The sequence below is a fragment of the Mesorhizobium sp. M0701 genome (assembly GCF_040320365.1).
Taxonomy (GTDB): Bacteria; Pseudomonadota; Alphaproteobacteria; order Rhizobiales; family Rhizobiaceae; genus Mesorhizobium.
In genome coordinates, this window is record NZ_JAMYPO010000002.1 from 168,658 (window position 1) to 223,846 (window position 55,189).

General features: G+C 62.3%; 59 protein-coding genes and 1 pseudogene (2 of these 60 running past the window's edge). 39 read left to right on the plus strand and 21 right to left on the minus strand.

The features are described from left to right. From NKI24_RS02975 to recO, 11 genes are all read left to right on the plus strand, one after another. A protein-coding gene (locus NKI24_RS02975; RefSeq protein ID WP_023677772.1) for a RelA/SpoT family protein crosses the window boundary here: on the plus strand, nt 1-1,411 show its 3' portion. The gene continues 818 nt to the left of window position 1, outside the view; 1,411 of the gene's 2,229 nt are visible here — the last part of the coding sequence; the start codon falls outside the window, past its left edge; the stop codon is at nt 1,409-1,411. 107 nt (nt 1,412-1,518) lie between these two features. Then, on the plus strand, nt 1,519-2,097 hold the full coding sequence (gene pyrE, locus NKI24_RS02980; protein ID WP_352449004.1) for an orotate phosphoribosyltransferase: 579 nt from the start codon (nt 1,519-1,521) through the stop codon (nt 2,095-2,097). Between the two features lie 42 nt (nt 2,098-2,139). Then, nucleotides 2,140-2,550 carry a VOC family protein gene (locus NKI24_RS02985; protein ID WP_352706642.1) on the plus strand — a complete coding sequence of 137 codons (411 nt, stop codon included), beginning with the start codon at nt 2,140-2,142 and terminating at the stop codon, nt 2,548-2,550. A gap of 231 nt (nt 2,551-2,781) precedes the next feature. Beyond that, a complete protein-coding gene (locus NKI24_RS02990) occupies nt 2,782-3,363 on the plus strand; it encodes a DUF2062 domain-containing protein (protein WP_023677769.1) in 582 nt (193 codons plus the stop codon). Further along, a complete protein-coding gene (acpS, locus tag NKI24_RS02995) occupies nt 3,360-3,773 on the plus strand; it encodes a holo-ACP synthase (RefSeq protein ID WP_023719885.1) in 414 nt (137 codons plus the stop codon). The genes NKI24_RS02990 and acpS overlap by 4 nt, the downstream gene beginning before the upstream one ends. A 77-nt stretch (nt 3,774-3,850) precedes the next feature. Next, a complete protein-coding gene (gene lepB, locus NKI24_RS03000; protein ID WP_352449002.1) occupies nt 3,851-4,600 on the plus strand; it encodes a signal peptidase I in 750 nt (249 codons plus the stop codon). Between the two features lie 4 nt (nt 4,601-4,604). Then, entirely contained in the window at nt 4,605-5,330 is a 726-nt protein-coding gene (gene rnc, locus NKI24_RS03005; protein ID WP_352743278.1) for a ribonuclease III, read from the plus strand. Beyond that, nucleotides 5,327-6,253, plus strand: coding sequence for a GTPase Era (gene era, locus NKI24_RS03010; RefSeq protein WP_023677765.1), 927 nt, complete (start codon nt 5,327-5,329; stop codon nt 6,251-6,253). The genes rnc and era overlap by 4 nt, the downstream gene beginning before the upstream one ends. Before the next feature lie 368 nt (nt 6,254-6,621). Continuing rightward, nucleotides 6,622-7,326, plus strand: coding sequence for an antitoxin Xre/MbcA/ParS-like domain-containing protein (locus tag NKI24_RS03015; protein ID WP_352743280.1), 705 nt, complete (start codon nt 6,622-6,624; stop codon nt 7,324-7,326). A gap of 361 nt (nt 7,327-7,687) precedes the next feature. Then, the gene (locus NKI24_RS03020; protein ID WP_352743282.1) at nt 7,688-8,776 is read left to right on the plus strand and encodes a porin; all 1,089 of its coding nucleotides are present in this window, start codon (nt 7,688-7,690) and stop codon (nt 8,774-8,776) included. Between the two features lie 116 nt (nt 8,777-8,892). Then, nucleotides 8,893-9,645: a DNA repair protein RecO gene (gene recO / locus NKI24_RS03025; protein ID WP_352743284.1), complete on the plus strand. Its 753-nt coding sequence runs from the start codon at nt 8,893-8,895 to the stop codon at nt 9,643-9,645. 23 nt (nt 9,646-9,668) lie between these two features. On the opposite strand, the gene NKI24_RS03030 is transcribed toward recO, so the two are convergent. Continuing rightward, entirely contained in the window at nt 9,669-10,685 is a 1,017-nt protein-coding gene (locus NKI24_RS03030) for a COG3904 family protein (RefSeq protein ID WP_352743285.1), read from the minus strand. A 64-nt stretch (nt 10,686-10,749) separates the two neighbouring features. On the opposite strand from NKI24_RS03030, the gene NKI24_RS03035 reads away from it, so the two are divergent. From NKI24_RS03035 to NKI24_RS03070, 8 genes are all read left to right on the plus strand, one after another. Next, nucleotides 10,750-10,911 carry a PaaI family thioesterase gene (locus NKI24_RS03035; RefSeq protein ID WP_352743287.1) on the plus strand — a complete coding sequence of 54 codons (162 nt, stop codon included), beginning with the start codon at nt 10,750-10,752 and terminating at the stop codon, nt 10,909-10,911. Nucleotides 10,912-10,995: 84 nt separating this feature from the next. After that, a complete protein-coding gene (locus NKI24_RS03040) occupies nt 10,996-13,698 on the plus strand; it encodes a DUF2339 domain-containing protein (RefSeq protein ID WP_352743289.1) in 2,703 nt (900 codons plus the stop codon). A gap of 36 nt (nt 13,699-13,734) precedes the next feature. Continuing rightward, entirely contained in the window at nt 13,735-14,031 is a 297-nt protein-coding gene (locus tag NKI24_RS03045) for a DUF6572 domain-containing protein (RefSeq protein WP_352743291.1), read from the plus strand. Nucleotides 14,032-14,223: 192 nt separating this feature from the next. Next, nucleotides 14,224-14,742 carry a sigma-70 family RNA polymerase sigma factor gene (locus NKI24_RS03050; RefSeq protein WP_352448995.1) on the plus strand — a complete coding sequence of 173 codons (519 nt, stop codon included), beginning with the start codon at nt 14,224-14,226 and terminating at the stop codon, nt 14,740-14,742. Next, complete coding sequence (locus NKI24_RS03055) at nt 14,739-15,533, plus strand: anti-sigma factor family protein (protein WP_352448994.1); 795 nt, start codon at nt 14,739-14,741, stop codon at nt 15,531-15,533. Before NKI24_RS03050 ends, NKI24_RS03055 begins: the two co-directional genes overlap by 4 nt. A 209-nt stretch (nt 15,534-15,742) precedes the next feature. After that, nucleotides 15,743-16,849, plus strand: coding sequence for a peptidase C39 family protein (locus NKI24_RS03060; RefSeq protein WP_023677756.1), 1,107 nt, complete (start codon nt 15,743-15,745; stop codon nt 16,847-16,849). Further along, a complete protein-coding gene (locus NKI24_RS03065) occupies nt 16,846-18,309 on the plus strand; it encodes a RimK family ATP-grasp domain-containing protein (RefSeq protein WP_352448993.1) in 1,464 nt (487 codons plus the stop codon). Before NKI24_RS03060 ends, NKI24_RS03065 begins: the two co-directional genes overlap by 4 nt. A gap of 22 nt (nt 18,310-18,331) precedes the next feature. Beyond that, nucleotides 18,332-18,604: a DUF3303 domain-containing protein gene (locus NKI24_RS03070; protein ID WP_023719871.1), complete on the plus strand. Its 273-nt coding sequence runs from the start codon at nt 18,332-18,334 to the stop codon at nt 18,602-18,604. A gap of 129 nt (nt 18,605-18,733) precedes the next feature. On the opposite strand, the gene NKI24_RS03075 is transcribed toward NKI24_RS03070, so the two are convergent. From NKI24_RS03075 to ygfZ, 3 genes are all read right to left on the minus strand, one after another. Then, nucleotides 18,734-20,872: a putative bifunctional diguanylate cyclase/phosphodiesterase gene (locus tag NKI24_RS03075; protein ID WP_352743293.1), complete on the minus strand. Its 2,139-nt coding sequence runs from the start codon at nt 20,870-20,872 to the stop codon at nt 18,734-18,736. Between the two features lie 64 nt (nt 20,873-20,936). After that, nucleotides 20,937-21,569: a YfbR-like 5'-deoxynucleotidase gene (locus NKI24_RS03080; protein WP_352448990.1), complete on the minus strand. Its 633-nt coding sequence runs from the start codon at nt 21,567-21,569 to the stop codon at nt 20,937-20,939. Further along, on the minus strand, nt 21,569-22,429 hold the full coding sequence (gene ygfZ / locus NKI24_RS03085; protein ID WP_352743296.1) for a CAF17-like 4Fe-4S cluster assembly/insertion protein YgfZ: 861 nt from the start codon (nt 22,427-22,429) through the stop codon (nt 21,569-21,571). Before ygfZ ends, NKI24_RS03080 begins: the two co-directional genes overlap by 1 nt. Nucleotides 22,430-22,512: 83 nt before the next feature. Here ygfZ and NKI24_RS03090 point away from each other — a divergent pair, with 83 nt between their 5' ends. After that, nucleotides 22,513-23,844: a dihydroorotase gene (locus tag NKI24_RS03090; protein ID WP_352743298.1), complete on the plus strand. Its 1,332-nt coding sequence runs from the start codon at nt 22,513-22,515 to the stop codon at nt 23,842-23,844. Nucleotides 23,845-23,876: 32 nt separating this feature from the next. Here NKI24_RS03090 and NKI24_RS03095 read toward each other — a convergent pair whose 3' ends face one another. From NKI24_RS03095 to NKI24_RS03110, 4 genes are all read right to left on the minus strand, one after another. After that, nucleotides 23,877-24,680 (minus strand): hypothetical protein, encoded by an 804-nt coding sequence (locus tag NKI24_RS03095; RefSeq protein ID WP_352448987.1) that lies wholly within the window; start codon nt 24,678-24,680, stop codon nt 23,877-23,879. A gap of 81 nt (nt 24,681-24,761) precedes the next feature. Next, entirely contained in the window at nt 24,762-25,019 is a 258-nt protein-coding gene (locus NKI24_RS03100) for a hypothetical protein (protein ID WP_023677749.1), read from the minus strand. A gap of 372 nt (nt 25,020-25,391) precedes the next feature. Further along, nucleotides 25,392-25,769, minus strand: coding sequence for a TIGR02301 family protein (locus NKI24_RS03105; protein ID WP_023677748.1), 378 nt, complete (start codon nt 25,767-25,769; stop codon nt 25,392-25,394). 48 nt (nt 25,770-25,817) lie between these two features. Then, entirely contained in the window at nt 25,818-26,243 is a 426-nt protein-coding gene (locus NKI24_RS03110; protein ID WP_352743300.1) for an NUDIX hydrolase, read from the minus strand. A 123-nt stretch (nt 26,244-26,366) separates the two neighbouring features. On the opposite strand from NKI24_RS03110, the pseudogene NKI24_RS03115 reads away from it, so the two are divergent. The 9 genes and pseudogenes from NKI24_RS03115 to rarD all read left to right on the plus strand — a co-directional run. Next, nucleotides 26,367-27,122: pseudogene (locus NKI24_RS03115) on the plus strand (SOS response-associated peptidase); the annotation flags it as partial. 622 nt (nt 27,123-27,744) lie between these two features. After that, nucleotides 27,745-29,214 carry a cysteine--tRNA ligase gene (gene cysS, locus NKI24_RS03120; RefSeq protein WP_352743302.1) on the plus strand — a complete coding sequence of 490 codons (1,470 nt, stop codon included), beginning with the start codon at nt 27,745-27,747 and terminating at the stop codon, nt 29,212-29,214. Continuing rightward, entirely contained in the window at nt 29,211-29,597 is a 387-nt protein-coding gene (locus tag NKI24_RS03125; protein WP_023677743.1) for a VOC family protein, read from the plus strand. The genes cysS and NKI24_RS03125 overlap by 4 nt, the downstream gene beginning before the upstream one ends. Before the next feature lie 6 nt (nt 29,598-29,603). Continuing rightward, a complete protein-coding gene (locus tag NKI24_RS03130; RefSeq protein WP_023677742.1) occupies nt 29,604-30,095 on the plus strand; it encodes a GFA family protein in 492 nt (163 codons plus the stop codon). After that, entirely contained in the window at nt 30,092-30,568 is a 477-nt protein-coding gene (locus NKI24_RS03135; RefSeq protein WP_352448982.1) for a GFA family protein, read from the plus strand. The genes NKI24_RS03130 and NKI24_RS03135 overlap by 4 nt, the downstream gene beginning before the upstream one ends. Continuing rightward, entirely contained in the window at nt 30,565-31,521 is a 957-nt protein-coding gene (gene pip, locus NKI24_RS03140) for a prolyl aminopeptidase (protein WP_352743304.1), read from the plus strand. Before NKI24_RS03135 ends, pip begins: the two co-directional genes overlap by 4 nt. Further along, nucleotides 31,518-33,140, plus strand: coding sequence for a citramalate synthase (gene cimA, locus NKI24_RS03145; RefSeq protein WP_352743306.1), 1,623 nt, complete (start codon nt 31,518-31,520; stop codon nt 33,138-33,140). Before pip ends, cimA begins: the two co-directional genes overlap by 4 nt. A gap of 3 nt (nt 33,141-33,143) precedes the next feature. Continuing rightward, the gene (locus NKI24_RS03150) at nt 33,144-33,683 is read left to right on the plus strand and encodes a hypothetical protein (protein WP_352501831.1); all 540 of its coding nucleotides are present in this window, start codon (nt 33,144-33,146) and stop codon (nt 33,681-33,683) included. 150 nt (nt 33,684-33,833) lie between these two features. Continuing rightward, a complete protein-coding gene (gene rarD, locus NKI24_RS03155; protein ID WP_023677738.1) occupies nt 33,834-34,766 on the plus strand; it encodes an EamA family transporter RarD in 933 nt (310 codons plus the stop codon). Nucleotides 34,767-34,821: 55 nt separating this feature from the next. Here the strand turns inward: rarD and NKI24_RS03160 are convergent, their stop codons facing one another. Then, nucleotides 34,822-35,112 carry a muconolactone Delta-isomerase family protein gene (locus NKI24_RS03160; RefSeq protein ID WP_352569658.1) on the minus strand — a complete coding sequence of 97 codons (291 nt, stop codon included), beginning with the start codon at nt 35,110-35,112 and terminating at the stop codon, nt 34,822-34,824. A gap of 100 nt (nt 35,113-35,212) precedes the next feature. On the opposite strand from NKI24_RS03160, the gene NKI24_RS03165 reads away from it, so the two are divergent. Beyond that, on the plus strand, nt 35,213-36,118 hold the full coding sequence (locus tag NKI24_RS03165) for a LysR substrate-binding domain-containing protein (protein WP_352743309.1): 906 nt from the start codon (nt 35,213-35,215) through the stop codon (nt 36,116-36,118). A gap of 94 nt (nt 36,119-36,212) precedes the next feature. Here the strand turns inward: NKI24_RS03165 and NKI24_RS03170 are convergent, their stop codons facing one another. Further along, on the minus strand, nt 36,213-36,824 hold the full coding sequence (locus tag NKI24_RS03170; protein WP_352501912.1) for an LOG family protein: 612 nt from the start codon (nt 36,822-36,824) through the stop codon (nt 36,213-36,215). Between the two features lie 114 nt (nt 36,825-36,938). Here NKI24_RS03170 and NKI24_RS03175 point away from each other — a divergent pair, with 114 nt between their 5' ends. From NKI24_RS03175 to NKI24_RS03190, 4 genes are all read left to right on the plus strand, one after another. After that, entirely contained in the window at nt 36,939-38,444 is a 1,506-nt protein-coding gene (locus NKI24_RS03175) for a LysM peptidoglycan-binding domain-containing protein (RefSeq protein WP_352743311.1), read from the plus strand. 59 nt (nt 38,445-38,503) lie between these two features. Continuing rightward, nucleotides 38,504-38,878, plus strand: coding sequence for an ArsR/SmtB family transcription factor (locus tag NKI24_RS03180; RefSeq protein WP_352471075.1), 375 nt, complete (start codon nt 38,504-38,506; stop codon nt 38,876-38,878). A 19-nt stretch (nt 38,879-38,897) separates the two neighbouring features. Beyond that, nucleotides 38,898-40,784, plus strand: a complete 1,887-nt coding sequence (locus NKI24_RS03185; RefSeq protein WP_352471076.1) for an ABCB family ABC transporter ATP-binding protein/permease — start codon at nt 38,898-38,900, stop codon at nt 40,782-40,784. An 89-nt stretch (nt 40,785-40,873) separates the two neighbouring features. After that, nucleotides 40,874-41,221, plus strand: a complete 348-nt coding sequence (locus NKI24_RS03190) for an antibiotic biosynthesis monooxygenase (RefSeq protein WP_352471114.1) — start codon at nt 40,874-40,876, stop codon at nt 41,219-41,221. Nucleotides 41,222-41,226: 5 nt separating this feature from the next. On the opposite strand, the gene NKI24_RS03195 is transcribed toward NKI24_RS03190, so the two are convergent. Further along, complete coding sequence (locus NKI24_RS03195; RefSeq protein ID WP_352540792.1) at nt 41,227-42,093, minus strand: SMP-30/gluconolactonase/LRE family protein; 867 nt, start codon at nt 42,091-42,093, stop codon at nt 41,227-41,229. A 263-nt stretch (nt 42,094-42,356) separates the two neighbouring features. On the opposite strand from NKI24_RS03195, the gene NKI24_RS03200 reads away from it, so the two are divergent. From NKI24_RS03200 to NKI24_RS03210, 3 genes are all read left to right on the plus strand, one after another. Continuing rightward, on the plus strand, nt 42,357-43,055 hold the full coding sequence (locus tag NKI24_RS03200; protein WP_352471078.1) for a phosphatidylserine decarboxylase: 699 nt from the start codon (nt 42,357-42,359) through the stop codon (nt 43,053-43,055). A 3-nt stretch (nt 43,056-43,058) separates the two neighbouring features. Further along, the gene (locus NKI24_RS03205; RefSeq protein WP_023677728.1) at nt 43,059-43,874 is read left to right on the plus strand and encodes a CDP-alcohol phosphatidyltransferase family protein; all 816 of its coding nucleotides are present in this window, start codon (nt 43,059-43,061) and stop codon (nt 43,872-43,874) included. Nucleotides 43,875-44,098: 224 nt separating this feature from the next. Beyond that, the gene (locus NKI24_RS03210) at nt 44,099-44,362 is read left to right on the plus strand and encodes a hypothetical protein (RefSeq protein WP_352471079.1); all 264 of its coding nucleotides are present in this window, start codon (nt 44,099-44,101) and stop codon (nt 44,360-44,362) included. Between the two features lie 121 nt (nt 44,363-44,483). Here NKI24_RS03210 and NKI24_RS03215 read toward each other — a convergent pair whose 3' ends face one another. Both NKI24_RS03215 and NKI24_RS03220 read right to left on the minus strand, forming a co-directional pair. Continuing rightward, the gene (locus NKI24_RS03215; RefSeq protein WP_352743315.1) at nt 44,484-46,706 is read right to left on the minus strand and encodes an AMP-binding protein; all 2,223 of its coding nucleotides are present in this window, start codon (nt 46,704-46,706) and stop codon (nt 44,484-44,486) included. Nucleotides 46,707-46,861: 155 nt separating this feature from the next. Next, nucleotides 46,862-47,269 carry a tautomerase family protein gene (locus tag NKI24_RS03220; RefSeq protein WP_352540794.1) on the minus strand — a complete coding sequence of 136 codons (408 nt, stop codon included), beginning with the start codon at nt 47,267-47,269 and terminating at the stop codon, nt 46,862-46,864. A 114-nt stretch (nt 47,270-47,383) separates the two neighbouring features. Between NKI24_RS03220 and NKI24_RS03225 the strand changes: the two genes are divergently transcribed. Beyond that, nucleotides 47,384-48,238, plus strand: a complete 855-nt coding sequence (locus NKI24_RS03225; RefSeq protein ID WP_352743317.1) for a LysR substrate-binding domain-containing protein — start codon at nt 47,384-47,386, stop codon at nt 48,236-48,238. A gap of 196 nt (nt 48,239-48,434) precedes the next feature. Here the strand turns inward: NKI24_RS03225 and NKI24_RS03230 are convergent, their stop codons facing one another. Next, nucleotides 48,435-49,343 carry a DMT family transporter gene (locus NKI24_RS03230; protein WP_502899634.1) on the minus strand — a complete coding sequence of 303 codons (909 nt, stop codon included), beginning with the start codon at nt 49,341-49,343 and terminating at the stop codon, nt 48,435-48,437. A gap of 321 nt (nt 49,344-49,664) precedes the next feature. On the opposite strand from NKI24_RS03230, the gene NKI24_RS03235 reads away from it, so the two are divergent. Then, entirely contained in the window at nt 49,665-50,171 is a 507-nt protein-coding gene (locus tag NKI24_RS03235; protein WP_352743319.1) for an OsmC family protein, read from the plus strand. Between the two features lie 36 nt (nt 50,172-50,207). On the opposite strand, the gene NKI24_RS03240 is transcribed toward NKI24_RS03235, so the two are convergent. From NKI24_RS03240 to radA, 7 genes are all read right to left on the minus strand, one after another. After that, nucleotides 50,208-50,429: a hypothetical protein gene (locus NKI24_RS03240; protein WP_254820234.1), complete on the minus strand. Its 222-nt coding sequence runs from the start codon at nt 50,427-50,429 to the stop codon at nt 50,208-50,210. A 130-nt stretch (nt 50,430-50,559) separates the two neighbouring features. Next, nucleotides 50,560-51,189, minus strand: coding sequence for a hypothetical protein (locus NKI24_RS03245; protein WP_352743321.1), 630 nt, complete (start codon nt 51,187-51,189; stop codon nt 50,560-50,562). A gap of 80 nt (nt 51,190-51,269) precedes the next feature. After that, nucleotides 51,270-52,016, minus strand: a complete 747-nt coding sequence (locus NKI24_RS03250) for an SDR family NAD(P)-dependent oxidoreductase (RefSeq protein ID WP_352453214.1) — start codon at nt 52,014-52,016, stop codon at nt 51,270-51,272. Nucleotides 52,017-52,039: 23 nt separating this feature from the next. Further along, complete coding sequence (locus NKI24_RS03255) at nt 52,040-52,309, minus strand: hypothetical protein (protein ID WP_352647443.1); 270 nt, start codon at nt 52,307-52,309, stop codon at nt 52,040-52,042. A gap of 14 nt (nt 52,310-52,323) precedes the next feature. Next, on the minus strand, nt 52,324-53,793 hold the full coding sequence (purF, locus tag NKI24_RS03260; protein ID WP_023677717.1) for an amidophosphoribosyltransferase: 1,470 nt from the start codon (nt 53,791-53,793) through the stop codon (nt 52,324-52,326). Between the two features lie 125 nt (nt 53,794-53,918). Further along, nucleotides 53,919-54,590 (minus strand): CvpA family protein, encoded by a 672-nt coding sequence (locus NKI24_RS03265; protein WP_023677716.1) that lies wholly within the window; start codon nt 54,588-54,590, stop codon nt 53,919-53,921. 47 nt (nt 54,591-54,637) lie between these two features. Next, nucleotides 54,638-55,189, minus strand: the 3' portion of a protein-coding gene (gene radA, locus NKI24_RS03270) for a DNA repair protein RadA (protein WP_352453216.1). Its footprint extends 867 nt past the window's final position; the window shows 552 of its 1,419 coding nt (coding positions 868-1,419); its start codon lies beyond the right edge, outside the window; it ends in the stop codon at nt 54,638-54,640.

The following is a 55,189-nucleotide window of genomic DNA, read 5'->3' on the forward strand; positions in this document are numbered from 1 at the left end:
TTACCGCGCGCTCGGCGCCATCCACACCACCTGGTCGATGGTGCCCGGCCGCTTCAAAGATTATATCTCGACGCCGAAGCAGAACGACTACCGCTCGATCCACACCACCATCGTCGGCCCGTCTCGCCAGCGCGTCGAATTGCAGATCCGCACCTATCAAATGAACAAGATCGCCGAATACGGCGTCGCGGCTCATTCGATCTATAAGGATACCGGTGGCAAGATGAATGGTGCCGCCCATGCGATCTCGAAGGAAACCAATGCCTATGCCTGGCTGCGGCGCACCATCGAGCAGCTTGCCGAAGGCGACAATCCCGAGGACTTCCTCGAAAACACCAAGCTGGAACTGTTTCAGGACCAGGTATTCTGCTTCACGCCGAAGGGCATGCTGATCGCGCTGCCGCGCGGCGCCACGCCGATCGACTTTGCCTATGCCGTCCACACCGACGTCGGCGACACTTGCGTCGGCGCCAAGGTCAATGGCCGCATCATGCCGCTGATGACGGAGCTGAAGAACGGCGACGAGGTCGAGATCATCCGCTCGAAGGCGCAGGTCCCGCCGGCGGCGTGGGAATCGGTGGTCGTTACCGGCAAGGCACGCTCGGCCATCCGCCGCGCCACCAAGAACGCCATTCGCAAGCAATATTCGGGTCTCGGTATCCGCATTCTGGAGCGCGCCTTCGAACGCTCTGGCAAGACCTTCACCAAAGAAAGCCTGAAGCCGGTGCTGCACCGGCTGGCGCGCAAGGACATCGAGGATGTACTGGCCGCGGTCGGCCGAGGCGAACTTGCCTCCACCGATGTCATGAAGGCGGTGTTTCCCGACTACAAGGACGAGCGTGTCACGCTGGTCGCGCCCAAGCAGCGCGAGGAGGGCTGGTCGAAGATCCGCAACGCCGCCGGCATGCTGTTCCAGATTCCGGGCCGCGCCGCACGCAAGGACAAGAACCAGCCGCGCGACGACGCGGTGCCGATCCGCGGTGTGCGCGGCGATCTGCCGGTGCGCTTCGCGCCGGAAGGGGCAGTGCCAGGCGATCGCATCGTCGGCATCGTGCAGCCGGGAACCGGTATCACCATCTATCCGATCCAGTCGCCGGCGCTGCAGGCCTTTGACGACCAGCCCGAGCGCTGGATCGACGTGCGCTGGGATATTGACGAGCGCACCAAGGAGCGGTTCCCGGCGCGCGTCTCGGTCACCGCCATCAACGCGCCGGGTTCGCTGGCCGACATTGCACAGGTCGTCGCATCCAACGACGCCAACATCCACACTCTGTCGATGGTGCGCACCGCGCCCGATTTCACCGAAATGCTCATCGATCTTGAAGTGTGGGACCTCAAGCACTTGAACCGGCTGCTGTCGCAGCTAAAGGACAATTCGAGCGTCAGCGATGCAAGGCGCGTGAATGGGTGAATAGTGAATAGTGAATAGTGAATAGTGAATAGTGAATAGTGAATAGTGAAGAGGGTGCTCTCACTACCATTCACCATTCACCATTCACCATGGACATGGAGTGAACGATGAACACCGATGAAGTGCTGGGCATTTTCCGCGAGGCCGGCGCCGTTCTCGAAGGGCATTTCATCCTGACGTCGGGCCTGCGCAGCCCGGTCTTCCTGCAGAAGGCGCGCGTTTTCATGCATGCCGACAAGACCGAGCGCTTGTGCAAGGCGCTCGCCGAAAAGATCCGCACTGGCGTGCCCGGCAGGATCGACTACGTCGTCGGCCCGGCGATCGGCGGGCTGATCCCGGCCTATGAGACCTCGCGCCATCTTGGTGCGCCGGCGATCTGGGTCGAGCGGGAAGGGGGCGAATTCAGGCTGCGCCGCTTCGAGATCGCCAAGGGATCGCGCGTCGTCATTGTCGAGGACATCGTCACCACCGGCCTGTCGATCCGCGAGACCATCGACTGCCTGCGCGGCCTTGGCGCCGAAGTCGTTGCCGCCGCATGCATCATCGACCGCTCGGCCGGCAAGACCGATGTCGGCGTGCCGCTGATCGCGCTCGCCGAATATGAAGTTCCGGCCTATCCTGCCGACATGCTGCCGCCCGAGCTCGCCGCCATACCGGCGATCAAGCCGGGCAGCCGCAATATCTAATGCATGTCGCCCAAAAGTGTGCGGCGGTTTTGGGACAACGACATGCATAAAAACAAGTCAAGAGACGCTGCCGTGATTGCCGGCATCGATCATTTCGTGCTGACAGTTCGTTCGGTGGACGATACCTGCGCCTTCTATCAGCGCGTGCTTGGCTTCGAGCGCCTCGACGAGCCGGATCGACCAACGGCGCTGCTGTTTGGAACGCAGAAGATCAATGTGCATAAGGTCGGGCGTACCTTCGAGCCGAAGGCCAAGGCGCCGACGCCGGGCTCCGGAGATTTCTGCTTGATTGCTGCCCGGCCGCTCGCCGAGATATGTGCCAACCTCGCCGCCAATGGCGTGGTGATAGAGGTCGGCCCGGTCGAGCGTGTCGGCGCTCGGGGCGCGATGATGTCGGTCTATTTCCGCGATCCGGACGGCAACCTCGTCGAGGTCAGCGAATATCGATCCTAAGTGACGCTCCTTAAATTCGCCGCGATCATGCCCTGTTCAGAACGGCGACACCCAGGGCCGGCGCGAGCGGCCACCGAGCGGATGCCGTCGGCCTCGTTGTTCTTCGGCCAGCGCATCGCTATATCAAAGTCGTAGTTGCTTTTGGGCGACCGCAGAGCGCAGCATGGGGCTGTCGCGCCCGGCTGGAGAAGCCGGCGTGAAGCTATTGACGGAACTAGGAACAGGAACAGAGTGCTTTTTCGACGGCGCAAGCCTGATGGTTTTTTCGAGCGGGTGCGCACTTATTTGTGGCCGCGCCGCTCGTTCTCGCGCTCGCTGCGGTATTTTTCCAAGCGCATCCTGCGGCTTAGGGCCACGCCGCATGCCGTGGCCGCAGGTGTTGCGGCGGGCGTATTTGCGTCGTTTTTCCCGCTTGGCTTTCACTTCATCATTGCTGCCATCCTGTGCTGGCTGATCGCCGGCAATCTGGTCGCGGCAGCACTCGGCACGGTCTTCGGCAACCCCCTGACCTTTCCGCTGCTATGGGCCGCCTCCTGGGAGGTCGGCAAGCTGATCCTGCATGAACACCTGCCGGCGCATGGCCCGCCCGCGCATCTCGGCGACATGCTGCATAATCTTTCCTTTGCGCAATTGTGGGGACCGGTGCTGAAGCCGATGACGATCGGCGCAATACCGCTCGGCCTGGTTTTCGGCCTGCTGTTTTACGGCATCACCCGCTGGGGCATGGTCACTTTCCACGAGCAGCGCCGCAAGCGGCTGGCCGAAAGAGCGGCAAAGGCTGGAAAAACCGGGCCGGAAGTTCCTGCCGAATGATTATCGGTATAGGCAGCGACCTCATCGACATCAGACGCATCGAGAAGTCGCTGGAACGCCATGGCCAGCGCTTCATCCAGCGCATCTACACCGAGATCGAACAGGCGCGCTCCGAAAACCGCGCGGCGCGTGCGGCCTCCTACGCCAAGCGTTTCGCTGCCAAGGAAGCCTGCGCCAAGGCACTGGGTACCGGTCTGGCGCAGGGTGTGTTCTGGCGCGACATGGGGGTCGTCAACCTGGCCAGCGGCAAGCCGACCATGGCGCTGACCAATGGGGCGGCAGCGCGGCTGGACGAAATTCTGCCTGAAGGGCACCGCGCGGTGATCCACCTCACCATCACCGATGATTTTCCGCTCGCTCAAGCCTTTGTGATCATTGAAGCGTTGCCGGTCGAAGAAGCGCCACATTGATTGCATCTGACCACCGGCATGACGTTGCCCAGCGCGCGCCGAGACTCTATACCATCCAACGCACAATCGAGGACGACATGAGCGTGGCTGAAAAAACCCAGAAGAAATCCGGCGGACTTGGCGAAACCGTCAGCGTCATAGTCCAGGCCCTGCTGCTTGCGCTGGTCATCCGCACGCTCCTGTTCCAGCCGTTCTCGATCCCGTCCGGGTCGATGCGGCCGACTTTGCTCGAAGGCGACTATCTCTTCGTCACCAAGTGGTCCTACGGCTTCTCCCGCTATTCACTGCCGTTCGGGCCGAACATCTTTTCGGGCCGCATCTGGGGCTCAGAGCCGAAGCGCGGCGACGTGGTGGTGTTCAAGTTTCCGCCGGATCCTTCTGTCGATTATATCAAGCGTGTCGTCGGCCTGCCGGGCGACAAGATCCAGGTCAAGGATGGCCAGCTCTTCATCAACGATGTGGGTGTGCCGCGCGTCAAGGTCGGGCAGATCGACAACCACGACATCACCGAGGAGAACGGGCCGGTCGATGTCTATCGCGAGACGCTGCCGAACGGCGTCAGCTACGACACGCTCGACCTGACGCAGGCTTCGATCGGCGACAATACCAAAGAGTTCAAGGTGCCGCCCGGTCACTATTTCATGATGGGTGACAATCGCGACAACTCGTCGGACAGCCGCTTCACCGTCGGCTTCGTGCCGGACGAGAATTTGGTCGGCCGCGCCAACCTCATTTTCTTCTCGATCGGCGGCAGCGCCAGCCCGCTCGAAATCTGGAAATGGCCGTCACTGATGCGCGCCTCGCGCCTGTTCCATTTCGTCAATTAGGGCCATGGCGGCGACGAAACGGCTGACCGCCGATGCGCTCGCCGAGGCGCTCAGGGAGCGCACCGGCCACAGTTTTGGCGACCATCAGCGCCTGCAGCGGGCGCTGACCCATGCCAGCGCTCGCGGCAGTCACGCCGGCATCGACTACGAACGTTTCGAATTCCTGGGCGATCGCGTTCTCGGCCTTGTCGTTGCCGATATGCTGCTGGCGGCATTTCCCGACGCAGCCGAGGGTGAGCTGTCGCTGAGATTGAACGCTCTGGTCAACGCTGAAGCCCTGGCGGAAATTGCCGAGGAGATCGGCCTGCCGGAACTTATTCGCGCCGGTTCGGACGTACGCGGCCTCGACGGGCGCAAGCGCGTCAATCTGCGCGCCGATGCATTGGAATCGCTGATCGCCGTGCTCTATCTCGACGGAGGGTTGGAAGCGGCCCGTGCCTTCATCCACAAATACTGGCAGCCGCGCTCGCAAGCCATTGACGCCGCCCGTCGCGATGCGAAAACCGAACTCCAGGAATGGGCGCATCAGGCGGCAGGCGCAGTGCCGGTTTACACAATCGACAGCCGCGAGGGACCGGACCACGATCCGCTGTTCACCGTTAGTGTCAAGGTCGGCGCCTATCCGCCGGCGACCGGCAACGGGCGCTCCAAGCGCGAGGCGGAGCAGGCTGCAGCCGCGGCACTTCTGCAGCGGGAAGGCGTCTGGCTCAATCAAGGGAGTGCCGCATGACCGCCACCGAAGCTCCGGCAACAGAAGCTCCCGCTACCCGCTCCGGCTTCGTCGCGCTGATCGGCGCGCCCAATGCGGGGAAATCGACGCTGGTCAACCAATTGGTCGGCGCCAAGGTGTCGATCGTGACGCACAAGGTGCAGACCACGCGCGCTATCGTGCGCGGCATTGCCACCCACAACAACGCGCAGATCGTCTTCGTCGACACGCCGGGCATATTCAAGCCGAAGCGCCGGCTGGACACCGCGATGGTGACCACAGCGTGGGGCGGTGCCAAGGACGCCGATATCGTGCTTCTCTTGATCGATGCCGAGCGCGGCATCCGGGGCGATGCCGACGCCATCCTCGAGCGGCTGAAGGATGTCCGGCAGCCGATGGTGTTGATCCTCAACAAGGTCGATCGGGTCAAGCACGAGACGTTGCTGGCATTGTCGGCGGCAGCCAACGAAAGGGTGCCGTTCAAGCGCACCTTCATGGTTTCGGCGCTGACCGGGTCCGGCTGCAAGGACCTGCTCGACTATCTCGCCGAGACCTTGCCGGCCGGCCCCTGGTACTATCCGGAGGACCAGATCTCCGACCTGCCGATGCGCCAGCTCGCGGCCGAGATCACCCGCGAAAAGCTCTATCTCAGGCTGCATCAGGAACTGCCTTATTCCTCCCACATCGAGACCGAGAAATGGGAAGAGAAGAAGGACGGCTCGGTGCGCATCGACCAGACAATCTATGTCGAGCGTGACAGCCAGAAGAAGATCGTGCTCGGCCATAAGGGCGAGACGATCCGCGCCATCGGCCAGGCCGCGCGCATGGAAATCGCAGGCATACTCGAGCAGAAGGTGCACCTCTTCCTGTTCGTCAAGGTGCGCGAGAACTGGGGCGACGATCCCGAGCGCTACCGTGAAATGGGGCTCGAATTTCCGCACTGAGCCTGTTTGGGCGATCCGCAGAGCGGCCTGTTGGCCGCCTCAGGATTCTGAGCGGTCGCCGGGGTGCCCGATCGGTCGACTTGCATCTTGAACAGCCGCCGAATCAATCCGGGAGGCCATGCGCCAGCCATGTCGAGCCGACCCGTTCCTTATTGGTACCGGCGCGACGGGAAATCCTGAGCGGGTTCTGAGAAATTTCCGATATTTCATGCAAAATCGGCCAGTGGATCGAATGGAACTCCTGCCGATACTGCGACCGTGCGTGGTTCCCGTTTGTCGTCTCTCCGTCATACACCCTGCCTATAGGCTGTGCGAAAGACCCGCTTCCGAGCAAACCGGAACAGGCGGGCAAGCAGCCAGATCAGGACATGACCGGGACTTGGAATCGCATCGACCCCATCCGTCAGATCGAGTTTGCAAACGCCGTCGCTGTTGAGATCGAGCGCGTGCTGGCGCGGCAAGGCAAGGTGACGAACAGCGATGCGGTCGTTGCAGCGGGCAGGGTCGCCGGCGCCGTTGCCGCCGCCGTCGCTTTGCTTGCGCCGACCGACATCAGTGCGATCGACACCATGCAGGAAAGATTACCCGGCATGGCGTCGCGTTTCGTGCGGATATTGGCAGCCGAAGCTGCGGAACGCCGTGCCCGGACGCATCTGTCGACGGCGCACGAAGGCCAAGGGGCAGACATCCAACGCCTGGCCGGAACGGGCGACCTCGACTCGATGCGGGTCGAGGACTGGGCCGGTCGGGTCGCCGGGTCGACGTTCCTGCAGCAAAATCTCGGCATATCGCGCTCGACCCTGCATCGCTGGCAGCGGAGCGGCACGGTCGTTGCGTTGCGCACCGGTGGCCGCAAACATGTATTTCCCCTGGCCCAGTTCATCGACGGCAGGCCGGCGTCGGGTATCAAGGAAGTGTTATCCGCGATGCCCGATCCACGGCATGCCTGGTCGTGGCTGATCGGCCCCGCGCCCGGCCTCGCCGGACGTATTCCCATTGAAATGCTCAAACGGGATCTGGTGGCGGAAGTCGTTCTTGCCGCACAGAACGCAGCGATGGCGAAGTCGGCTTGATCTCGCTGCCAACGTTAGAAGTCTATTCCAAAAAAAGAACACGTAGAAGGAATGTATGTCGGATTCGTATCGGCTTGCCGGCTAATGCCATAAGTATATTTTTGTACAATTGTGACAGTGTTTCGTTTGTGCCGGGGCAAATGTGAAGAAAATATTAAGTGATATTTGTGCAACATGAATTTATTATGTTGTACAAACATTGATTATTTCTGGAATCGTCATTGAGACTGGAATGCTGACGAGTATGTTCGTCGCCTGAAGAGGGGGTGCGGTGCGCGCCTTTTTCGACGTGGGCGAGGCGTTGAGCCGTTCAACCCATGAATCCAAAGCCATTTTTAACTTTGACTGGAGAGGTCAGAAAATGAATATCAAGAGCCTTCTTCTCGGCTCAGCCGCGGCATTCGTCGCGGTCTCCGGTGCGCGCGCCGCCGACGCTGTTGTGGTCGCCGAGCCGGAACCCGCCGAATACGTCAAGATTTGCGACGTCTACGGCGCCGGCTACTTCTACATTCCCGGCACCGAGACCTGCCTGCGCATCGGCGGCTATGTCCGCTATGACGCCAGCTTCGGCGACGCCGGCCGCGTTTTCGATGGCGCGACGACACATGACCTTTTGGACGGTGACGAGCAGCAGACCTGGAACAAGAATGCCCGCTTCAATTTGAAGACGTGGACCGGCCAGGAGACCGAGCTCGGCACGTTGAAGACCTATACCGAGACCCGTTTCAACTTCGGCAACACCAAACACACCGTGAGCGGTGTTGATTTCAGCATGCAGGACAACAAGGCGGTTACCCTGAACTTCGCCTGGATCCAGCTTGGAGGTTTCCGCGTCGGTAAGGATGAAACTGTCTATGATTCGTTCATCGGTTACGCCGGCAGCGTCGTCCAGGACACTATCATTCCTTACGGCACCAAGGACACCAACCTGATCAGTTACTATTTCGACGGCGGTAATGGCTTTACGGCAGTCGCCTCGGTCGAAACGGGCTCCGGCGCTGACCAGTCGATCGACAGCTACGTTCCGTTTGTCGTCGGCGGCGTGAAATACAAGGGCGACTGGGGTGCGATCACCGCGGTCGGCGCCTATAACAGCACGTCGGAAGAATGGGCCGGCAAAGCTCGCCTCGACGTCAAGCCGATTACTGACCTGACCATGTTCGTGATGGCGGGCTACGGCAGCGACGACAACGTCGCGAAGAACTTCTACAAGCCGTGGACTGGCAACTTTGCCGTCTGGGGCGGCGGCAGCTATGCCGTCAACAAGAAGACCTCTTTGAACGCCCAGGTCTCCTATACCGACGACCAAGACTTCGCCGTTGCGGCCAACGTCGCCTACACCATCGTTCCTGGTTACACGATCACCGCCGAAGTCGATTATTACGACAATTTCGATGCCGAAGATGCCGACGCAATCGGCGGCATCTTCCGCTTCCAGCGCTCGTTCTGATCAAACGACGATCTCGCAAAAACGGCCCGCAGCGATACGCTACGGGCCGTTTTGGTTTGGCGGCGGATACGTCGCTCATCTTGATTTCGCCATCCAACCGGTGACAAGCTCTCGTCATGGAATGGCACGACGAGGGAATCATTCTCGGCACCCGCAAGCATGGCGAAACCAGCGCCATTCTCGAGGTGATGACGCGCGCGCATGGCCGCCATCTCGGTCTCGTGCGCGGCGGCCGTTCGCGCAAACAGCAGCCTGTCTTGCAGCCCGGCAATCGCGTCGACCTGTTGTGGCGGGCGCGGCTCGACGAGCATCTCGGCACCTTCCTGATCGAGGCTATCGAGATGAACGCCGCCCGGCTGATGGACAGCGCCGTTGCCGTCTACGGCCTGCAGACGATGGCCGCGCATTTGCGTCTTCTGCCTGAGCGTGACGCCCATGGCGGCCTTTACGAGACGCTTGCGGTGATGATCGCTCATCTCGACGATGCCGATGCCGCCGGCGAGCTGGTGGCCCGCTTCGAGCTGCTGGTACTCGACGAACTCGGTTTCGGCCTCGATCTCAGCCAGTGTGCGGCGACCGGCACCAGGCAGGACCTTGCCTATGTCTCGCCGAAATCCGGCCGGGCCGTGTCGCGGGCGGCGGGCGCGCCGTGGCGCGACAAGATGCTGGCGCTGCCTGCCTTCCTGCAGCGCGGCTCCGGGCTGCGCGCCGATCCGGCGGCGATCGAGGACGCCTTCCGGCTGACCGGCTTCTTTTTGACCCGCCATGTCTACGAACCGCGCGGCATCGAGCCTCCCGGCGCCCGCGCCGGGTTTCTTGCCGCCCTGCGCAGGCATCATGCGCAGCACAAGATGATCAACACCGGATGAAGTAGAATTTTGTCTGAAGACAATCACTGAGAAGTCGAAAACATTTTGTATAGGGCATCCAATTTCTCCCGGCCGCCTTCCGTTGACATGGCCGAAATTCCCAAGAAAATTGGTGCCTCATTGGAAATTCTGATTTGGACGCCAAAACTGTTCGATCTCGATAGCAGTTCAGCTTCATCATTGGTAAGTTTGCACATAACTATCACGTAGATACCATTTATAGATCGAGAACATCTTGTGGAAATATCTACTCTTATGTCTTCGTCGTTAGCTATGATTTCTACCAACCCAAATTCCGTGAGTTCAGCTTGTCTCCCCATAGATTCGATAACAGCAAAAAATACAAACCCACCATCTTTTGCATAGCCAAGCAAAACTTTATGATGACCAAACATAGAATCTCTAACGCCGCGTACATAAATAAAATCAGGGAGTAACTCTGTGCTCCAAGTTACATTGGTCATTCCACCGGTGATGATTTGCACGGAGTGAAGTTCGTCTTCACTAAGCAGTCTTATATCCGAATTGATAACCGATGACGATAATTCAAGAAATTTTTGAGATATGCCCATGTCGGCAATGTATTTGGCTATTTTTGCAGACAAGATCTGTGACTTCCCTATGTGGGCTGGCGAAGGGTCTTGAAAAGAAAATTGATGGACGCCAAATTTTGCACCGTCGGAAAAATATCGGAGTCTGCCTCCGAGAATAATCAATGTGGCAGCACTCGCGCATATACCTGGTATGAGTTTTCGTGGTTTAATAAATTCAGAGGGCTTTTCGTGGTCAAGGACGTATTGGCCGATTGAAGTTTCGAACCACGCATCCCGGATAAGTCGACCGATTCCTATCGCCGCTTCGACGTCGCCGCCGCCTGAATTGATGTAGACGCTAGTGCGGGGAGGGGGACCAGCCTGTCTTAGGAAACCTTGAAACATGGAGTCATCGCCAGGCTCAATCGCCCCGAAGATGTTGATAGAATAAAACCCGCCGAAGGCTTCTTCAATCTCGCTCTGGGGATTGGTATATTCGAACTTCAAAGTCCCCTCCTAGCTCGCATGTTGGTCTGGTTTTGTCGGAACCAGTTACCTGAACCGAAATCTGTTGACCAGCTTGTCTTCGCCAATGGTGTGCGAGGGCAAAGTGGTGCACAAGGGCCGCACGCTGACGGTTTCGGAAGCGGCGCTGAAGGACGCCAACGGCAAGCTGCTGGCTTTCGGCACCGAAACATGCTCGATCTTTCCGGCCAATCTGGCGGCACGTTGAATGGACCGGCCGTTTGGCCGCCGCATTTGAATGTCACTGAACATTGAATGTCAGTGACAACTGGCCTGGTTTGGGGGAACCGCCATGTTTGAAAGCCTGATTGGCCTCGTCGCCATCATCGCGCTGTTCGTCATCATTTCACGCCAGCAGAGCCGCATCGGCCTGATCGAGCGCGAGCTTGGCGCCTTGCGCAGCCTTGTGCTTTCGGGCACGCCTGCGCTGCCGCCGCAAGCCAAGGAACCGGCTGTAAACGACAGCAAACCGGCGGATGCCGCAATCCCGCTTGCGGTCGCAGCCGACATGGCCGTATCGCCACGGCCCGCAGCGGTCGTGTCAGCTACAGAGGCCGATGCCGATAGAACGGCGCCGTCCGCGCCGGAGTCGGCGCAACCGGCGGCAGCGGCGAAGGCAGCTCGCCAGTCCGACGTCGAAACGGCGCTCGGTACCCGCTGGGCGGTCTGGGTCGGCGGCATCGCGCTGGCGCTAGGTGGCTTGTTTCTGATCCGCTACACCATCGAGGCCGGCATTTTCGGGCCACGCGTGCGGCTTGTCATGGCGGCGGCACTCGGGCTGGTGCTGGTCGCCGGCGGCGAGTTCATCCGGCGCACCGGCTTCAGGGTGCCGGTGCAAGGTGCTGCCGGTGCCTATATCCCGGCGATCCTGACGGCGGCCGGCGCTTTCATCCTGTTCGGTACCGTCTACGCCGCGTACAGCATTTACGGCTTCATCGGCCCGACGCTCGCTTTCACGCTGCTCGGCGCCATCGGGGTGGCGACGATCGCGGCAAGCCTGGTCCACGGTCAGGCGCTGGCCGGCGTCGGCCTGCTCGGTGCCATGGTGACGCCGCTGCTGGTCGCCTCGCAGGCGCCCAATCCGTGGGCGCTGTTCGGCTATCTGGCGATCGTGCTCGCCGCCACCTGCGTCATTGCCCGCATCCGCGACTGGAGGCTTTTGACGGCCGCAGCCTTCGTCGCCACGGGGATCTGGACCATCTTCTATATGACCGACGCGCCGGGGGCGAACCTTGCCGTCATCCTCTTTATCGACGGGGTGACACTGGCCGTGCTCGCCTTCGTCTGGCTTGGCCGCCGCGACGATGCGGGCGCCGGCAGCGGCTTCGACTGGCCGTCGATCGCGCCGGGCTTCTTCGTCGGCCTTTCGGCGCTGGCCCTGTTTGTCGATCCGGCCTTCGTCGCCATCCGCGGTGCATTGCCGGGGGCCGCCCTTGTCGCAGCCCTGGTGGCGGTGGCGCTCTACCGGCCGCGGGCGCTTGCACTGCTGCACACCGCCGGGCTGGCGACGGTACTGGTCTATCTCGGCATCATTCCGCCGACCACGATCGCTTCAGATTTTTCGGGTGGCGCTCTCGGCGTCGACGGCATGCCGGTCGTGGCGTCCGATGCCTTGATGTTCAGGGTCGGCATCGCTCTCGGCCTGGTCTTCATCGGCGCCGGCTTTTGGGCGGCGCGCCGTTTTGCGGCCTCTGGCTGGCTGCGCGCCGCCGCATGGGCGGCCTGGAGCGCTGTCGCGCCACTGGTCATCCTGCTGGCGCTCTGGTCTGCCTTCGGCAATCTCGACCGTGACCTTGCTTATGCGGCGGTCGCAGCCGTTTTGGTCGGCGTCTTCGTCGCCGGCGGCGAATGGATAGCGCGCGGCGAAGCGCCGCCGCTGACCGGCGGCGCTGCCGTCTCCTTCGCGCTCGGCGGCGCGGCGATTGCCGGCCTGCTGATGCTGCACATGGCCTTCGGTTCAGGCTGGACAACCATCCTGCTCGGAGCAGCCGCCGTCGTGCCGGCGCTGGCGACGCGCTGGCGCAGCTATCCGGTGCTTGGCTGGATTTCCGTTGGTGCGGTGATTGCAGTGCTCGGCCGCGCTGCCTTCGACCCGACCATCGTCGGTGCCGAGTTCCTGTCGAAGACGCCGGTGTTCAACTGGCTGCTGCTTGGATATGGCGTGCCGGCGCTCGCTTTCGGTTTTGCCGCCTGGCAGCTTGCCCGAACCACCAACGGCCGACCGCGCCTCGCAATGGAGGCCGGCGCCGCGCTGTTTGCCCTGCTCACCGTCGCGATGCTGGTGCGCCATGCCATGCATGGCGGCGTCATCGATACGGCTGCTGCGACGCTTGCCGAACAGGCGATCTACACGCTGATCGCCATCGGTGCCGGTGCCATCCTGGTCGCCATCGACATGCGCTCGCCAAGTTCGGTGCTGCGCTACGGCTCGATTGCAGCGGGCGTGGTCTCGGTCGCGTTCATCGTCCTCCAGCATTTTCTGGCGCTGAACCCCTTGCTGACGGACGAATCGACCGGCAGCATTCCGGTGTTCAACCTTCTGTTGCTCGCCTACCTCTTGCCGGCGGTCGCGACAGGCGCACTGGCGCTCTATACCCGCGACAAGCGGCCGAAATGGTATGCGGCCATGCTGGCGGTTGTGGCGGCGGTGCTCGGCTTCGCCTATGCTACGCTGTCGGTAAGGCGCTTGTTCAAGGGCGAGTTCATCGGCCTTTGGAGCGGTCTCGGCCAGCTCGAGACCTATACTTATTCGGCGCTCTGGCTGGTCATCGGCGTGATGTTGCTCACCGCCGGTGTCTGGCTGAAGTCCCAGGTGCTGCGCATAGCGTCGGCGGCGCTGATCTCGGTCGCCGTGCTCAAAGTCTTCATCTTCGACATGTCCGAACTGGAAGGCGTGTTGCGGGCGCTGTCCTTCATCGGCCTCGGCGCGGTGCTCATCGGCATCGGCCTGTTCTATCAGCGGCTGCTGACAAGGGCGGCGAGAGAGGTAAATTAGTGTGAGTCTATGATCACGGGAAAAGGCTATTGACAGATGGCTGTTCAGCATACGGACGTCGTGGATATTGTCGCAAAAGGCAAAAATGGTGAATATTTGCTCAGCATTGTAGATGATCTCGATTGGGATGATGTAGAAAATCATCTTGTGCTTCTAGAGAATAAACTGAATCTATATTGTGTTTTCGTTTTAGAAGGGCTACAAAGAACATCCGGATGCTGTGGGGCGACCCGTTATGATTTCGGTGGCATTGTTGTCTATTATGCCAGCCGAGGTACAATGGTTCTTTACCGCAGCTGCGGTATCAGTCGAAAAGGCCGGATTGCAATTTGAAGTTCAGCACCTCTCGAAGGGGAATTTGTAGAGGGGTCTTCAGGTGGGGATCGGCCGGGAATAAACCTGCCGCTGGCAGCGTTATTCAGTTGCTTGGGTGACCGGGGCGGCGGACCGCTTCGCGCTGGCCGCTTGCGCCGCGCCGCGAAGGCGCGTTCAATCACCACGGACAGGGCTCCAGAACCAGCGGTCATGGACGAAAAGAAGGCAGCAATCCTTGGCGAAATACCGCGTCTGCGCCGCTATGCACGCTCACTGTTGCGCGACCGCGATTCCGCAGACGATCTCGTCCAGGATTGTCTCGAGCGGGCACTCGTGCGGCTCGACAATTGGCAGACAGGGGAAAGCCCCAGGAGGTGGCTGTTTACGATCATGCATCATTTGTTCATCGATCAGATGCGCAAGGTGAACCGGCGCGGCGAGGCGGCGATGCTGCCGCTCGAGGCAAGCGAGGCGCAGGCAGCACCCGCCGAGCAGATCGAGAGCATCGCTTCGCGCGAGATCGTCGACGCGCTGCAGGCGATAAGCCCTGACCGGCGCGCGGCACTTGTGATGGTCGCCATCGAAGGGTTTTCCTATGCCGAAGCCGCCAACATCCTTGGGGTTCCCGCCGGCACCTTGATGTCGCGCATCGCGCGCGGGCGTGAGGAACTGCGCGCGCTGCTGGATGATACCGCGCGCCGCCGATCGATAAGGATCGTCGAGAAATGAGCCGGCGCGATTTCTCCGAACGCGACATCCACATGGCTCTCGATGGCGAGTTGCCCGGCGATGAGCGGACGGCCTATGAGGCATGGCTCGAGGCCAATGCCGAGATGAAGGCCAAGAGCGCACGCTACGCCGCCGACCGGGCAGCATTGCGCGCAGCCTTTAACGGCGTGCTGGACGAACCCGTCCCGGTGCGGCTGAGCAAGGTGGTGCTTGGCGAGGCGCCGGTGGTCAGAGTGTCGCCATCGCGCTCGCATTGGTGGCTTGCGGCCGCCGCTGCCGCCATGCTGGTGATTGGCGGTGCTGGCGGCTATCTTGCCGGCATCGGCGGCCTCGGCCTGGAAAATACGGCCGAGGACCAGCTTGCCGAAGAGGCGATTGCCGCCCACGTCATCTATGCCGCTGAAAAGCGGCATGCTGTGGAAGTGCCGGCAAGCGACAAGGATCATTTGCAGAACTGGCTGTCGAACCAGGTAGGTTTGAAGCTCGTCGCGCCAGATCTGGCGGCGCAGGGATTCCAACTGGTCGGTGGCCGGCTGCTGCCTGCCGGCCAGGGCAAGGCCGCGATGCTGCTTTACGAGGACGACAAGGGCGAGCGCATTTCGCTCTTCGTAATCGCCGAATCGGCGGCCAAGGCCAAGGGCACCTATGGGTCCGAGGAAAATGGTCCTGAGGCCGTCTACTGGCTGGACAAGGGTTATGGCTGCGCCGTCGTCGGATCGCTGCCGCGCGAGCAGCTGGCTGCGGTGGCCAAGAGCGCCTATGGCCAGCTTCTGGCGGGCTTGAAAAGCTGAGCAGGAGCTCGTTTTTCTATAGCCGCGCCGATGCCGAAACACGAAGGTCGTTTCAAAGCCTTTGCGCGACCTGCCTGCCTTGAAAACTGTCACAATTCGGCCCTAATCGAGGTGCGATAGCGCTTGCTGAATGCTGGCACTTCGGCTGGTGTGACCGATGTTTAGACTAGGGCCGTTTCCACAACCCAATCGAGGTTTTCTGAGCCCGCATGCCTGCCGAGATTCGCAAGGCCCGCGCGTCCGACGTCGATGACCTCGCCGCCATCGAAAAAGCTGTTTTCTCGAGCGACCGCATTTCTCGCCGCTCCTTTCGCCAACTGATCGAACGCGACACCGCCGAACTGCTGGTTGGCGAGAACGATGGCCACGTCGCCGGCTATGCGGTCGTGCTGTTTCGCAAGGGCAGCGGCGTCGCGCGACTCTATTCGATCGCCGTCGGTCCATTTTTCGGCGGCCGTGGCGTTGGCCGCCTGCTGCTGGAAGAGGCTGAAGCCGCCGCTTTCGAGCACGGCCGCATGATGCTTCGTTTGGAAGTCCGCGAAGACAATCCGCGCGCCATCCAGATCTACGAGCAGAGCGGCTACCGTAAGATCGGCCGTGAACCGGACTATTACGAGGACGGCGCCACGGCGCTGCGCTATGAGAAGACCTTGCGCGGCGACATTCCGGTCGCCACCGAAGTGCCGTTTTATCAGCAGACTTGCGAATTCACCTGCGGACCATGCTGCCTGATGATGGCGATGGCTAACTTCGACCCCGGATTCGTGCCGGATCCGGTGATGGAAATCCGGCTGTGGCGTGAGGCGACGACTGTTTTCATGATGTCGGGGCCGGGCGGCTGCGAACCGTTCGGGCTGGCCGTCGCCGGTTATGAGAGCGGGCTTGCTGCTGAGATCTATGTCTCCTTCTACGGCGCGCTGTTCCTGCAGTCGGTGCGCAGCGAGGACAAGCGCCGGGTCATGGAGCTGGCGCAGGTCGACTTTCGCCGCCGCGCGGAACTTTACGGCATCCCGGTGAATTACCGTTCATTCGGGCTTGACGACATTCGCACCGCGATCGCAGAGGGAAAACTGGTGCTGGTCCTGATCAGCGGCTTCCTGATGTTCGGCAAGAAGGTTCCGCACTGGGTATTGGCCATCGGTGACGACGGCGATCATATCCTGATCCACGACCCTTGGGTCGAGGACGAGCGGCAGGAGACGATCCTCGATGCTGCCAACATTCCCGTGCCTTACGGCATCTTCATGAACATGGCGCAATTCGGCCGCGACGGATTGCGCGCCGCCATCACTCTCGGAAAGCGCGACAGCCAATGACCTGGGTCATCCTTACCGGCCGGCAGAACGATCTCGACCAAGTGGCGACGCCGCACAAGATCATCACCAATCGCGACTACCTTGCCCATCCGGCACTGTTTCGCGGTCAGCGGCCGAAGGTCATCAACCTGTCGAACAATTATGGCTACCAGAGCCGCGGCTATTACGCGTCGCTGCTTGCCGGTTCGCGCGGCCATAAGGTCATCCCGACGGTCGAAACGATGATCGACCTGTCGGAGCGCAAGCTCTATGAGCACGCGTTGCCGGAACTCGAACTCGCACTCAACAAGTGCCGCAAGGATCTGGGCGGCGCTTTCCCGCAGAAGGTCTGCATCTTCTTCGGCATCGGACCGTCCAGGATCTGGGACCGCTTCGCAAAACTTCTGTTCGACTGGTTCCGTGCCCCGGCGCTCGAACTCCACATCAGGGACAGCGCCGAATGGGCCTCGATCCGCAAGATTGGCTTCCATCCCCTGGCCAGGATGACCGAGGACGAGGAAACGCACTTTCTCCAGTGCCTGGAGACCTACACCAACCGCGAGTGGCGCGACACCAAGGGCCGCACGCCGGCGCGCTACACTTTCGCAACGCTGGTCGATCCGCATGAGGAACTGCCGCCGTCGGAGATTTCGTCGCTGCGCCACTGGGCCAAGATCGCTGAAAAGATGGGCGTCGAAATCGAGCCGATCACCAAGCGGGATCTGGCCAAGCTCGCCAACTACGACGCGCTGTTCATCCGCGAGACCACCTCGATCTCCAACCACACCTACCGCTTTGCCCGCCGCGCCCAGCAGGAAGGCATGCCGGTCATCGACGATCCGCTGTCGATGATCCGCTGCACCAACAAGGTCTATCTCAACGAGCTGATGACCTACAACAAGGTACCGGTGCCGCCGACGGTGATGATTGCCGGCACCTCGGACCTGGAAGTTGCGGCACAGACGCTGGGCTTCCCGCTGGTGCTGAAGATCCCGGACTCGTCGTTTTCGCGCGGCGTCAAGAAATGCGGCACCTTCGAAGAGTTGAAGACGCTCGCAACCGAATGGCTGGAGGATTCCGACCTCCTGATCGCGCAAAAATTCATTCCGACGGAATATGACTGGCGCGTCGGTGTCCTCGGCGGCCAGCCCTTGTTCGCCGTCCATTATCTGATGGCCAAGAAACATTGGCAGATCGTCAATCATAAGGCCAACGGCAAGCCCGACCAGGGCGGCATCAAGACCTTCACCCTGAAGGAAGCACCGGCCCATGTCGTCGAGACGGCGGTGAGCGCGGCGCGCTGCATTGGCGACGGCCTCTACGGCGTCGACCTCAAGGAAACCAGGGACGGCGTCTTCGTCATCGAGGTCAACGACAACCCCAACCTCGACCACGGCTGGGAAGACTCCGGCGAAAAAGACGAGGTCTGGGTGCGGCTGACGCAGTGGTTCCTGGAGCGGCTGGACCGGCCGGGGCGATAATATCCGAACTGAGGGGAAAAAGATGCTGTTCTTCGTAACCGAAGATTTTCGCGGCTGCGACCGCAAAGAGATCTACCGCCGTTTCCGCGACCAGGGCCGCCTGAAGCCGGACGCGCTTCTCGTGCACCACAGCTGGATCGCAGCGGATATGAGCCGCTGCTTCCTGCTGGTGGAGGCCGATGACGTCACGCTCCTGCAGCGGTGGGTCATCGAATGGGCGGATCTGGTCGAATTCGAGATCGTTCCCGTGGCGACGAACAAGGATATGGTGGAGGCATTGAGCGGACATCTCTGACCCGTTGGGAACCTCCTGGTTCGCCACACCTGAATGCCGCCTTCTCCTATCAAGGAATTAACACGCGGATCGAGCGTCATCTCAAGGAGATCTAAGGCGGTTGCCCGCGCTTCCGCGAGACTGTCGCACTTAGCCGGACTGCCGGATCGTCGCGCTCGACTTCAGCAGCCGATTAATGTCCGACGCCTTTGACGGCACCCCGATCAAATAGCCCTGGGCCTCGACACAACCCTCCTTTTGCAGGAATTCAAGCTGCGCTTCGGTCTCGACACCTTCGGCGGTGACGGTGATGCCCAGCTGTGCGCCAAGCCCGATGATGGTGCGCACGATCGCCGCGGTATCGCGACTGTCGATGTCACGGGTGAAAGAGCGATCGATCTTGATCTTGTCGACGGGAAAGCGCCTGAGGTAGCCCAGCGACGAATAGCCGGTGCCGAAATCGTCCAGCGCGATGCGGACGCCCAGATCGCGTAGCTGCCTGAGTGTCTTGAGCACCAGATCGCTTTCGTCCATCAGCACCGTTTCGGTGATTTCCAGTTCAAGCCGGTTGGCCGGCACGCCCGAGAACGCCAGTGCCGAGATAACGCTGCGGGCAAAGGTACCGCTTTTGATCTGCACGGCGGAGACATTGACTGCGATGCGCCAAGCCGCCCAGCCTGCCGCCGTCGTGCAGGCTTTTCGCAGCGCCCATTCTCCAAGCGGCACGATCAGCCCGGTCTCCTCGGCGGCCGGAATGAAGTCGTCCGGCCGTACCAGGCCGCGCACCGGCGAACGCCAGCGCATCAAGGCTTCGGCACCGACGATTTCGCCGGAGGCGATGTTCATGATCGGCTGGAAATCCAGCTCGAATTCCCGGTGCGACAGCGCTGCCCTGAGATCGATTTCGAGCGCCCGGCGTGCCCGCACCATCGCGTCCATGGCTGGTTCGAAGAAGCGGTACAGGTTGCGCCCTTCGCTCTTTGCCCGATAGAGCGCCATATCGGCATTTTTCAGCAAAGTGTCGGCGTCCTTGCCGTCATTCGGAAACAGCGCGATGCCGAGACTGATGCCGACACGCATGTCGTGTCTTTTGTCGCGAAACGGCTTTCCGATGATCTCGACAATGCGTTTGGCCAGCTTTTCCGCGTCGCCCGGGCTTTTGAGATTGAACTGGATGATGACGAATTCGTCGCCGCCGAAGCGGGAGACAACGTCCGTTTCATTGCGCAGGCACCGTTGCAGCCGTTCGGCCACGCATTTCAGCAGCCAGTCGCCGGAAGGATGGCCCCAAGTGTCGTTGACTGCCTTGAAGTGATCGAGGTCGAGCGAGAATATCGCCAGCGATCCGTCTCTCGTCTCACTCAGGGCTTGGTCGAGCCGTTCGCGAAGCATCGAGCGATTGGGCAGGTTGGTCAGTGTGTCGTGGTGCGCAAGATGGGTCATGCGCTCTTCCACGCGCCTGCGCTCGGTGACGTCGTCGAACGTCGCGACCCAGCCGCCGCCGCTCATCGGCCGGCGAGCAACCAGCAGCGTTCTGCCGTCAGCGAGATGGCGATGCGTTACGTGTGTTTTCCCCGCCCGCAGGCAGGCTTCGATTTGCGAGATTTCGCTGTCGGGGTCGAGCTTTGTATAAATGCCCAGTTCCAGCAGCCGCTTGAACGCATCATGGTGACTCATGCCAAGCGGGAAGTCGGCCGGCCTGACATGATAAAGTTCCAGGAAACGTTCGTTGCGCACGATCAGCTTGCCATCCGCATCGTACATCAAAAGGCCTTGCGACATGTTGGCAAGTGCCGCGTCGAAACGGCGGTGCTGCTCCTTCAACTCCTGCTCGGCGCGCCGTTGCTCGGTGATGTCCTCGTAGATCGATACCCAACCGCCTGACGCCAGTGGCCGGTGCGAAATGTTGACGATACGCCCGTCTGCAAGCGTTTCCTCATAGGTGGAAGGTTTTGCCTGGTCGATGTAGGGCTTTCGGATGGCATAGAGTTGCTCAGCGCTTTGCGAGGCGATGCCGATATCCACGCTGTGCTGGAGGATGTCGAAAAACCGGATGCCGGGCCGCACCACTTCGGCGTCGAGGCGAAAGATGCTGATGTAGTTCCTGTTGCAGATGATCATCCGTTCATCGGCATCGAACATGCACAGGCCATGCGACATGTTCTCGACCGCTGCCGAAAAACGCTCGTTCTGTTCGCGTAGCTCGTCTTCAATAGGTTGCGGCTGACCAACGCCTTTGGCCCTCCGTCGGCGGACGGACGAACCAGCCTTGATACCGGCGACGGGCATGAGGCAAGCCTATGGACCATGGTTAACCATGGCACTGTTGTCCCTGCCGGTTAATTTACCGTTTTCAGCCGGCTGGAACGGCAGTCTGGCGTCGCGACTTTTCGATCGTCGCAAAGCGTTTGAGAAAGGCATTCTGCGCCCAAGTCACCGAGCGCGGCGTGACGTCGAAGCGCTCGGCGTTGAAGCCGCGCGGCCGCCCGAAGAACTCCGTCGCCTCTGCCGTCGAAAAACCCGCAAGCAGCGTTGCTTCGAAATAAGCGGCGATCTGATCCGCTCGCTTGATCTCCTTGCGCAGTCCCGCGTCGAGTTCGGCCGGCAGTGAAAAGCGCAGATGGATGGCGCGCTGCAGCCTGATCTCGCAATCTCTGTAGCTGCCGCCCATCACGGATTTGAACGGCGAGATCATGTCGCCGATGACATATTCCGGCGCGTCGTGCAGCAGCGCCGCCAACCGCGCGTCGGCGTCGGCATCCGGCATCAGCTCGCCGACAAGCGTTTCGACCAGCAGCGAATGCTGGGCGACAGAAAAGGCGTGCTCGCCTCTGGTCTGGCCGTTCCAGCGTGCGACGCGGGCAAGGCCATGGGCAATATCGGAGATCTCGATGTCGAGCGGCGAGGGATCGAGCAGATCGAGCCGTCGGCCGGACAGCATGCGCTGCCAGGCGCGCGGCGGCGCCCCGGCGCGATCGGCAGCCATCAGGCATCCTCCGCGCCGATGGCTTCCTGCGGAAAGCTGAATTTCGCCCAGGACGGGATAGCGAGCGAAACGGCGACGTCCTCCGCCAGGACCGGCAGGCCGGCGTCGAGCGCTGCCTTGACCCGGTCGATGCGGGCAATGGCAAGGCCTGTCCTGGCCGCGGTCGAGCCAAGCGTGCCGACCGGTCGCCCCTCCACGGTCAACTCTGCGCGCGAAGTGGGCAGGGTGCGTTCGGCCGAGACAATCAACACCCGACGCCTGGCAGTGCCGCGATGCTGCATGCGCGAGACGACCTCCTGGCCGACGTAGCAGCCTTTCTTGAAGCCGACACCGCCGATCTCGTCGAGCAGCACGTCATGCGGAAAAGCGTCGCCGAGCTGGTAGTCCGCACCGCTTTCGGCAATGCCATGGGCGATGCGAAAGGCTTGCCATGCGGCAAGGTCGCCGCCATCTGCGGTGTGATCGTAGAAGCGCTTGACGGCAGTATCGACAAACCGCGCATCAGCAAACGGTGCTGATTCAAATTGCGAAGTGGTTGAATCGCTTCCCCATGCGACGGCCACAACCGGCTGATCCAGCTTGGCAATTTCGACTTTGGCGCGCAATTTGTAGAGCGTCAGCCGTCGCATGAAATCATCGGCGGTCTCGGTACGGCATTCAAGTCGGAAAGCATTTTCGCCGGCGCGCGAGATCAGGAAGTCGAAAAGAATCTTGCCTTGCGGCGTTAGCAGCGCGCCGGGCTTTGCTTCGCTGCTGCCGAGCACGTCGAGGTCGGTGGTCAGGATGTTCTGTAAAAAGTGCTCGGCATCCGGCCCGGACACGGAAACGAGTGCGCGATCTCTGAGCGAGGCAAAGGGCATGGTAGGAAAACGAGCCTGATCTTGCAAAACTATCGGCCATTACGTAAGCCGCTGACACTTCCCCCGCAAGAGACCGGATCCGTATGGCCCCCATCTACGATCTCATCCTGACAGGCGGCACCGTGGTCAATCACGACGGCCAGGGTTTTCGCGACGTCGGCATCAATGGTGGGCGCATCGCTGCCATCGGCGACCTCCGCGAGGCGTCGGCCGGTGAGACGATCGACTGCCGTGGGCTGCACATCCTGCCGGGCGTCGTCGACAGCCAGGTGCATTTCCGCGAGCCGGGCCTGGAGCACAAGGAAGATCTGGAGACGGGCTCGCGGGCAGCGGTGCTCGGCGGCGTCACCGCCGTCTTCGAGATGCCGAACACCAATCCGCTGACCACCAGTGAGGCAACCCTTGCCGACAAGGTGCGGCGTGCCACCGGCCGCATGCATTGCGACTTTGCCTTCTGGGTCGGCGGGACCCGCGACAATGCAAAAGACGCCGGCGATCTCGAGCGGCTGCCTGGTGCGGCCGGCATAAAAGTTTTCATGGGCTCGTCCACCGGCGACCTGCTGGTCGAGGACGACGAAGGCGTTGCCTCGATCCTGAGGAACACACGCCGCCGCTCCGCCTTTCACTCCGAGGACGAGTTCCGGCTGCGCGAGCGGCTTGGCGAGCGCATCGCGGGCGATCCGTCCTCACATCCGGTGTGGCGCGACGAGATCGCTGCGTTGCGCTGCACCGAGCGCCTTGTGCGAATCGCGCGCCAGGTCCGCGCCCGGATCCATGTGCTGCACATCTCGACCGCTGAGGAGATAGGCTTCCTCGAACAGCATAAGGATGTCGCGACTTGCGAGGCGACGCCGCATCATCTGACGCTGAGCGCCGATGACTATGCGCAGTTGGGCACCCTGATCCAGATGAACCCGCCGGTGCGCGCCACGCGCCATCGCGACGGGGTCTGGTACGGCGTTGCGCAAGGCATCGTTGATGTGCTCGGCTCCGACCATGCGCCGCACACGCTGGCCGAGAAGGCAAAGCCTTATCCGGCATCGCCGTCCGGCATGACCGGGGTGCAGACTTTGGTGCCGATCATGTTGGATCATGTCAACGCCGGCCGGCTGACGTTGCAGCGCTTTGTCGACCTGACCAGCCACGGCCCGCAACGCATACTCGGCATCGCCAGGAAAGGCCGCATTGCCGCCGGCTACGATGCCGATCTGACCATCGTCGATCTGAAGCGCCGCGAGACTATCGCCAACGCCCAGCAAGGCTCCAAGGCCGGCTGGACGCCTTATGACGGCAGGCAGGTGACCGGCTGGCCGGTCGGCACCATCGTGCGCGGCCGGCGCGTGATGTGGGAAGGCGAGATCGTCACGCCGGGCCAGGGTAGGGCGGTGGAGTTTTCCGAGGCGTTGGCGGGCTAAGCTCCTGTCTCCAAGAGACCATGCTTAGCCACTTAATCGCCGGCGACGAAGAACGTCCATTGTCCGGTCGGCGTGATGCCGACGCGGTAGAAAATGTAGGCACCGAACTGCTTCATGTCGTCATAGTCGCTGGCGGTGACGATCTTGAACAGCTCGACCCGTTGTCTGGCGTCGAGCTTGTCCAGCGGCAGGGCGAAGAAATAGGGCCAGACATAGAGATCCTGCGGCGTGCCGGCATCGACATGGACAAAACCGGCACTGAGCACTTCTTCCAGGATGGCGAGGATCTCCTGGCCTTCCGTATCGCCCGAAAGGCCCTTCAGGAAGGCGATCGGGTCGCCCTCCATGTCGCCCAGCGACAATTGGGTCATCGTGTCTCCCGTGCCGATCAGCGGCCGAAGCTTTTCGATGTCGCCGCTTTTGCACGCCTCGACTATCAGATCGTGCATGCGCCTGACCGGTTCCGGCAACTTGGCGAGGTCGTAGACGACTTCGGGCACAGGCGCGTCGGGATCGACATGCGGATTGGCCACGCCGCCATCATTGGCCGGCCCTTTCGGTTCGGTTTGTTCCGGCTCGTCGGATGGCGTCGGCTGGCTGGCCGGTGGTGGCGTCGTGCCGAGCGGGCCGGGCATCGGCACGGTACTTCCAGGCGGCGACATGTCACCGTCGGGCGGCGGCGTGACCGGCGAAGGCAGGTCTTCGCGCTTGATCTCGCTGAGGGCGTGAGCGGGACTGCTCGCAAGGAACAGTGCAAGGGGAATCGTGGCGCAGGAAGCAGTAAGCCAAATGCCGAGGACCAGGCCGCTCTGCTTGCCTGATATCGAAAAATTCACCGCCTGCTACTCCCTGGTTCCAGCCCATCCATGTGCCCGGATATGATGTCCGGGCGGCGCGCCGTCGTCAAAGAACCGGGGTCAGTGCCGCAGTCTTTCGGGCTCGAAGGCCCCGGCAATCACCTTTTCACGCATGCGATCGAGCAGGGCAAGCGCCGAGGTCTCGCCATTGGTGCGCAGCATTTCGCCGAATGCCGTTTCGAGGGCTGCCTCGGCGATGATTTCCGGCTCGATCCCGGCCGACAATCCTTCTGCCCAGGCTTCGCTGTGGCTTTCCACGGCGGTCAGGCGCTTTTCTTCCCTGACCAGCGCGTCGATGTCGTTGACGCCATGTTCCATTGCGATTTCCACCCTTTCAAGCGGTGATCCGTTGGACAGGGATCAAGCTTGAGTTGTCCCTTTTACACGCAGGCGCAGTAAGTATTTGTAAACGCGACATTTTTTTGGTCGTCTTCTACAAATTCCGTCGCGTCCAGCAAACCTGCGTCCGATCCGTTTCAAACTTAGCCGATTAGGCCGGCCAAGGGGACGGAAACCTTCAGTTTGAGTTAATTTCACATTCGCGCGCTAACGTTTCGTTAACATAGTTGCAAAAGTGCAACATCAGGTTTGCACCAAGACCTCACCCGAGGCAAGCGGAGAAGTGTCGAACGCGTCCCCGCAACGGCGCCGACCCTTGATGCGGCTTTTCCGGAAAGCAGGCTGCCGTCGTCAGTTTCCGTAGCGCGAAGCGATGTCGCGAGACAGCGTCTCGCCTTCCTTCATGTAGCGGCTGATGGCTTCCGTCGCCGAGGCGGTGCATTGCGTATAAGTACCGCCGAACGACCGGTAGCCGCGGTTGAAGCTGGCGATGAAGCGGGCGCGCCGCTCCGGGTTCGGATTTTCCGATGCGATCAGTTTTTCCATCTCGGCTCGCCACCGATCGCCCTTCTCGCCACACAGATTACGCAGGAAATGCAGCGAGCCGAGCACTTCCGCCAGCCGCATCAGCCCGGGCTCGAACGGTGCTTCGGCGGCAATCGCCGGGCGCGCACCGACAACCACACTGACGGCGAGGCATGCGGCGAGAAACGAAGACGTGCGGCTCATGAGTCCTTGTGCTGAAACAATTTGTCGCCTGCAAGGCGATTCTCTGGCTCAGGTCTCGCCGTCTTTGTTGGGACCGAGTAGATCGTCCGCAATTTCAAACACCGCATCGGCGAGCGGCATCGCTGTCATTTCGGCCAGCGTATAGAAAGCCGCGGTTTCGGCGTCGTCGCTGGCCACCGCCTCGCCGCCAGCATAATCGGCCCCAAACACCGTCAGCCAGTAGTCGACCGGATGCCCGTCGCCGCTGCCGTCGATGTGGATTTCCCGCAGCGGCTGGTAGCTGCGCGCCTGCAATCCGGTCTCTTCCAGCAATTCGCGCCGTGCTGCCTGTTCCAGCGTCTCGCCGGCTTCGACTTTGCCGCCGGGAAAGGCATGGAGGCCTTGCGAGGGTGGCCTGGCCCGCTTGACCAGCAGCACCGTGTTCTCGCGCACGACGCAGACCGAGACTGCCGGAATGATCTTGCGTGCTTCCATGGGCTTCGGATCGCTCGATTGGCATAGCCCGATGTGGACCGGCCGTCGGCGAACAGCTTTAGCGGTTGCGAAAGGCGGGTTCCATGGCCACTTTCACATGCCACCAATTCGAGAGCTGAATTCATGTGCGGACGCTTTGCCTTGACCGCCACTCCGGACCAGACCGCCGCCTTTCTCAGCCTGGCGGAACTTGAGGAGTTTCCGGCCCGCTACAACATCGCGCCGACGCAGCCGGTGCTGATGGCGCTCGCCGGATTGCCGCAGGCGCCGGGCTCGAACCTGCCCGACCGCCGCTCGATGCTGGTGCGCTGGGGCCTGATCCCGGCCTGGGTCAAGGATACGCGTAACTTCCCGCTGCTGTTCAACGCGCGTTCTGAGGGGGCTTCGGAAAAGGCGTCGTTTCGCGCTGCCATGCGCCATCGCCGCGCTCTGGTACCGGCTTCGGGATTCTACGAATGGCACCAAACCGGTGGCAGAAGAGGGCAGCCCTATTGGGTGCGGCCAAGGCGTGGCGGGCTTGTCGCCTTCGCCGGGCTGATTGAGACCTATGCCGAGCCGGGCGGCTCGGAAATGGACACCGGCGCCATTCTGACCGCCCACGCCAATGCCGATACTGCCCATATCCACGACCGCGTGCCGGTGGTGATCCATCCCGAAGATTTCGCGCGCTGGCTGGATTGCCGCACGCTCGAGCCGCGCGATGTGGCCCATCTGCTGAGACCCGCCCAGCCCGATTTCTTCGAAGCGATACCGGTTTCCGACCTCGTCAACAAGGTCGCCAATACCGGGCCGGAGATTCAGGAGAAGGGCGTCGTCGAGCTTGAGCCCGAGAAGGTCAGGCGCCAGAAGTCCGGCGCGAACGACAGTCAGATGAATTTATTGCAAAAGCTACTATTGCTGGTGCGCCGTGAGCGCCTCAATCTTCCCGACGGCATTCTCAGGCAGCGCGCGGCGAAACGATCTTCTGCGCCGGCTTCTTCTTCTTCGCGGTGTGCAGAAGAGCTGCGACGATTGCTGCCGGGCCGATCGCCCGGTAGTGGCTGGCGAGCGCCGGTTGCTTGGCGCGGTTGGATTCTTGCTTAGGCATTGTTCTCTTCCCTGGTAACGTCTTCGTGTCTGCGTTTGCTGGCCGAATCCGACCAAATCGTGACGCTTGCTGATCTAGCCGGCGAATGTTTCATCACAGTGCCGACCTGTTTAATAAAATGTTTCAGTGGCTCAATTCCTGTGAGCCAACGATATTTTTGGCGAAGGTAGCGACTTGACGGCAACACCGGGCAAGGCGATAAAGCCGGCCATGAAAACGTCTTTCGCCATTTGTGGCATTTGCATTATCGGCTAGCCTCGCGCTGGTCCTGGACGTTTTCGCCTCATCTCCTCCCAGATTGGACAAACGCCCCGGCCAGCAGGCTGGACCCCGATTTGCGCCTCGGCGTAACCGACTCCATCCAGAGCACGATCCCAAAAGATCATGCCAAAGTAACGCACCGGGAACGCACGTATGTCTGACGCATCGAAGAGCCTGCGCCTCTACAATACGCTAACGCGGAGCAAGGACGATTTCTTCCCGATCGATCCGCGCAACGTGCGCATGTATGTCTGCGGCCCGACGGTCTACGACTTCGCCCATATCGGCAATGCGAGGCCGGTGATCGTCTTCGACGTGCTGTTCCGTTTGCTGCGCCATCTCTACGGGCAAGCGCACGTCACTTACGTCCGCAACATTACGGACGTCGACGACAAGATAAACGCCCGCGCACTGCGCGATTTCGGCGGCGAGATTGCCTCTGGCAGGCTGTCGCTGAACGAAGCGATCAGACGGGTCACCGAAAAGACCGCCGACCAGTTCCACAAGGACGTGGCGGCGCTCGGTTGCCTGGAGCCGACGGTCGAGCCGCGCGCCACCGAGTTCGTCGAGCCCAGGCCCGACGGCAAGGTCGACATGATCTTCTTGATTCAACGCTTGATCGAACGCGGCCATGCCTATGTCGCGGCTGGAGAAGTCTTGTTCGACACCGCTTCCATGCCGGATTATGGGCAGTTGTCGAAGCGCAATCTCGACGAGCAGCAGGCCGGCGCCCGCGTCGCCGTCGATGAGCACAAGAAGAACCCGCAGGATTTCGTGCTGTGGAAATTGTCTTCGCCCGAGGAGCCGGGCTGGGACAGCCCGTGGGGCAGGGGTCGGCCGGGCTGGCACATCGAGTGCTCGGCGATGTCGGCCGCCTATCTCGGCGAGGTGTTCGATATCCATGGCGGTGGTCTCGACCTGATCTTTCCGCACCACGAGAACGAGATCGCGCAATCGCGTTGCGCCCACGGCACCGAAACGATGGCCAAGATTTGGATGCACAACGGTTTCCTGCAGGTCGAGGGCCAGAAGATGTCCAAGAGCCTGGGCAATTTCTATTCGATCACCGAATTGCTGGAGACGGATACCTTTGGCGGCCGCAAATGGCCGGGCGAGGTGCTCAGGCTGGCGATGCTGATGACGCACTATCGCGAGCCGATCGACTTTTCCGTGCGCAAGCTGGAAGAGGCGGAGAATACGCTGCGCAAATGGAAGCGGGCGGCCGATCTGGCGCCGCCGACGGCAAAGCCGGTGCCGGCGGATGTGATCGAAGCGCTGTCGGATGACCTTGCCACCTACGCCGCATTCCAGTTGCTGACGCAGTTGGCTGGTGATGCTGTTGATTTCAACGCAGGTAGCGGCAACGCAGCCGCCGAAGACAGCGATGCTGCCGCTTCACTGAAGGCATCGCTTCTGTTCCTCGGCTTCGACATCGCAACAGCCAAGGTGGATGAAGACGCCATTGCCAAGGCGATCGCCAAACGCCTCGCGCTGATCGCCGCCAAGAACTGGGCCGAGGCCGACCGCATCCGCGACGAGTTGCTGACGCAAGGCATCCAGTTGAAGGACGGCAAAGACCCCGTCACCGGCGAACGCATCACCACCTGGGAGGTAAAAAGATGATCGATCATCTCGGCATCACCGTTTCGGATTTCGACGCGTCGAAGGCTTTTTACGACAGGGCGATAGCGCCGCTCGGCGCCTCGCTGCTTTACATGGTGCCGCAGGAATATACCGGCGGCGCCAAGGTCGGCGGCTACGGCCGCGACCGGCCGGTGTTTTGGCTGCATGCCGGCAAGGACAAGCCGAAGGATCATCAGCATGTCGCCTTCACCGCTCGCAGCCGCGCCGAGGTCGATGCCTTTCACGCCGCGGCGATTGCCGCCGGCGGCAAGGACAATGGCGGGCCGGGCCTGCGCCCGCACTACCATCCGAACTATTATGGCGCCTTTGTTTTCGATCCCGACGGCAACAATGTCGAGGCGGTTTGCCATGCCCCGGAGTAGTGCGCGATGAGCCTCGACAACAGACCGGTCTATACAGGCGGCTGCCAGTGCGGCGCGGTGCGCTTCCGCGTCGAAGGAGCTCTCGGCGATGCTTCCGTATGCCATTGCCGCATGTGCCAGAAGGCGAGCGGCAATTTCTACCTGCCGCTGGTCTCGGTGCGCGGCGCAAGGCTGGACTGGACGCGCGGTGAGCCCAAACGCTTCCGCTCGTCCAACGCGGCTTTGCGCGGTTTCTGCGCCGAATGCGGCACGCCGCTGACCTTCGAAGCGCCCGACGGGGTGGCCCTCGCCATCGCCACATTCGACCACCCCGAGGAGATTGCGCCGACCATCCAATGGGGTGTCGAAGCCAAGCTCCCGTACGTGGATCACGTCCACGAATTGCCAGGTGAGGAAACGATGGCCGACGTCTCGTCGGCCTCCTATCTCGCCGATCTCGTCTCCTACCAACATCCCGACCACGACACCGAACAATGGCCGCCGGAGGAAAAATCATGACCGAAACCGTTCGTACCGGCGGCTGCCAGTGCGGCGCCGTGCGCTTCCGCATCCACGGCGCGCTCGGCCGCCCGTCCATTTGTCATTGCCGCATGTGCCAGAAACAGTTCGGGTCGTTTTTCGGCGCGCTGGTGACAGTGCCGAGCGACGGCGTCGAATGGGTGCGCGAGGAGCCGAGTTACTTTCAGTCGTCGGTCAACATCGATCGCGGCTTCTGCGCCCGCTGCGGCACACCGCTGACCTACCGCCAGCCCGGCGCGCTGGAGATCGCCATCGGCGCCTTCGACGACCGTTCCGATCTGGCGCCGCAGATCCAGGTTAACTACGCCGCCAGGCTGCCTTGGGTCGAGACGATCTTCGACGCGCCGATCCATGACGACCCGGATTTCTACGCGCGACAGGAATCCATCATCTCCTTCCAGCATCCCGATCACGAGACGGCCAACTGGCCGCAGCAGGGCCTGAAATTATGAGCAGCGAATTCCGTACCCTCTATCCCGAGATCGAGGCTTTCGAGTCCGGCATGCTCGACGTTGGCGATGGCCATCAGGTCTATTGGGAGCGCTCCGGCACCAGAGGGGCCAAGCCGGCTGTCTTCCTGCATGGCGGGCCGGGCGGCACCATTTCGCCAAAGCACCGGCGGCTGTTCGATCCGAAGCTGTACGATGTCATCCTGTTCGACCAGCGCGGCTGCGGAAAATCGACGCCTAATGCCTCGCTTGAAGCCAACACCACCTGGCACCTGGTCGCCGACATCGAGCGCCTGCGAAAAATGTGCGGCTTCGACAAATGGCTGGTGTTCGGCGGTTCGTGGGGTTCGACGCTGGCGCTGGCCTATGCCGAGACCCACTCCGAGCGGGTCAGCGAACTGGTCGTGCGCGGCATCTACACGCTGACCCGCGCCGAACTCGAATGGTACTACCAGTTCGGCGTGTCGGAGATGTTCCCCGACAAGTGGGAGCGGTTTCTGGCGCCGATCCCGGAGGCCGAGCGCGGCGACATGATGGCCGCCTACCGCAAACGGCTGGTCGGCAGCGATCCTGTGGCGCAGGTCGAGGCCGCCCGCGCCTGGAGCCTGTGGGAGGGCGAGACGATCACGCTGCTGCCGGAACCGGAAACCAGCGGTCCCTTCGGCCAGGATGATTATGCCCTGGCTTTCGCCCGCATCGAGAACCACTATTTCGTCCATGCCGGCTGGCTGGAAGAGGGACAGCTGCTGCGCGATGCATGGAAGCTTAAGGATATCCCGGGTACCATCGTTCACGGCCGCTACGACATGCCGTGCCCGGCGTGCTACGCCTGGGCGCTGCACAAGGCGTGGCCGAAAGCGGATTTCCATCTGATCGAAGGCGCCGGCCACGCTTATTCGGAGCCGGGTATCCTCGACAGGCTGATCCGCGCAACGGACATGTTTGCCGGGAAATGACCATGGCTCGCGAGCGCCTTTATCTGTTCGACACCACGCTGCGCGATGGTCAGCAGACGCCGGGTATCGACTTCTCCGTCGAGGACAAGATCGCGATCGCCAAGCTGCTCGACGAGTTCGGCATCGACTACGTCGAGGGTGGCTACCCCGGCGCCAATCCAACCGACACCGCCTTCTTTGCCGAGCGTCGCACGGCCGATGCCAAGTTCGTTGCCTTTGGCATGACCAAACGGGCAGGAGTGTCGATCTCGAACGATCCTGGGCTTGCCGCGCTGGTCCAGTCGAAGTCGGACGCCATCTGCTTCGTCGCCAAGAGTTGGGACTACCATGTCCGCGTCGCGCTCGGCTGCACCAATGAGGAGAACCTCGAGGCGATCAAGGCCTCGGTCGAGGCGGCGCTCACTGCCGGCAAGGAGGCGATGGTCGACTGCGAGCATTTCTTCGACGGCTTCAAGGCCAACCCCGATTATGCGCTGGCCTGCGCCAGGAGGGCCTACGATGCCGGCGCGCGCTGGGTGGTGCTGTGCGACACCAATGGCGGCACGCAGCCCTCCGAGGTGCGCGCCATCGTCGAAAAGGTGATCGCCGCTGGCATACCGGGCGACCATCTCGGCATCCACGCCCATGATGACACCGGCCAGGCGGTGGCGAATTCGCTTGCCGCCGTGGAGGCCGGCGTCCGCCAGATCCAGGGCACGCTGAATGGCATCGGCGAGCGCTGCGGCAACGCCAACCTGATTTCGATCGTGCCGACATTGGCGTTGAAGCCGGCCTTTTCGGGCCGCTTTGCTACAGGCATTTCGGCAGAGGCGTTGACCGGTATATCGCGCCTGTCCCGCGCCTTCGACGAGTTGCTGAACCGTGCGCCCGAAGCGCAGGCGCCCTATGTCGGCGCCTCCGCTTTTGCTACCAAGGCCGGCATCCATGCCTCGGCGCTGGCAAAGGAGCCGGCGACCTACGAGCATGTGCCGCCAGAGACCGTCGGCAACCGCCGCCGCGTCATGGTTTCGGACCAGGGCGGCAAGGCCAATTTCCTGGCTGAGCTGAAACGGCGTGGCATCGACATGCCCCGGGACGACCATCGCCTCGACGCGCTGATCGCCGTGGTCAAGGAGCGCGAGGCCGAGGGCTATGCCTACGAAGGTGCCGACGCCAGCTTTGAGCTTTTGGCGCGCAAGATGCTGCACGGCCTGCCGGAATTCTTCCGCGTCACTTCTTTCCGCTGCATGGTCGAGCGCCGGTTCGACGCCAACGGCCAGCTGAAGACGGTCTCGGAGGCGATCGTGAAAGTGCTGGTCGAGGGCGAGGAGAAGATGTCGGTGGCCGAAGGCCACGGCCCGGTCAACGCGCTCGACATTGCGCTGCGCAAGGATCTCGGCAAATTCCAGAGCGAGATCGCCGATCTCGAACTGGCCGACTTCAAGGTGCGTATCCTCAACGGCGGCACCGAGGCGATCACCCGCGTGCTGATTGAATCGCATGACGGCACCGGTGCGCGCTGGTGGACGGTCGGCGTCTCCGAAAACATCATCGATGCTTCCTTCCAGGCGCTGATGGATTCGATCGTCTATAAGCTGATGAAGAACCGCGACATGGCGGGCCTGGCGGCGGCGGAGTAAGAAATGGGCTTTTCGATAAGTTGGCTGGGCTTTCGCGGTTACGGGATAAAGGAAGCTGCGGCGTTGTTCGGACGCGAGATTGGCGATCCATCGGAGATTTTCGAAGCGCCTGTGAACGCCTATGCCAGCGAAAAGAACTGGGCGATCATCATCCTCGATCCCTGCAGCTTTCCGAACCCGCCTCAGCAATATCTGGCCGCGATTTCGCAAGAGCGGGAAATCGTGATCGCGCACATAGAAGAGCATGTAATGTTCGCGCGCGCCGAGCTCTGGCGCGACGGAAGGAACATCTGGAAAGTCTGGCACAGCGGCGACAAGACCGTGCGGGACTTGCATGTCACGGGTGATCTCCCTGCGTCTTTCGAAGCGCTGAAGCAACAGTGTTTTTCAAAGCAGGATGAAGAAGATAGCAAAGGTACAGAGGTCGATCTTGTTTTTGACCTTCCCCTCGATCTTGCGGCGGAACTGACGGGCTTTAGGCACGATGAAGGTTCGCCCGACAACGTCTTTTTCGAACTCAAGGAGAAGCCCGCTCCGCCTTGAGACCGTGTCGTGCCGGGCCTGCAATCACTCTCGCAGACAGCGGCAATTGTTCGACGTTTAGCGGTCGTGTTGAACCATCAGCAAGACTCCATTGATCCATCAGCAATTTGCGATGGTTTTGGGCAAGCCGCTGGCGCATAGCCTTGGGCCATGACTACCCAAGCACTTCACATCGAGGCCGACACCAAAGCTCGTCGCGGCTTCCTGCTGGCGCTCGGCGCCTACCTGCTTTGGGGGCTGCTGCCCTTCTACATGAAGGCTGTCGCGCATCTGCCGCTGGCCGAAGTTATCGCCCACCGCATCGTCTGGTCGGTGCCGATCGCGGCCGCTGTCCTGGTCTGGGCCGGTCGCACTGCCGATTTCAAAGCGGCAGTTCGTTCGCCGCGCATCATTTCGATGGCGGTGCTGACGGCGGCGCTGATCTCGGTCAACTGGGGCATCTATGTCTGGGCGATCGCGGTCGACCGCACCATCGAGACCGCGCTCGGCTATTACATCAACCCGCTGGTCAGCGTCGTTGTCGGCGCGCTGCTCCTCGGCGAGCGGCTCGACCGTCTGCAGATCGCGGCGGTGGTGCTGGCGGCAATCGCGGTCGCGGTGCTGACCATCGACGCTGGCAAACTGCCCTGGGTGTCGCTGGTGCTGGCCTTTTCCTTTGCCGCCTATGGCTTCTTCCGCAAGACGCTGCCAATCGGCCCGAGCCAGGGCTTCCTGCTTGAAGTGCTGCTGCTGTCGGTGCCGGCACTCGGCTACATCATCTTCCTGATCGCCACAGGACAGGATCATTTCGTCTCGAGCTCGCTGAACGACACCGCCTTGCTGATCGGCTGCGGTCCGGTCACCGCCGTGCCTCTGCTGTTGTTTGCGTTCGGCGCCAGGCTGCTGCGCCTCTCCACCATCGGCATCATGCAATATATCGCGCCGACGATCGTCTTTTTGATCGCGGTGCTGATTTTCGGCGAACCTTTCGGCAGTGTTCAGGCCATAGCCTTCGGGCTGATCTGGGCGGCACTGGCGATGTACTCCTGGTCGATGTTTTCTTCGGCGCGCAAGACCGTTTCCGCATCAGCTCGAGCCGCGTAACGAAGAAAGGCGGCTGGCCGGTCTTAATGCCGGCAGCCGCGTCTTTCACGAGCGCTCAGCGCTTCGGCCCGAAGCCGGGATATGGCTGCAGCGGCACGACGGCGGCAATATCCATCATGCCGGCCTTGACCAGCGGTAAAGTTGCAAGATGGTGGCGCACATCGACATCGCTGCCGGCTTCGAACATCATGCCGCTGCCGGGAATGTCGCCCCGATTCCACACCTGACGCACGGCGCCTTCGGCATAGAGCGTGCGGCGCTGCTCGGCCTCGCCAGGCAGCAGCGGCGCGAAATCGGCGTCGGTGAACTTTTCGGTGTTGCGCGCAAGAAGGGCAAAGAACTGCATCGGAATCTCCTGATGTTGGCCGTTGGAATGGCGGAAATATTCGCTTCTGCTGGCCAGACAGTCCAAGACTAATTAGGCTAAATTTGAGACCTCACGGGACTTGAGCATCGAAGCAACAATGTTCGACCTGCGCCAGCTTCGCTATTTCATCACGGTGGCCGAAACCGGCAACGTCGGGCGTGCCGCCGAATTGCTGCACATCTCGCAGTCGCCGCTCAGCCGTCAGATCATTCAGCTGGAGGAGCAGCTGGGCGTCGCACTGTTCGAGAGGGCGAGGCAGCGTGTTCATCTCAATGCCGAGGGCCGCGCTTTTCTTGCCGAGGCGCGTGCGCTGCTGGCCCATGCAAGACGGCTGGAGGAGCTCGGCCGCAATCTCGCCAGCGGTACGGTCGGCCGTCTCGCCATCGGTTATGTGGAAGGTGCGGTCCATGCCGGGCTTGTCGCTCGGATGCTGCGCCAGTTTCGCCGCGACCGGCCCGAATTTCATCTTCAACTTAAGGGTCAGCGTTCCGCCGCCCAGATCGAAGCGCTGCGCGAACGATCGCTCGATCTGGGCCTCGTCTACACGCCTCCTCCTGCCGACGATCCCGACATCGCCGCCATGCTCATTATGCGCGAGCCGCTGGTTCTGGCGATGCCGGAAGGCGATCCATTGGCAGAAATCGCGGAGATACTGCCGCAGCAACTGGACGGACGCACCTGGATCACGGTGGTGCGCCAGCCTGACGACACCAACCGCAGCCAATTTCTCGCCGCCTGCGCGAAGGCGGGCTTCCTGCCCGACATTGCCTATGAGACGACCGATCCGTTGACGTCGTTGGGCCTGGTCAGCGCCGGGCTTGGGCTGGCGACGGTGCAGGCCAGCCTGCGGAGTGCCGCGCCGCCTCAGACCGTGTTTCGCGATCTGCCGTGGTTTGAACGCACCGTCTCGATCCATCTCGCCTGGCGGCGTCAGGACAAGCGTGCGGTCATCGGAGACTTGAGGAAGGCAGTAGGCAAGGAGTGAATAGTGAATAGTGAATGGACAGGCGCCGGTTTGGAAAGTCTTCTACTTCACCATTCACCATTCACCATTCACCATTCACCATTCACCATTCACTCTACATCTTATCAATCACCGACTGCACACCCTCCGTCGGTGCATCGACGGAGGATCCCGCCACCATGATAGCGGCGACGATTGCTTCCGGATCCTCGACCACCAGCGGCTTGACCCGTTGCGCCGTGTGGATGAAGCCCTCCGTTGCCATGTGGTCGAGCAACGCCAGCATCGGATCCCAGAACCCTCCGACGTTGCCGAAGACGATCGGCTTGCGGTGATGGCCGAGCTGCGCCCAAGTCATGATCTCGACGATCTCCTCGACCGTGCCGATGCCGCCGGGCAACGCCACAAAGGCGTCGGATTTCTCAAACATCCTGTGCTTGCGCTCGTGCATGTTGTCGGTGATGACGAGCTCGTCGAGCCGGTTAAGCGCGGTTTCGGTCGCCTCCCGGTTGATCAGAAAGCGTGGAATTATGCCGGTTACCTTGCCACCGGCCTTCAATGCCCCTTCAGCGACGGCACCCATGATCCCTTTAGTGCCGCCGCCATAAATCAGACGCAGGCCGGACTTGGCGATCGAGCGGCCAAGCAGGTGTCCGGCCTTGATATAGGTCTCATCTCGGCCCGAGGACGAGCCGCAATAGACGCAGACAGATCGAATCGTGTTCATGTTATGATTGGTGATAGGGACTATAGGCATGGTCAAGCCCCGGGGCGGGCTTTTTCTTGTCGGCTTTGGCAAAACAGGCTAGACCGAAATTAGGTGGCTAAGGGGCAGGGAAACATGGCAATTAATCCATTGAAGGCGTTTTTGTTCGCGGCTGGCGGCTCTGTCGCAGCGGCGGGAACCGCCTATGTATCGGGCGCACTCGACCCGTATCTCAATTCTACCCGGCCTGCGGAGGTCGCGGCGCTGACGCCGCGGGCTTCTAAACCGGCCGCTCCGGCGACCGAGGACCGGCTGCCGCCAGCGTCTGCCGCGTCCACCGATGCGGCAGCGCCCGCCTCGCCGGCCACAGCAGGTGCAATCGTGCCGACCTTCGACATCGTGCGCGTCGAAAGCAACGGCTCGATCGTCGTCGCCGGCAATGCGGCGCCCAACGCCAAGGTCGAGTTTCTCAACGGTTCGGCTGTGCTCGGCTCGACGGTCGCCGGTCCCGACGGCGCCTTTGCCATTATTCTCGACGATCCGCTGAAGCCCGGCGACTACACGATCACACTGCGCTCGACGGCTGGCAATGTCGTGACCGCCTCGGCGCAGACCGCCGTCGTTTCGATCCCCCAGAATTCCACCGGCCAGGTGCTGGCAATGGTCGAGGAGCCGGGCAAGCCGTCCGAACTGCTCACTGTTCCGGCCCCTCAGGCGAAATCTGACGCCTCGCCGCCTGTCGGCGAACAGGCGGCCGTTCAGCCACCCGCCACGGGCACCGAATTGCCGGCTGCCGCAGCGCCGGCGCCAGCCGCCCCGGCGGCTGACGTTCCAGCAGCGTCTGCTCCTGCCGCGCCGGCCGCTGTTGAAGCCGCGCCGGCTCCGGCAGCGCCCGCCACACCGGCAGCGCCCGCTACTTCCGCGGCGGAGCGGAAGATCGTCGTCGAAGCTGTCGAAATCGACGGCAACAAGATTTTCGTTGCCGGCGTCGCCGATCCCGGCCGCAAGGTGCGTGCGTATGCCAACGATATCCTGCTCGGTGACGCGAAGACCTCGCCCGACCGCCACTTCCTGGTCGAAGCGACACGCGACATCCCGGTCGGCACCTACACCATCCACGTCGATGCGCTCGATGCCGACGGCGTGACGGTGGTTGCCCGTGCGGCTGTGCCGTTCGAGCGCGAGCCTGGTGAGGCGGTTGCGGCCGTGGCGCCGGCCGAGCAGAAGCCTGCCGGGATAAAACCAGCCGAGCCGAATGCTCCGGCGACCGAAGCCGCACCGGCAACGGCCGCCGAAACGCCCGCAACTGCCCCCGCTCCTACAACCGAGGCCCCGGCCGAAATGGCTGTCGCAACGCCTCCGGGCGAAACGCCCGAGACCGTGGCGCCAAAGCTCGAACATGCCGATGGTGCAGTCATCATCCGCCGCCATGACACGCTGTGGCGGATTTCGCGGCGGGTCTATGGCCAGGGCATGCGCTACTCGACCATCTATCTCGCCAACCAGGACCAGATCAGCAATCCGAACCGCATCTGGCCGGGGCAGGTGTTCAAGGTGCCGGAGAAATCGAAGGAAGGCGAGCCCGCCGATCTCAAGGCAATGGGCGACCAGATGACGACGGCGCCAGTCAAGGCCGAATAGCCTTCTGCCCATCAGGATAGCTTGCGGCAGGGCCAGTCATCGTTTATCGCCGATGGACGATGACCGAATCCCCCCTCGTAACGGACCGAAGCCGCGCGGCAGATGAACGCCCGCCGGCCAACTGCACGCCGGCCAACTGCATGCCGGATAGCCGCGCTGTCGCTGTCCGGCTCGCGGCCCTTTCGCATCCAGCGCGGATCGAAATTCTCAAACACCTTTCCGCAAGCCGTTCCTGCTGCTGTCGCGAGGTCGTCGAGCATCTCGACCTGGCGCAGTCCACCGTTTCCCAGCATTTGAAGATCCTGGTCGAGGCCGGGCTGATCCGCTTCGAGCCTGACCGCCAGCGCTCCCGCTATGAGCTCGACCGCGCCGCGCTCGCCGATGTTTCGGCATCGCTGGCCGCGCTGGTCGATTCCTGCTGCTCCGGCCGCTAAAATCATAAGGTAAACAAGAATGGCCGAGAAAACCGTTTCCGCAGATTCCGGCTCGACCTTCAGAACGTTGCGCAATCTCTGGCCCTATATGTGGCCGGCCGACCGCGCCGACCTGAGGGCCCGAGTGGTATGGGCCACCGTACTGCTGGTGGTCGCCAAGCTGACCCTGGTGGCCGGACCCTATTTCTTCAAATGGGCGACCGACGCACTGGCCGGCGATAGCAAATCGCCGCCGCCGCTGCCGGCCCTGCTGCTGGCGCCGGTCATGCTGGTCGTCGCCTACAATGCGGTGCGGCTGGTGCAGCTCGGCTTCAACCAGTTACGCGATGCCCTGTTTGCACGGGTCGGCCAGCATGCGGTCCGCCGGCTCGCCTTCCGCACCTTCGTGCACATGCACGAACTGTCGCTGCGCTTCCACCTCGAACGGCGCACCGGCGGACTGTCGCGCGTCATTGAGCGCGGCACCAAGGGCATCGAGACGATAGTCCGCTTCACCATGCTGGCGACGGCGCCGACAATCGTCGAATTCGCGCTCACCGCCGGCATCTTCGCCGTCACCTATGGCTGGCTATACGTCTTGGTGATCGCGGTCACGGTCTGGCTCTATGTCTGGTTCACCGTCAGGGCGAGCGATTGGCGTATTTCGATCCGCCGTGAGATGAACGAAAGCGATAATGAAGCCAGCACGAAGGCGATCGACTCGCTGCTCAACTACGAAACAGTCAAATATTTCAATAACGAAACCATGGAGGCCGAGCGGTTCGACCGGTCCACGGCGCGCTACGAGTTGGCGGCGACCAGGACCTGGACCTCGCTTGGCTGGCTGAACTTCGGCCAAGGTGTGATCTTCGGTATCGGCATGACCGTCGTCATGGTGATGTCGGCGCTCGAGGTGAAGGCGGGCACACAGAGCGTCGGCGATTTCGTCTTCGTCAACGCCATGCTCATGCAGCTTTCGGTGCCGCTGAATTTCATCGGCATGATCTACCGCGAAATTCGCCAGGGCCTGACCGACATCGAAAACATGTTCGATCTGCTCGACGTCAAGCGTGAGATCGTCGATCGGCCGGGCGCCAATCCGCTGGTCGTCGATGCCGGCAGGGTCGAGTTCCGCGACGTACATTTTTCCTACGACCCCAACCGCAAGATCCTGAAGGGCATCAGCTTCGAGGTGCCAGCTGGCAAGACGGTGGCCATCGTCGGCCCCTCCGGAGCCGGCAAGTCGACCATTTCGCGGCTCTTGTTTCGCTTCTACGACATCCAGCGCGGCCAGATTCTGATCGACGGCCAGGACATTCGCGACGTGACGCAGGAGAGCTTGCGCGCTGCCATCGGCATGGTGCCGCAGGACACGGTGCTGTTTAACGACACCATCGCCTACAATATCCGCTACGGCCGCGTCGGCGCCAGCGAGGAGGATGTGCGCAAGGCGGCAGAACTGGCCCAGATCGGACCGTTCATCGAGCGGCTGCCCGACGGCTATCGCTCAATGGTCGGCGAGCGCGGATTAAAACTGTCCGGCGGCGAGAAGCAGCGGGTGGCGATTGCCCGCACCATTTTGAAGGCACCGCCGATCCTGATGCTCGACGAGGCGACCTCGGCGCTGGACAGCCACACCGAGCAGGAGATCCAGGCGGCACTCGACCTGGTCAGCCAGGGCCGCACCACCCTCGTCATCGCCCATCGGCTGTCCACAGTGATTTCGGCCGATGAGATCATCGTCCTGCAGGATGGCCAGATCGCCGAGCGCGGCACCCATGTCGCCTTGATAGCCAAGCGCGGCCTTTATGCATCGATGTGGGACCGCCAGCGCGAGGCAAGCGAGGCCGAGGAGCGGCTGCGCATTGCCCGCGAAAGCGACGAGTTCGGCGTCGTCGTCCGCCGCCGCACCTCGGAGGTGAGCTGAAAATTCGTGCTTGACCTCAACTTAAGTTGAGATCGTAGGCCGTTTTGGATCGCAGCAAAATGCGTCGTTCAAAAACGGAGACAATCGATATGAATGGGATAAATCAGGCAGGTACTGGCGGCAGCGTATTCCGGGTGGACAAGTTTGTCGTTCCGGCCAACGCCCGCGAGGAGATTCTTGCCAAGGTCCGGATGACGCATGAATTGCTGCGCCAGCAGCAAGGGTTCGTCCAGGATTTCCTGCTCGAGCAATTCTCGGGGCCGGGCGAGTTCAACCTCGTGACCATTGTCGAATGGGAAGGGCAGGCCGCCGTCGACAAGGTCGTGCCGATCATCAAGGCTGCGCATGAGCGCAGCGGCTTCAATCCTCAGGAGACCATTTCGCGACTTGGCGTCAAGGCCGATATTGCCAACTATCAGCGGATTCCCGGGATGTAAGCTCTCTACGGCCAGCCGGCGCCCGGCGCAGTAGCGTCGACGCTGAGCACTTGGCCGGTACGGGCATCGCTGATCATATGTTCGAAGCCGCGCCATTCGGCGGCGACGATGAACAGCGTTTTTCCCTCGCTGCCGCCGAGCATGCAGGCAAAGCAGCCGCGGTCGACATCGACGCTTTCGAGCATCGCGCCGCCCTCGCGCACCCGCACGCAATGCCGGTTCGGAACGTCGGCATACCAGGCCGCACCTTCGGCATCGAGGCAGATGCCGTCGGGAAAACCGTTGCCGAGATTGGCCCAGATCCTGCGGTTGGAAAGGCCACCATCGGCAGCGATGTCGAAGGCGGTCAGCCGGTTGGCGTGGGACTCGGCAACGACCAGCGTCTTGTTGTCGGGCGTCACCGCCATGCCATTGGCGAACGCGAGGTTCTCAGCCACCTGCTGAACCGAGCCATCCGGTGCAACTTGCACGATGGTGCCGGGACCGAAATGCTGGCCGAGGGCCGGAGCAGGCCCACCGCCATTGACGTATATGTTGCCGCGCCCATCGACCACCATCTCGTTCCAGGGGCTCTTTGATAGTTGTCTCAGATCGGCATGGGTGACCAATGTCCCGTCTGCCTCCTGCCTGAGGATCAGCCCTTCGCGGCCGGACACGACAAGCAGGCGCCCGTCCGGCAGCCAGTCAATGGAATAGGGCAGGGTGGCCGGCACGGTGAGCACGATCTCGCTGTTGCCTAGGGCGTCAACGGCGATGATCTGGCCCGTGCCCCAGTTGCAGAGCCACAGCCGGCCGTCGTGCCAGCGCGGTGACTCGCCGAAGGCCAAGCCGTTCATCACCACTTGCACTTGCCTAGCTGCTGATTTCTGCATGGGCCGAGAACCTCCGGGTTTGCGCAAATCGTCATGGCCGAAAGGCCGATGAGAGGCGCCGTCTTGCCAAGGACGGGCGAGAGTGCTGCGTTCCGACAATCGCAATGAACATTTCCGGTTGATCACTTCGGCAGTCCGGATGCTGCTAACGGCATCCTGAAACGGCGGTGACCGCCACCCCCGAGCGCTCTCATTGTCGCGTTGCGACCGCGGGGTGTTTCCGCTATTGAGGCCGGACTTGGAACCAAGGTTGCCCTCATCCCATGAGCCTCGTTGACACGATCAAGAATGCGTTCGTTCCGATCCACCGCGAGGGTTATCCCTTTATCGCTGCGTTCGGCACGGCGACGCTCTTTCTTGGCTATTTCTCCTCGACCCTGTTCTGGATCGGTCTCATCCTGACGGCCTGGTGCGCCTATTTCTTCCGCGATCCCGAGCGCGTCACGCCGATCGACGACCGGCTGGTTGTCAGCCCGGCCGACGGCATCGTCTCGGCGGTTGGCCCGGCCGTGCCGCCGCGCGAGCTTGGCCTCGGCGGCGGCGAAATGACCCGCATCTCGGTATTCATGAACGTCTTTTCCTGCCACGTTAACCGCTCGCCGGTGCGTGGCCGCATTTCCAGGATCGAGCATCGACCAGGAAAATTCCTCAACGCCGAGCTCGACAAGGCAAGCACCGAGAACGAGCGCAACGGGCTGGTCATCGAAAGCCCCAATGGAACGGTCGCCGCGGTGCAGATTGCCGGCCTGGTGGCGCGGCGCATCGTCTGCTGGGCCGAGCCCGGCGGCGCCATCGGCACCGGCCAGCGCTTCGGGCTGATCCGCTTTGGCTCGCGCGTCGATGTATTCCTGCCCTCGACCGCGACGCCGCGTGTCGCCGTCGGCCAGACCGCGGTTGGCGGTGAGACGGTGCTGGCGGAATTCGGCGGCGTTGCCGCAACGCCGCTCGTGCGGGTCTCCTGACCGGTGGCGCCGCCGTTCAAGAAATTCGAGGCGCATGGCGGCGGTGGCCCGCGCATTCGCGAAATCCCGATGCGCATGGTGCTGCCCAATCTGGTCACGGTGCTTGCCATCTGCGCCGGCCTGTCCGGTATTCGCTTCGGCTTCGAGGGCCGCTTCGAGCCAGCGGTGGTGATGGTGCTGCTCGCCGCCTTCCTCGATGGTATCGACGGCCGTCTAGCGCGAATGCTGAAGGCGACTTCCAAATTCGGCGCCCAGATGGATTCGCTGGCCGATATCGTCAATTTCGGCGTGGCACCGGCGCTGGTGCTCTATGCCTTTCTGCTCGACAGGGCAGGTTCGCCGGGCTGGATCGCCGCGCTGCTGTTCACCATCGCCTGTGGGATGAGGCTTGCCCGTTTCAACGTGCTCGACGAAGAGCTCGACCGTCCGCAGTGGCAAACCGAATATTTCGTCGGCGTGCCGGCGCCGGCGGGTGCGGTGCTTGTAATGCTGCCGCTCTATCTGTTCTTCCTCAGGCTTGGGCTTGAACCCAGCCGCCTGGCAGCCTTCATTGCCACCGGCTTTACAATATTGGTGGCGTTCCTGCTGGTCAGCAGACTGCCCGTCTATTCCGGCAAGAGCGTCAGGATACCGGGCGACAGGGTGCTGCCGATCATCCTCGCAGTCGTCCTCTACGTCCTGCTTTTGATGACCTATCCCTGGTATACGCTGACGGCCTCGGTTGCCGGCTATCTGGTCTTCTTGCCGTTCAGCGTGCGGGCCTATTCGAGACGCGCCAAGCGCGAAGGCGAGAAGGTGCCGTCCTCGGATATTGGCTGACGGATTTGGTGCCAGTTCGCGTTGCGCCTGGCAGTGCATGATTCCAAAAAGGCTCGCAGAGCACGCGGCGCTGTGGAACGCACCTCAAAAACCCCGTTTTCGGAACTTGCTGGGCGGCTAGACCGTTTGTGTTGGTAGGTCCGCCTGAGCGGCTGCTCGTGATACGTCGTCAACGTAGCGCAAGCTGCCGCATCGGGCGCAGAACCATCGGAAAACGAGGAGAAATGGCTGTCATCCTCATCGGCGCGTTACTGACTGTCGCCGGCCTCGTGTATATGGCGATTGCGGCCATCATGCGCGGGCGGCTTAGTGAGCCGGCCGCTGTCTCCACCGCGCCGGACAGTCCGACGCCCAATCTCGCAACACCAGGTCCGACTCTGGAGCCGCGACGACGCGGGCTCCGTTTTCTCGGCCTGTCGCAGAACTGGCCGGGCCTGCTGATGATGGCCGTCGGCGTCATTCTGCTGTTGTCGGTGGTAGTCCTCTAATGCATTCGCGCAAAAGTGTGCAGCGGTTTTGCGATAACGACATGCATAAAAACAAGAATCTAAAGCGCGTCGCACAAGGCCGGTCGAACGCGACGCGCTTTAGAATTTTCGACAGCAAGCCTCAGGCGGCTGCGCTCAGTCCCAGCCTCTCGAGCGCCAGCTTTCTAGTCGAGACATAGTCGGTCTTGCCGGAGCCCAGTACCGGGATCTCCTCGACCTTGACGATGTCGTTCGGCACCATCAGTTCGGCCGCCCCGGCTTTTTTGCCGAATTCGCGCAATTCGTCGGGATCGGCATTGTCGGCCGTGGTGACCAGAACGAGGCGCTCGCCGCGCCGCTTGTCCGGCACTGCCACCACGGCGTGATGCTCTTCCGGCCACAGCGACTGCACCAGCATCTCGACCGCGCCAAGCGATACCATCTCGCCGGCTATCTTGGCGAAGCGCTTGGCGCGGCCGCGAATGGTGATGAAGCCTTCGCGATCGACCGAAACGATATCGCCGGTATCGTGCCAGCCTTCGAGCGGCTGCAACTCGCCCGGCCGGTCGCCGGTCATGTAGCCCATCATCAGGTTCGGCCCGTCGAGCCACAGCCGGCCGGCGTCGCTGATGCCTTCGACCGGTTCGAGTTTCATGCGCATGGCCGGCAGCAGCCGCCCGACCGTTCCGTCGCGGCCGTGGATGGCGGTGTTGACGGCAACCACTGGTGCGGCCTCGGTCAAGCCAAAACCTTCGATGATCTCGGCCTGGAAGCGCTCGCGGTAAACCCGGCGCGTCTCCGGCTTCACCGCCTCGGCACCGGCCACGACGAAGCGCAGGCTGGAAAAATCGCCGTCCTTGGCGGTGCGGGCATAGTTGGCGAGGAACGTGTCGGTGCCGAACATCACCGTCGGCCGGACCTTGCGCGCCACCTCCGGAATAAGTTTGTAGTGGAGCGGTGACGGGTAGAGGAACAGCTTTACTCCGGTGACCAGCGGCAGGATGGTGCCGCCGGTCAGCCCGAACGAGTGGAACACCGGCAGCACGTTGAGCAGGATATCGGCCGGCGAGATGGTGATGCGGGCTTCCGCCTGCATCGCATTGGCAAGAAGATTCCGGTGCGACAGCACCACGGCCTTGGGCGTGCCTTCCGAGCCGGAGGTGAACAGGATCACCGCCGGCTTGGCCGCATCCTGGCGCTGCAACGGCCGGCGCCACAGCAAGGCGGCTGCGGCCTTGTCCAGCACGGTCACGCTTGCGCGGACATCCTCCAGCCACAGCAGTTTCGCCCCGCCCTTTTCCACCGCCTCGACGATGTCGGCGAGGTTGGCCTTTTCGACAAAGGCGCGTGAGGAGACCACGGTGCGGATCATTGCCGTGCGGACGGCGGCGGTGACGCTGGCCGGGCCGGCGGTATAGTTGATCATTGCTGCCACCCGCGCAGCCGACAGAAGTCCGACGAACGACAGCACGACGCCATTGGCGTTGGGCAGGAGCAGCCCAACCGCTTCGCCCGGCGCTGTTATTGCCTCGAACCGTCGGCCCAAAACCCTGGCGCCGATGAACACTTTCCGGTAGCTCAGGGCACCGCCAATGACGTCCTCGATTATTGGGTGCGAAGCGCCAACACGATCGGCCGCATCGCGCATGGCGAGGAACAGCCCTCGGTCGAGATCACTGCCGAAAAGCCTGGCCTCGGCGAAGCGATCAAACAGCGCATTGGTGTTGGAGGCCTGATCTGGGTTCCGCGCCACCAGCTCGGCGATGGTCATCGGCTCCAGCGCGCTGATCGACAGCTGCGGAAACCAATGGCGCGGCGCCTTGTCCGCCGGCGTCAGCGAGGCCGGCAGGCTGCGTGCGCCGGCAACGAAGACCGGCACGATACGGGCGTCGGCCTGCATGGCGATACGGGTGATGGCGCGAAACAACCGAAACGACTTGACGTCTGGCTCGACCGCATCCGGCAGGTAAACGGCGAGCCGGCCCTTGCCCTTCAGCACCCGCACCAATCTGCGGCTGACGAAGACATGCTCGGCGTTGAAGGCGATGGTGCGGCCGAGCTCGCGCCACGGCTCCAGCCACGGCGATCTGGCCGAAGCCTGGTCGAGGATGTGCAGCGTATCCTCCGGCAGCAGCGACAGCATCAGCGCCGGCTCGATGCGTGACTGATGCCAGATGACATAGATGACCGGGGCCACCGACCTGCGCGCAATCTTGATGCGGTCGTCGCTGATCCGGTAGGCGAGCTTGAACGGCACGTAGAGCAGCGCCTGGCTCAAACGCAGGCCGAGGCGGAACTTCTCCACCACGCCGATCAGCAGCCAGGCCGCGACAAGACCCGCAAGCAGCGCCAGTGTCAGGATCATCGCCGCATCTCCCAACGATCTCACGTCGCGGCTCTTCACCGGCCGCTTCGGGTGAGAACCTAGCCGAAGTTGGATCAACGTCAATGCGGCTCCATTTTTCCCTCTCTCCTATGTTTGATTCGCCTATGTTGATTCGGCTCGGCTGCTTATCGCAGCTACGCCGCTTTCATCCTTCCGCTGATGAAGCGGAATTCCTGCGTCTTGCCGCCAAAGCCATAGGCGGCCGCAGGCACTTCATGCACGAGGGCGTAGCTTTCCTCATGCACCTTACCCAGCAGCCGGCCGAATGCCGCGAAAATTGCCTGCAGATACGCCTCCAGTTCGAGCTTGGTGTTGGTACCGTCGACAACCTTGATGTCGAGCCAGGCCGTGTTGGTGCCATGCTCGGCCAGCGACTTGCCGCCGGCGAACCAGTGCTCGGGGTCGTGATAGGAAATGGCAACAGCTGTGATCGTCGCGTCCTTGCGCAGATGCGTGGCTGTCAGTTCGGTCACTTCCCTGGCAATGGCGGCGGACAAAGCGGCATCGGGCTTGCCGGTAACGCTGACATTGATGATCGGCATGTTTCTTCTCCTCGGTTTCAAGCGGCGCCTCTTCGCCGTCGAGAAAATCATGCCATCGTCCTTTGATCAAAAAAATCGAATTGTTTTTGATAAACACTTTGATAGTATCGAATTGTGCAGATGTTCGATCCCGACCTCCTCAAGACTTTCCTCGCTTTCGTCGATGGCGGTTCCCTGGCGCGGGCCGCGTCGATCGTCGGTCGCTCGCCGTCCGCAGTGACCGCGCAGATGCAGCGGCTGGAGGATGTTGTCGGCGAACCGCTGCTGGTGCCGCAGGGGCGAGGGCGCGGCCTGACGCCGGCAGGCGAGGATCTGATCGTTCACGCGCGTCGCATCCTTGCCGCGCACCGCGAGGCGTGGCTGGCCCTCAAAGGCGCGCACGCCGACGGGCGCGTCGCCATCGGCACCACGCAGGATTTCGCCGACAGCGGCTTGCCGCAGCTTCTCAGGGCTTTTGCTGTCAGCCATCCGCGCGTCAGGATCGAACTGCGCGTCGGCCGTTCCGCCGAACTGGCGCAGGCTTTGCAGGCCGGCACCCTTGATCTGGCCATTGCCATGCGGCAGGTGCCGACACGGGACGAGGTCGGTGTGCTCAAGGAACCAATGATCTGGCTTTGCTCACAGAACGGGCTGGCCACCCGCCACGACGAACTGCCCTTGGCGCTGCTCGATCCCCATTGCGGGTTTCGCGAAGCGGCGACCAGTGCACTCGATGCGGCCGGCCGTCGCTACCGCATTGTTGCCGGCAGTGCCAGCCTTGCCGGCCTGCGCACGGCGGTGCACGCCGGCATCGCCTTGACGTTGAGGACGGCGCGCTTCGCTCATTCCGGCATCGTCGAGGCGCCGCGCGATCTTGATCTGCCACCGGTGCCGGTCGCCGAATTCGCCGTCCGCTTGCGTGAGGATGCCGACCGGCCGGCGCAGGATCTGGCCGCGTTGTTCAGCGGCAACCTGGCCTTGGTCAATTGAGCCAGCAAAGAAAAAGCCGACCTTGCGGTCGGCTTCTGAGTAGGACGGGCCGAGGGGTTTGGGGGGACTTGGGGTGGCCCGTCGCAGCCATAATGCCTGAGCCCTATGATGGTTCCATGACTTTTCAAATTAATTTTCAGGACCGGATTTCTCGTGATCGGACCACCAACTCGCGCTCGGACGCGGCGAGGATTGGTCATGCATCCGCTGCGCGCTGCCTGGCCATCAGCCAGTCGCGGCCGGCGTGAGCGAACACCGCGCAAAGCACGATGGCGCCACCGACCATGCTGGCTGCCGGCGGGATCTCCGCCAGGAACAGGAAGGCAAACAGGATCGCGAATGGCACTTCAGCTGAACCCAGCAATCCGGACTCGGCCGCCGGAATAAGCCGGGTGCCCTCCGTCCACAGGATCGAAGCCAGCGCGAACGAGGCGCCGAAGGTGGCTAGAAGCACAGCGTCCCTGGCCGAGACAGCCAGCGGATCGGCGACGAACCAGCCGAGCACGAACAGAAGGAATGCCGACACCGCACCCGCCCACACCACCGGCGTGTCGCGGAAGGCGCGCACCATGATCATGTAGAGCGCGCTGCCGATCGTCATCAGCAGCGCCAGCCCGTCGCCGAACAAATGGCCGGTGCCGAAGCCGGACCAGACCATGATTGCCACACCGCATAGTGACACAGCAGCGGCGGCAAGCGTCTGCAGCCGGAACGGCTCGCGGACCAACAGGAGGGCCAGCAGCGCGGTGACGAACGGGGCCGTGGCATAGATGATCGCGACATTGGCGACAAAGGTGAACTTGAACGCCGAGATAAAGGCGATGCTCGCGAGCGCGCCCTCGATCGCCAGCAGCCAGCCTCGCCAGCCGAGCCGCAAGCTGTCGCGACCGCCGGAGCGCTGGCGGCGCCATAGGACATAGAGGCTGATCAGGATCGAGCCGACGAAGCCGCGCCAGCAGGTAATGGTCAGCGGGTCGGCATGGATCGATTTGGTCAGCACGCCGGTGAGGCCGAAGACGGCCGCCGATGCCGAGACCAGGATGATGCCGAGGGTACGCTCGCGGGCGCTTTCCACTGTGCATGGCATGTCCAGCGATCCCGTCATCTCACCAGCCTACGCTGCCCCTTCCTGACACCATAGTGTCAGCTTGAGGCGTCCTGCATCGAAAACAGCAGGTAGGCAGCCCCGGTGAACAGGATTCCGGCAAGAACCCGTTCGCGGGTTTCCACGATGGCGATGTCGGCCATATGTCCGGCGGCCTTACGAATGTGTTGCGAGAGACGGTGTGAAGGCGTTGGATGCTCCCCGTATCGTCAGGCTATACGGGCGAAACCCTGCCAAGCGCTACGCCAGTGGAGACTTGCGTTTGGGCAGACGGCATCGCCGTTAGGCGGCGAAGCCAGGCAACTATGGGAGAGAAACGAAATGGACGCGATCGCATTGAAAGCCATGCAGGCGCCGCTGAAGGTGGCCTATCGCGACGACGCCTCGCGCGCGCTGATTACTCTCCGCGCCAAAGGCTCGATCGACGACCAATCGATCGCCTGCAAGGTCGAGACAGGCAGGGCGATCGCCATTGCCGGGCTGCATCCGGCGACCGGCGGCACCGGGCTCGAACTCTGCTCCGGCGACATGCTGCTGGAGGCACTGGTGGCTTGCGCCGGCGTCACGCTGAAGGCGGTGGCCACGGCGCTGGAATTCAAGCTTGGGGCCGCCACGGTGGAGGCCGAAGGCGACCTAGACTTTCGCGGCACGCTTGGCGTGGCAAAGGATGCGCCGGTTGGCTTCCACGCCATCCGGCTGACATTTGGCCTCGACACCGACGAGCCGCAGGAGCGCATCGATGCGCTGCTCAAGCTGACCGAGCGCTACTGCGTCGTGTTCCAGACCATCAGCCAGAAGCCGGAGCTGACGGTAAGCGCGCGACGCTGACGATCTCCCCCCTTGAGGGGGGAGATCACGCTGTCCCTACTGCGCCGACGGCTCCTCGGCGTCGCCCTCGTCGGCGAAGGGCGAGGCGCTCGGCACGCACTGCACCGACCAGCCGGCCGGCGTCGGTTGCTTCTGGTATTCGGTTATGGCGAAGGCGCACTGTTCGCGGGTGTCGAATGTGCTGGGCAGCACGACCATGCCGCCTTGCGGGCCGGCGATCACCAGATACCAGACTAACGCTACGCTCGGTGCCGCCATGAGTATTTCCTCGCTCTGCTTGTTTTGGGAGTCGCACGATCCTAGCAACTCCGGCCCAGCGGCGAAAGCTGGGCCAAAGCGCGGCGTTAAGCCACGGCATCACAGCCACGTGACGTCGGGTCGTTTTGGTTCAGTTCACCGCAAAACAATAGAACAGGCCGTCGCCGCCGGTGCCCTTCAGCGCTTCCTGGCTGCAGCCACCGCGTGACGCATGCGAGGAATTCCACGATTTGGCGGCTGCCGAATCATCGAGGCCGGTACGATCGTGATGACCCATCATCGCCACACCTTCTGCTCCGCTCAGCGTCCAGTCGCCGCAGGTCTGGTCGGCTATTTTCGTGCCGTCCGGCTTGGAGCCGGTCAACACGTCGTGCCGGTTGGGCGTGTCGCCGCGGCCGTTGACCATTTGGCCCTTTTCGTCGAGTGCCGTCTGTTTGGTGATGGCGTTGGCATCGCTATGCAGGGAAGCGACATCATCGGCGATCTTGACGCCCTTGGCGTTGAACCACGGGCCTTTGCCGATACGGTCGCGTGCATCGGTATCGCTGGTCGAGAGATAGGCGCGCCATGTCTTGCCGGTAACGCCCGCGGCTTCGGCCAGTGAACTACAATGGACGTCGGCGCCGGCGAGACCGCCGAGATCGGCGCCTTTGCCGGAGCCGACGCTGGTGACGAAAAAGCTCATCGTTGCCTCCTGCGACGACGCGGCGCCGATCACTGCAAGCAGCGCGGCGGCAGTCAAGAGAAGCAGTCTCCGCATATGGTCCTCCGTTTCTCGAATTGTGGCACCCGAACAACGTTGGTGCCGGTGCAATTCTTCCGGCAAAATGCGATGTGTGGCTACTCCGGCTGCCGGTAGGCGACAAAGCGATTGTGCTTGGCCTGGAAGATCAGCCCGGTCTCCTTGAGCGTAGGGCTGGCCAGCGGCACGATACGCTTGGCGATCTCCGAAGGGTGCGGCAGTGTTTCAGGATCCTCGCCGGGTACGGCCTGCGCCCGCATCGCGGTGCGCGTTGCCCCGGGATCGGCGGCATTGACCCTGAGCGGCAGGTTTTCGGTCTCATGCGCCCATGAACGCGTCATGGCCTCGACCGCCGCCTTCGACGCCGCATAAGGCGCCCAGAAGGCGCGTGCGGAGTGGGCAAGGCTGGAGCTCAGCACGATAGCACGGCCGGCATCGGAAAGCCTGAGCAGCGGGTCGACCGAGCGGATCAGCCGCCATGTTGCGGTGACGTTGATGGTCATCACCTTCTCGAAGGTCTTGGCCTCGACATGGCCGATCGGGGCGATGACGCCGAGCACAGCGGCGTTGGCGACCAGTATGTCGAGCTTGCCCCAGCGCTCGTGGATGGCGCCGCCCAGCCGGTCGATCCCCGCCATGTCGGCAAGATCGAGCGGTACCAGCGTCGCCTGTCCGCCACCTGCCTTGATCTGGTCGTCGAGTTCTTCCAACCCGCCGACGGTGCGAGCAACCGCAATCACATGCGCACCGGCCGCGGCAAGCTCCCTGGCGATGGAATAGCCGATGCCGCGCGAGGCGCCGGTGACGACCGCAACACGGCCGGAGAGGTCAAGGGCAGAAATCATGAGGTCACTCTGAAGATCAAAGGTTACGGAGACCAGCTACTATCATAACCGGTCGGAAACCAGATTCCCCGACGCAGGTAATGGCCGATATTCGGCCTGACATGGTTCTGGTCCAGGGTGTCCAGATCGGGGATGATCTTGATCCTGTAGGCGGTTGGAAATTTTCCGCTGGCAAACAACCGTGTTTTGGCGAGATCTACCGCATCCGTTTCGTCTTCTGCGGTGATGCCGACGCCCATCGGAAAACCGTGGCGGCGTCCTGCTTCAAAATCCAGCCAGAACAGCTTCAGCATTGAAGCAGCGTCTGCTAAGACCCGCCCGCCGCCAGTAGCGACAGCGTGCGCACATTGTCGGAGCCTTCGAAGTCGGCAAGCCGGGTCGGATACTGGCCGGTGAAGCAGGCGTCGCAGAATTGCGGCTGCTCGTTGTCGCGGCCGGCCTCGCCGACGGCGCGGTAGAGCCCGTCGATCGACAGGAAGCCGAGCGAATCGACGCGGATGAACTCGGCCATCTCCTCCACCGACATGCGCGACGCCAGCAGCTTCGACTTTTCCGGTGTGTCGACGCCGTAAAAGCAGGAGGCGCGCGTCGGCGGCGAAGCGATGCGCATATGCACTTCCTTGGCGCCGGCATCGCGCACCATCTGGACGATCTTCTGGCTGGTGGTGCCGCGCACGATCGAATCGTCCACCAGCACCACGCGCTTACCTTCGATCATGCGGCGGTTGGCGTTGTGCTTGAGCTTGACACCCATGTGGCGGATCGAATCGCCGGGCTGGATGAAGGTGCGGCCAACATAGTGATTGCGGATGATGCCGAGCTCGAACGGAATGCCCGCGGCCTGCGAAAAGCCGATCGCCGCCGGCGTGCCCGAATCCGGCACCGGCACGACGATGTCGGCCTCGACCGGACTTTCCTGCGCCAGCTCGGCGCCGATGCGCTTGCGCACTTCATAGACGTTGCGGCCTTCGACCGACGAATCCGGCCGCGCGAAATAGACATATTCGAAGATGCAGAAGCGGGTCTTCTGCGGCTCGAACGGGAACAGGCTTTCGATGCCCTTGCTGGTGACGACGACCATTTCGCCGGGCTTCAGGTCGCGCACGAAACGCGCACCGATAATATCGAGCGCGCAGGTCTCGGAGGCGAGAATCCAGGCGCCGTCGAGATCGCCGAGCACCAGCGGGCGGATGCCGAGCGGGTCGCGGCACCCGATCATCTTCTTGGACGTCATCGCCACCAGCGAGAAGGCGCCTTCGACTTGGCGCACCGCATCGATGAAGCGCGAATTCAGGTCGCGCTCCTTGCTGGTGGCAACCAGGTGCAGGAGCGTTTCGGTATCGGAGGTGGAAGAGAAGATGGCGCCTTGCTTCTGCAGGGCGCGCTGAACGGTCATGGCGTTGGTGAGATTGCCGTTATGGGCGACGGCAAAGCCGCCATCGGCAAGTTCGGCGAAGAAAGGCTGGATATTGCGCAGACCGGCGCCGCCGGTGGTAGCATAGCGTGTGTGGCCGATGGCACGGTTGCCTTGCAGGCTGTCGATGACACGCTGCTTAGTAAAGGTGTCGCCGATCAGGCCGACATGGCGTTCGACATGGAATTGGGTGCCGTCATAGGAAACGATGCCGGCCGCTTCCTGGCCTCGATGCTGCAACGCATGCAGACCGAGCGTTACGATGGCTGCGGCGTCCTGCCGGCCGAAAATGCCGAACACGCCGCACTCGTCGTGGAAATGGTCGTCGGCTTCGGCGGAAAGCACGTCGTCTGCGTCTGCCACTGAGGCTGCCATTGGGGCTCAAGCTCCGCTAAAGTCGCCATATAAGGTCATAGCGCATCGAAAGCAACGCACGTCGTGCGGCGTTCACATGATCGACAGTCTTGAGCCTCGCAAGTCTGTCGAAATCAGTTTGCCGGCGCCGGGTTTGCAGGTGCCGGCGTCGCGGGCGCATTGTCGGCCGGCGGCGCATCGCTGTCGTCGGGTGCCGGAGCAGTGGCGTCGTCGCCGGCGGCAGGGGCTTCCGCTGCAGGCGCGTCGGGGGCCAGAGGCGTCTCGGTGGCCGGCTGATTCGGATTGAGCTTGTTGAGGATGGCGTTTTCCGGATCCTCGGGCAGCAGGCTTTCGAGCTTGGCGCCGATCGATTCGAGCAACGGCTTTGACTTGGCATTGGCAATCCAGCCTGGAGCCTTGGCGCCGGCCAGCCAATTGAAGAAAAGCAGCGCGACAGCGACGACCAGGATGCCGCGCGCCGCGCCATAGAGGAAGCCAAGTGTACGATCGAGCGCGCCGATCCTGGAATCGATGATCCAGTCGGCGAGCTTCATGGTGATGACCGAAACGACGATCAGCGCGACAATGAAGACGATACCGGCGGCCGCCGCCATGGCGGCCTTTTCGTTGTCGACATAGGGCTGAATGTAAGGCAGCACCGGCTTGTAGAAGAAGAAGGCGGCGGCCGCGGCGGCTGCCCAGGAGATGATCGACAGGATCTCGCGCGAAAAGCCGCGAACCATAGCGAGCATCGCCGAGACCAGGGTGAAGCCGACGAGAATTCCGTCAAGCAGCGTAATCGGCATGTTTTTCGCCCCACTCCGCTCTCTTTTTCACGGCCCGACGAGCCGCATCACTCTTGCTCGTCGGCGCGGCTGCGCCGAGAGCCGGCTATGCGCGCCACGAGATCGGCAAGCTCGGTGGGCTGGAAAGCGCCGGCTCCGATCCCCCCGACCCCATTGCCGCCAACAAGTTCCTCGCTGCCCAAGGGCAGAACCGCGCGTCCGAAACCCAGCTTTTCGGCTTCCTTGAGGCGCTGCTGCGCATGCGCAACCGGCCTCACCGCACCCGAAAGGCTGATTTCGCCGAAATAGACGCAATCGGCGGGAAGGGCAAGACCGGTGAGCGAGGAAACCAGTGCCGCCGCCACTGCCAGGTCGGCCGCCGGCTCCGAAATGCGGTAGCCGCCGGCAACGTTGAGATAGACGTCGTGCGTGCCGAAGCGGACGCCGCAATGGGCTTCCAGAACCGCCAGGATCATCGACAGCCGGGCACCGTCCCAGCCGACGACGGCGCGGCGCGGTGTGCCCAGCGTCGATGGCGCCACCAGCGCCTGGATCTCGACCAGCACCGGCCGTGTGCCTTCCATGCCGGCGAAAACCGCGGCACCCGGCGACTTCGCATG

Excerpts from the sequence above, each read along its gene's own strand:
- pyrE (WP_352449004.1), top strand. The coding sequence starts at position 1,519 with ATGAACACCGATGAAGTGCTGGGCATTTTCCGCGAGGCCGGCGCCGTT.
- NKI24_RS02985 (WP_352706642.1), top strand. The coding sequence starts at position 2,140 with ATGCATAAAAACAAGTCAAGAGACGCTGCCGTGATTGCCGGCATCGAT.
- acpS (WP_023719885.1), top strand. The coding sequence starts at position 3,360 with ATGATTATCGGTATAGGCAGCGACCTCATCGACATCAGACGCATCGAG.
- lepB (WP_352449002.1), top strand. The coding sequence starts at position 3,851 with ATGAGCGTGGCTGAAAAAACCCAGAAGAAATCCGGCGGACTTGGCGAA.
- rnc (WP_352743278.1), top strand. The coding sequence starts at position 4,605 with ATGGCGGCGACGAAACGGCTGACCGCCGATGCGCTCGCCGAGGCGCTC.
- era (WP_023677765.1), top strand. The coding sequence starts at position 5,327 with ATGACCGCCACCGAAGCTCCGGCAACAGAAGCTCCCGCTACCCGCTCC.
- NKI24_RS03015 (WP_352743280.1), top strand. The coding sequence starts at position 6,622 with ATGACCGGGACTTGGAATCGCATCGACCCCATCCGTCAGATCGAGTTT.
- NKI24_RS03020 (WP_352743282.1), top strand. The coding sequence starts at position 7,688 with ATGAATATCAAGAGCCTTCTTCTCGGCTCAGCCGCGGCATTCGTCGCG.
- recO (WP_352743284.1), top strand. The coding sequence starts at position 8,893 with ATGGAATGGCACGACGAGGGAATCATTCTCGGCACCCGCAAGCATGGC.
- NKI24_RS03040 (WP_352743289.1), top strand. The coding sequence starts at position 10,996 with ATGTTTGAAAGCCTGATTGGCCTCGTCGCCATCATCGCGCTGTTCGTC.
- NKI24_RS03045 (WP_352743291.1), top strand. The coding sequence starts at position 13,735 with ATGGCTGTTCAGCATACGGACGTCGTGGATATTGTCGCAAAAGGCAAA.
- NKI24_RS03050 (WP_352448995.1), top strand. The coding sequence starts at position 14,224 with ATGGACGAAAAGAAGGCAGCAATCCTTGGCGAAATACCGCGTCTGCGC.
- NKI24_RS03055 (WP_352448994.1), top strand. The coding sequence starts at position 14,739 with ATGAGCCGGCGCGATTTCTCCGAACGCGACATCCACATGGCTCTCGAT.
- NKI24_RS03060 (WP_023677756.1), top strand. The coding sequence starts at position 15,743 with ATGCCTGCCGAGATTCGCAAGGCCCGCGCGTCCGACGTCGATGACCTC.
- NKI24_RS03065 (WP_352448993.1), top strand. The coding sequence starts at position 16,846 with ATGACCTGGGTCATCCTTACCGGCCGGCAGAACGATCTCGACCAAGTG.
- NKI24_RS03070 (WP_023719871.1), top strand. The coding sequence starts at position 18,332 with ATGCTGTTCTTCGTAACCGAAGATTTTCGCGGCTGCGACCGCAAAGAG.
- NKI24_RS03075 (WP_352743293.1), bottom strand. The coding sequence starts at position 20,872 with ATGCCCGTCGCCGGTATCAAGGCTGGTTCGTCCGTCCGCCGACGGAGG.
- NKI24_RS03080 (WP_352448990.1), bottom strand. The coding sequence starts at position 21,569 with ATGGCTGCCGATCGCGCCGGGGCGCCGCCGCGCGCCTGGCAGCGCATG.
- ygfZ (WP_352743296.1), bottom strand. The coding sequence starts at position 22,429 with ATGCCCTTTGCCTCGCTCAGAGATCGCGCACTCGTTTCCGTGTCCGGG.
- NKI24_RS03090 (WP_352743298.1), top strand. The coding sequence starts at position 22,513 with ATGGCCCCCATCTACGATCTCATCCTGACAGGCGGCACCGTGGTCAAT.
- NKI24_RS03100 (WP_023677749.1), bottom strand. The coding sequence starts at position 25,019 with ATGGAACATGGCGTCAACGACATCGACGCGCTGGTCAGGGAAGAAAAG.
- NKI24_RS03105 (WP_023677748.1), bottom strand. The coding sequence starts at position 25,769 with ATGAGCCGCACGTCTTCGTTTCTCGCCGCATGCCTCGCCGTCAGTGTG.
- NKI24_RS03110 (WP_352743300.1), bottom strand. The coding sequence starts at position 26,243 with ATGGAAGCACGCAAGATCATTCCGGCAGTCTCGGTCTGCGTCGTGCGC.
- cysS (WP_352743302.1), top strand. The coding sequence starts at position 27,745 with ATGTCTGACGCATCGAAGAGCCTGCGCCTCTACAATACGCTAACGCGG.
- NKI24_RS03125 (WP_023677743.1), top strand. The coding sequence starts at position 29,211 with ATGATCGATCATCTCGGCATCACCGTTTCGGATTTCGACGCGTCGAAG.
- NKI24_RS03130 (WP_023677742.1), top strand. The coding sequence starts at position 29,604 with ATGAGCCTCGACAACAGACCGGTCTATACAGGCGGCTGCCAGTGCGGC.
- NKI24_RS03135 (WP_352448982.1), top strand. The coding sequence starts at position 30,092 with ATGACCGAAACCGTTCGTACCGGCGGCTGCCAGTGCGGCGCCGTGCGC.
- pip (WP_352743304.1), top strand. The coding sequence starts at position 30,565 with ATGAGCAGCGAATTCCGTACCCTCTATCCCGAGATCGAGGCTTTCGAG.
- cimA (WP_352743306.1), top strand. The coding sequence starts at position 31,518 with ATGACCATGGCTCGCGAGCGCCTTTATCTGTTCGACACCACGCTGCGC.
- NKI24_RS03150 (WP_352501831.1), top strand. The coding sequence starts at position 33,144 with ATGGGCTTTTCGATAAGTTGGCTGGGCTTTCGCGGTTACGGGATAAAG.
- rarD (WP_023677738.1), top strand. The coding sequence starts at position 33,834 with ATGACTACCCAAGCACTTCACATCGAGGCCGACACCAAAGCTCGTCGC.
- NKI24_RS03160 (WP_352569658.1), bottom strand. The coding sequence starts at position 35,112 with ATGCAGTTCTTTGCCCTTCTTGCGCGCAACACCGAAAAGTTCACCGAC.
- NKI24_RS03170 (WP_352501912.1), bottom strand. The coding sequence starts at position 36,824 with ATGAACACGATTCGATCTGTCTGCGTCTATTGCGGCTCGTCCTCGGGC.
- NKI24_RS03175 (WP_352743311.1), top strand. The coding sequence starts at position 36,939 with ATGGCAATTAATCCATTGAAGGCGTTTTTGTTCGCGGCTGGCGGCTCT.
- NKI24_RS03180 (WP_352471075.1), top strand. The coding sequence starts at position 38,504 with ATGACCGAATCCCCCCTCGTAACGGACCGAAGCCGCGCGGCAGATGAA.
- NKI24_RS03185 (WP_352471076.1), top strand. The coding sequence starts at position 38,898 with ATGGCCGAGAAAACCGTTTCCGCAGATTCCGGCTCGACCTTCAGAACG.
- NKI24_RS03190 (WP_352471114.1), top strand. The coding sequence starts at position 40,874 with ATGAATGGGATAAATCAGGCAGGTACTGGCGGCAGCGTATTCCGGGTG.
- NKI24_RS03195 (WP_352540792.1), bottom strand. The coding sequence starts at position 42,093 with ATGCAGAAATCAGCAGCTAGGCAAGTGCAAGTGGTGATGAACGGCTTG.
- NKI24_RS03200 (WP_352471078.1), top strand. The coding sequence starts at position 42,357 with ATGAGCCTCGTTGACACGATCAAGAATGCGTTCGTTCCGATCCACCGC.
- NKI24_RS03210 (WP_352471079.1), top strand. The coding sequence starts at position 44,099 with ATGGCTGTCATCCTCATCGGCGCGTTACTGACTGTCGCCGGCCTCGTG.
- NKI24_RS03215 (WP_352743315.1), bottom strand. The coding sequence starts at position 46,706 with ATGATCCTGACACTGGCGCTGCTTGCGGGTCTTGTCGCGGCCTGGCTG.
- NKI24_RS03220 (WP_352540794.1), bottom strand. The coding sequence starts at position 47,269 with ATGCCGATCATCAATGTCAGCGTTACCGGCAAGCCCGATGCCGCTTTG.
- NKI24_RS03230 (WP_502899634.1), bottom strand. The coding sequence starts at position 49,343 with ATGACGGGATCGCTGGACATGCCATGCACAGTGGAAAGCGCCCGCGAG.
- NKI24_RS03235 (WP_352743319.1), top strand. The coding sequence starts at position 49,665 with ATGGACGCGATCGCATTGAAAGCCATGCAGGCGCCGCTGAAGGTGGCC.
- NKI24_RS03240 (WP_254820234.1), bottom strand. The coding sequence starts at position 50,429 with ATGGCGGCACCGAGCGTAGCGTTAGTCTGGTATCTGGTGATCGCCGGC.
- NKI24_RS03245 (WP_352743321.1), bottom strand. The coding sequence starts at position 51,189 with ATGCGGAGACTGCTTCTCTTGACTGCCGCCGCGCTGCTTGCAGTGATC.
- NKI24_RS03250 (WP_352453214.1), bottom strand. The coding sequence starts at position 52,016 with ATGATTTCTGCCCTTGACCTCTCCGGCCGTGTTGCGGTCGTCACCGGC.
- NKI24_RS03255 (WP_352647443.1), bottom strand. The coding sequence starts at position 52,309 with ATGCTGAAGCTGTTCTGGCTGGATTTTGAAGCAGGACGCCGCCACGGT.
- NKI24_RS03265 (WP_023677716.1), bottom strand. The coding sequence starts at position 54,590 with ATGCCGATTACGCTGCTTGACGGAATTCTCGTCGGCTTCACCCTGGTC.